At 69.3% G+C, this 55,561-nt stretch carries 56 protein-coding genes (1 of these 56 cut by a window edge); 31 read left to right on the top strand and 25 right to left on the bottom strand.

Going from position 1 to position 55,561, the window contains the following annotated elements; genetic code table 11:
- From ACFXHE_RS11535 to ACFXHE_RS11505, 7 genes are all read left to right on the top strand, one after another.
- A protein-coding gene (locus tag ACFXHE_RS11535) for an S-adenosylmethionine:tRNA ribosyltransferase-isomerase (RefSeq protein ID WP_379382213.1) crosses the window boundary here: on the top strand, nucleotides 1-1,001 show its 3' portion. It extends 127 nt beyond the left edge of the window; the window shows 1,001 of its 1,128 coding nt (coding positions 128-1,128); its start codon lies off the left edge, out of view; its stop codon occupies nucleotides 999-1,001.
- Between the two features lie 308 nt (nucleotides 1,002-1,309).
- Nucleotides 1,310-2,158, top strand: a complete 849-nt coding sequence (locus ACFXHE_RS11530) for a GNAT family N-acetyltransferase (RefSeq protein ID WP_379382211.1) — start codon at nucleotides 1,310-1,312, stop codon at nucleotides 2,156-2,158.
- A 6-nt stretch (nucleotides 2,159-2,164) separates the two neighbouring features.
- Nucleotides 2,165-3,118: a lysophospholipid acyltransferase family protein gene (locus ACFXHE_RS11525; protein ID WP_379382209.1), complete on the top strand. Its 954-nt coding sequence runs from the start codon at nucleotides 2,165-2,167 to the stop codon at nucleotides 3,116-3,118.
- A 75-nt stretch (nucleotides 3,119-3,193) separates the two neighbouring features.
- On the top strand, nucleotides 3,194-3,820 hold the full coding sequence (locus tag ACFXHE_RS11520; protein ID WP_379382207.1) for a VOC family protein: 627 nt from the start codon (nucleotides 3,194-3,196) through the stop codon (nucleotides 3,818-3,820).
- Between the two features lie 245 nt (nucleotides 3,821-4,065).
- On the top strand, nucleotides 4,066-5,124 hold the full coding sequence (locus tag ACFXHE_RS11515) for a hypothetical protein (protein ID WP_379382205.1): 1,059 nt from the start codon (nucleotides 4,066-4,068) through the stop codon (nucleotides 5,122-5,124).
- The gene (locus ACFXHE_RS11510) at nucleotides 5,121-5,765 is read left to right on the top strand and encodes a class F sortase (RefSeq protein WP_379382204.1); all 645 of its coding nucleotides are present in this window, start codon (nucleotides 5,121-5,123) and stop codon (nucleotides 5,763-5,765) included. The genes ACFXHE_RS11515 and ACFXHE_RS11510 overlap by 4 nt, the downstream gene beginning before the upstream one ends.
- Nucleotides 5,766-5,988: 223 nt before the next feature.
- A complete protein-coding gene (locus ACFXHE_RS11505; protein ID WP_354835208.1) occupies nucleotides 5,989-6,135 on the top strand; it encodes a hypothetical protein in 147 nt (48 codons plus the stop codon).
- Between the two features lie 64 nt (nucleotides 6,136-6,199).
- Here ACFXHE_RS11505 and ACFXHE_RS11500 read toward each other — a convergent pair whose 3' ends face one another.
- The 3 genes from ACFXHE_RS11500 to ACFXHE_RS11490 form a co-directional block, all read right to left on the bottom strand.
- On the bottom strand, nucleotides 6,200-6,664 hold the full coding sequence (locus tag ACFXHE_RS11500; RefSeq protein WP_379382202.1) for a phage tail protein: 465 nt from the start codon (nucleotides 6,662-6,664) through the stop codon (nucleotides 6,200-6,202).
- A gap of 104 nt (nucleotides 6,665-6,768) precedes the next feature.
- Nucleotides 6,769-7,404 carry a glyoxalase gene (locus ACFXHE_RS11495; RefSeq protein ID WP_379382200.1) on the bottom strand — a complete coding sequence of 212 codons (636 nt, stop codon included), beginning with the start codon at nucleotides 7,402-7,404 and terminating at the stop codon, nucleotides 6,769-6,771.
- Between the two features lie 65 nt (nucleotides 7,405-7,469).
- Entirely contained in the window at nucleotides 7,470-8,066 is a 597-nt protein-coding gene (locus ACFXHE_RS11490; RefSeq protein WP_379382199.1) for a TetR/AcrR family transcriptional regulator, read from the bottom strand.
- A 107-nt stretch (nucleotides 8,067-8,173) separates the two neighbouring features.
- Here ACFXHE_RS11490 and ACFXHE_RS11485 point away from each other — a divergent pair, with 107 nt between their 5' ends.
- Nucleotides 8,174-8,317 carry a hypothetical protein gene (locus tag ACFXHE_RS11485; protein WP_379382197.1) on the top strand — a complete coding sequence of 48 codons (144 nt, stop codon included), beginning with the start codon at nucleotides 8,174-8,176 and terminating at the stop codon, nucleotides 8,315-8,317.
- A gap of 150 nt (nucleotides 8,318-8,467) precedes the next feature.
- On the opposite strand, the gene ACFXHE_RS11480 is transcribed toward ACFXHE_RS11485, so the two are convergent.
- From ACFXHE_RS11480 to ACFXHE_RS11465, 4 genes are all read right to left on the bottom strand, one after another.
- Entirely contained in the window at nucleotides 8,468-8,665 is a 198-nt protein-coding gene (locus ACFXHE_RS11480) for a hypothetical protein (RefSeq protein ID WP_379382195.1), read from the bottom strand.
- A 262-nt stretch (nucleotides 8,666-8,927) separates the two neighbouring features.
- A complete protein-coding gene (locus tag ACFXHE_RS11475) occupies nucleotides 8,928-9,797 on the bottom strand; it encodes a helix-turn-helix domain-containing protein (protein ID WP_379382194.1) in 870 nt (289 codons plus the stop codon).
- Nucleotides 9,798-10,883: 1,086 nt separating this feature from the next.
- Nucleotides 10,884-11,177: a hypothetical protein gene (locus ACFXHE_RS11470; protein WP_379382192.1), complete on the bottom strand. Its 294-nt coding sequence runs from the start codon at nucleotides 11,175-11,177 to the stop codon at nucleotides 10,884-10,886.
- Between the two features lie 33 nt (nucleotides 11,178-11,210).
- Entirely contained in the window at nucleotides 11,211-11,729 is a 519-nt protein-coding gene (locus ACFXHE_RS11465) for a hypothetical protein (RefSeq protein ID WP_379382191.1), read from the bottom strand.
- 86 nt (nucleotides 11,730-11,815) lie between these two features.
- Between ACFXHE_RS11465 and ACFXHE_RS11460 the strand changes: the two genes are divergently transcribed.
- From ACFXHE_RS11460 to ACFXHE_RS11435, 6 genes are all read left to right on the top strand, one after another.
- Nucleotides 11,816-12,613, top strand: coding sequence for a murein transglycosylase (locus ACFXHE_RS11460; RefSeq protein ID WP_379382189.1), 798 nt, complete (start codon nucleotides 11,816-11,818; stop codon nucleotides 12,611-12,613).
- A 77-nt stretch (nucleotides 12,614-12,690) separates the two neighbouring features.
- Complete coding sequence (locus ACFXHE_RS11455) at nucleotides 12,691-14,343, top strand: alkaline phosphatase family protein (RefSeq protein ID WP_379382188.1); 1,653 nt, start codon at nucleotides 12,691-12,693, stop codon at nucleotides 14,341-14,343.
- 274 nt (nucleotides 14,344-14,617) lie between these two features.
- Complete coding sequence (locus tag ACFXHE_RS11450) at nucleotides 14,618-15,838, top strand: cysteine desulfurase family protein (RefSeq protein ID WP_379382186.1); 1,221 nt, start codon at nucleotides 14,618-14,620, stop codon at nucleotides 15,836-15,838.
- Nucleotides 15,839-16,960, top strand: coding sequence for a tRNA 2-thiouridine(34) synthase MnmA (mnmA, locus tag ACFXHE_RS11445; protein WP_364613386.1), 1,122 nt, complete (start codon nucleotides 15,839-15,841; stop codon nucleotides 16,958-16,960).
- An 83-nt stretch (nucleotides 16,961-17,043) separates the two neighbouring features.
- Nucleotides 17,044-17,409, top strand: a complete 366-nt coding sequence (locus ACFXHE_RS11440; RefSeq protein WP_379382184.1) for a hypothetical protein — start codon at nucleotides 17,044-17,046, stop codon at nucleotides 17,407-17,409.
- A gap of 200 nt (nucleotides 17,410-17,609) precedes the next feature.
- Nucleotides 17,610-18,653 carry a methionine synthase gene (locus tag ACFXHE_RS11435; RefSeq protein ID WP_379382182.1) on the top strand — a complete coding sequence of 348 codons (1,044 nt, stop codon included), beginning with the start codon at nucleotides 17,610-17,612 and terminating at the stop codon, nucleotides 18,651-18,653.
- 51 nt (nucleotides 18,654-18,704) lie between these two features.
- Here the strand turns inward: ACFXHE_RS11435 and ACFXHE_RS11430 are convergent, their stop codons facing one another.
- Nucleotides 18,705-19,259, bottom strand: a complete 555-nt coding sequence (locus tag ACFXHE_RS11430) for a TetR/AcrR family transcriptional regulator (RefSeq protein ID WP_379382180.1) — start codon at nucleotides 19,257-19,259, stop codon at nucleotides 18,705-18,707.
- A gap of 144 nt (nucleotides 19,260-19,403) precedes the next feature.
- Between ACFXHE_RS11430 and ACFXHE_RS11425 the strand changes: the two genes are divergently transcribed.
- The gene (locus ACFXHE_RS11425) at nucleotides 19,404-20,252 is read left to right on the top strand and encodes an SAM-dependent methyltransferase (RefSeq protein ID WP_379382178.1); all 849 of its coding nucleotides are present in this window, start codon (nucleotides 19,404-19,406) and stop codon (nucleotides 20,250-20,252) included.
- 26 nt (nucleotides 20,253-20,278) lie between these two features.
- Here the strand turns inward: ACFXHE_RS11425 and ACFXHE_RS11420 are convergent, their stop codons facing one another.
- The 3 genes from ACFXHE_RS11420 to ACFXHE_RS11410 form a co-directional block, all read right to left on the bottom strand.
- The gene (locus ACFXHE_RS11420; protein ID WP_379382176.1) at nucleotides 20,279-20,695 is read right to left on the bottom strand and encodes a hypothetical protein; all 417 of its coding nucleotides are present in this window, start codon (nucleotides 20,693-20,695) and stop codon (nucleotides 20,279-20,281) included.
- Nucleotides 20,696-20,757: 62 nt separating this feature from the next.
- Nucleotides 20,758-21,999, bottom strand: a complete 1,242-nt coding sequence (locus ACFXHE_RS11415) for an ATP/GTP-binding protein (RefSeq protein WP_379382174.1) — start codon at nucleotides 21,997-21,999, stop codon at nucleotides 20,758-20,760.
- A gap of 180 nt (nucleotides 22,000-22,179) precedes the next feature.
- The gene (locus ACFXHE_RS11410; RefSeq protein ID WP_379382172.1) at nucleotides 22,180-22,599 is read right to left on the bottom strand and encodes a PPOX class F420-dependent oxidoreductase; all 420 of its coding nucleotides are present in this window, start codon (nucleotides 22,597-22,599) and stop codon (nucleotides 22,180-22,182) included.
- A gap of 135 nt (nucleotides 22,600-22,734) precedes the next feature.
- On the opposite strand from ACFXHE_RS11410, the gene ligA reads away from it, so the two are divergent.
- The 3 genes from ligA to ACFXHE_RS11395 all read left to right on the top strand — a co-directional run bounded on the left by ligA (nucleotide 22,735) and on the right by ACFXHE_RS11395 (nucleotide 25,647).
- On the top strand, nucleotides 22,735-24,840 hold the full coding sequence (gene ligA, locus ACFXHE_RS11405; RefSeq protein ID WP_379382813.1) for an NAD-dependent DNA ligase LigA: 2,106 nt from the start codon (nucleotides 22,735-22,737) through the stop codon (nucleotides 24,838-24,840).
- Nucleotides 24,841-24,922: 82 nt separating this feature from the next.
- A complete protein-coding gene (locus tag ACFXHE_RS11400; RefSeq protein ID WP_379382170.1) occupies nucleotides 24,923-25,099 on the top strand; it encodes a hypothetical protein in 177 nt (58 codons plus the stop codon).
- 17 nt (nucleotides 25,100-25,116) lie between these two features.
- Complete coding sequence (locus tag ACFXHE_RS11395; protein WP_379382168.1) at nucleotides 25,117-25,647, top strand: GNAT family N-acetyltransferase; 531 nt, start codon at nucleotides 25,117-25,119, stop codon at nucleotides 25,645-25,647.
- Between the two features lie 237 nt (nucleotides 25,648-25,884).
- Here the strand turns inward: ACFXHE_RS11395 and ACFXHE_RS11390 are convergent, their stop codons facing one another.
- From ACFXHE_RS11390 to ACFXHE_RS11380, 3 genes are all read right to left on the bottom strand, one after another.
- Nucleotides 25,885-26,649, bottom strand: a complete 765-nt coding sequence (locus ACFXHE_RS11390) for a hypothetical protein (protein WP_379382166.1) — start codon at nucleotides 26,647-26,649, stop codon at nucleotides 25,885-25,887.
- 25 nt (nucleotides 26,650-26,674) lie between these two features.
- Nucleotides 26,675-27,034, bottom strand: a complete 360-nt coding sequence (locus tag ACFXHE_RS11385) for a hypothetical protein (RefSeq protein ID WP_379382164.1) — start codon at nucleotides 27,032-27,034, stop codon at nucleotides 26,675-26,677.
- Nucleotides 27,035-27,334: 300 nt separating this feature from the next.
- Entirely contained in the window at nucleotides 27,335-27,985 is a 651-nt protein-coding gene (locus ACFXHE_RS11380) for an amino acid-binding protein (protein WP_379382162.1), read from the bottom strand.
- A gap of 244 nt (nucleotides 27,986-28,229) precedes the next feature.
- Between ACFXHE_RS11380 and gatC the strand changes: the two genes are divergently transcribed.
- From gatC to ACFXHE_RS11365, 3 genes are all read left to right on the top strand, one after another.
- Nucleotides 28,230-28,529 (top strand): Asp-tRNA(Asn)/Glu-tRNA(Gln) amidotransferase subunit GatC, encoded by a 300-nt coding sequence (gene gatC / locus ACFXHE_RS11375; RefSeq protein ID WP_354835250.1) that lies wholly within the window; start codon nucleotides 28,230-28,232, stop codon nucleotides 28,527-28,529.
- Nucleotides 28,526-29,995: an Asp-tRNA(Asn)/Glu-tRNA(Gln) amidotransferase subunit GatA gene (gatA, locus tag ACFXHE_RS11370; RefSeq protein WP_379382160.1), complete on the top strand. Its 1,470-nt coding sequence runs from the start codon at nucleotides 28,526-28,528 to the stop codon at nucleotides 29,993-29,995. Before gatC ends, gatA begins: the two co-directional genes overlap by 4 nt.
- Before the next feature lie 302 nt (nucleotides 29,996-30,297).
- Nucleotides 30,298-32,289 carry an ADP-ribosylglycohydrolase family protein gene (locus ACFXHE_RS11365; RefSeq protein ID WP_379382158.1) on the top strand — a complete coding sequence of 664 codons (1,992 nt, stop codon included), beginning with the start codon at nucleotides 30,298-30,300 and terminating at the stop codon, nucleotides 32,287-32,289.
- On the opposite strand, the gene ACFXHE_RS11360 is transcribed toward ACFXHE_RS11365, so the two are convergent.
- Together ACFXHE_RS11360 and ACFXHE_RS11355 are read right to left on the bottom strand one after the other, a co-directional pair.
- Complete coding sequence (locus ACFXHE_RS11360) at nucleotides 32,250-33,560, bottom strand: alpha/beta-hydrolase family protein (RefSeq protein WP_379382156.1); 1,311 nt, start codon at nucleotides 33,558-33,560, stop codon at nucleotides 32,250-32,252. The genes ACFXHE_RS11365 and ACFXHE_RS11360 overlap by 40 nt on opposite strands.
- 302 nt (nucleotides 33,561-33,862) lie before the next feature.
- A complete protein-coding gene (locus tag ACFXHE_RS11355) occupies nucleotides 33,863-34,624 on the bottom strand; it encodes a hypothetical protein (RefSeq protein ID WP_379382154.1) in 762 nt (253 codons plus the stop codon).
- Between the two features lie 302 nt (nucleotides 34,625-34,926).
- On the opposite strand from ACFXHE_RS11355, the gene ACFXHE_RS11350 reads away from it, so the two are divergent.
- The 3 genes from ACFXHE_RS11350 (at nucleotide 34,927) to ACFXHE_RS11340 (ending at nucleotide 39,524) form a co-directional block, all read left to right on the top strand.
- Nucleotides 34,927-36,150, top strand: a complete 1,224-nt coding sequence (locus tag ACFXHE_RS11350; RefSeq protein ID WP_379382153.1) for a sensor histidine kinase — start codon at nucleotides 34,927-34,929, stop codon at nucleotides 36,148-36,150.
- 126 nt (nucleotides 36,151-36,276) lie between these two features.
- On the top strand, nucleotides 36,277-36,936 hold the full coding sequence (locus ACFXHE_RS11345) for a response regulator (protein ID WP_379382151.1): 660 nt from the start codon (nucleotides 36,277-36,279) through the stop codon (nucleotides 36,934-36,936).
- A gap of 68 nt (nucleotides 36,937-37,004) precedes the next feature.
- Entirely contained in the window at nucleotides 37,005-39,524 is a 2,520-nt protein-coding gene (locus ACFXHE_RS11340; RefSeq protein WP_379382149.1) for a protein kinase, read from the top strand.
- On the opposite strand, the gene ACFXHE_RS11335 is transcribed toward ACFXHE_RS11340, so the two are convergent.
- On the bottom strand, nucleotides 39,521-39,769 hold the full coding sequence (locus ACFXHE_RS11335) for a hypothetical protein (RefSeq protein WP_379382147.1): 249 nt from the start codon (nucleotides 39,767-39,769) through the stop codon (nucleotides 39,521-39,523). The two genes, ACFXHE_RS11340 and ACFXHE_RS11335, sit on opposite strands and share 4 nt — an antisense overlap.
- A 329-nt stretch (nucleotides 39,770-40,098) precedes the next feature.
- On the opposite strand from ACFXHE_RS11335, the gene ACFXHE_RS11330 reads away from it, so the two are divergent.
- Nucleotides 40,099-40,980 (top strand): helix-turn-helix domain-containing protein, encoded by an 882-nt coding sequence (locus ACFXHE_RS11330; RefSeq protein ID WP_379382145.1) that lies wholly within the window; start codon nucleotides 40,099-40,101, stop codon nucleotides 40,978-40,980.
- Nucleotides 40,977-41,174, top strand: coding sequence for a DUF397 domain-containing protein (locus ACFXHE_RS11325; protein WP_379382144.1), 198 nt, complete (start codon nucleotides 40,977-40,979; stop codon nucleotides 41,172-41,174). The genes ACFXHE_RS11330 and ACFXHE_RS11325 overlap by 4 nt, the downstream gene beginning before the upstream one ends.
- A gap of 37 nt (nucleotides 41,175-41,211) precedes the next feature.
- Here the strand turns inward: ACFXHE_RS11325 and ACFXHE_RS11320 are convergent, their stop codons facing one another.
- Both ACFXHE_RS11320 and ACFXHE_RS11315 read right to left on the bottom strand, forming a co-directional pair.
- Nucleotides 41,212-41,436, bottom strand: coding sequence for a hypothetical protein (locus tag ACFXHE_RS11320; protein WP_379382142.1), 225 nt, complete (start codon nucleotides 41,434-41,436; stop codon nucleotides 41,212-41,214).
- 66 nt (nucleotides 41,437-41,502) lie between these two features.
- Complete coding sequence (locus tag ACFXHE_RS11315) at nucleotides 41,503-41,997, bottom strand: carboxymuconolactone decarboxylase family protein (RefSeq protein WP_379382141.1); 495 nt, start codon at nucleotides 41,995-41,997, stop codon at nucleotides 41,503-41,505.
- An 87-nt stretch (nucleotides 41,998-42,084) separates the two neighbouring features.
- Here ACFXHE_RS11315 and ACFXHE_RS11310 point away from each other — a divergent pair, with 87 nt between their 5' ends.
- Nucleotides 42,085-42,663, top strand: coding sequence for a CGNR zinc finger domain-containing protein (locus tag ACFXHE_RS11310; protein ID WP_379382139.1), 579 nt, complete (start codon nucleotides 42,085-42,087; stop codon nucleotides 42,661-42,663).
- Between the two features lie 176 nt (nucleotides 42,664-42,839).
- Here the strand turns inward: ACFXHE_RS11310 and ACFXHE_RS11305 are convergent, their stop codons facing one another.
- The 6 genes from ACFXHE_RS11305 to ACFXHE_RS11280 form a co-directional block, all read right to left on the bottom strand.
- The gene (locus ACFXHE_RS11305; RefSeq protein ID WP_379382137.1) at nucleotides 42,840-43,871 is read right to left on the bottom strand and encodes an ATP-dependent 6-phosphofructokinase; all 1,032 of its coding nucleotides are present in this window, start codon (nucleotides 43,869-43,871) and stop codon (nucleotides 42,840-42,842) included.
- Between the two features lie 70 nt (nucleotides 43,872-43,941).
- Entirely contained in the window at nucleotides 43,942-44,895 is a 954-nt protein-coding gene (locus ACFXHE_RS11300) for a hypothetical protein (RefSeq protein WP_379382136.1), read from the bottom strand.
- A gap of 195 nt (nucleotides 44,896-45,090) precedes the next feature.
- Complete coding sequence (locus ACFXHE_RS11295) at nucleotides 45,091-45,870, bottom strand: hypothetical protein (protein ID WP_379382134.1); 780 nt, start codon at nucleotides 45,868-45,870, stop codon at nucleotides 45,091-45,093.
- 163 nt (nucleotides 45,871-46,033) lie between these two features.
- Entirely contained in the window at nucleotides 46,034-47,878 is a 1,845-nt protein-coding gene (locus ACFXHE_RS11290; protein WP_379382132.1) for a protein kinase, read from the bottom strand.
- Between the two features lie 57 nt (nucleotides 47,879-47,935).
- Nucleotides 47,936-48,589 (bottom strand): response regulator, encoded by a 654-nt coding sequence (locus ACFXHE_RS11285; protein ID WP_379382811.1) that lies wholly within the window; start codon nucleotides 48,587-48,589, stop codon nucleotides 47,936-47,938.
- Between the two features lie 29 nt (nucleotides 48,590-48,618).
- Nucleotides 48,619-49,953 carry a sensor histidine kinase gene (locus tag ACFXHE_RS11280; RefSeq protein ID WP_379382130.1) on the bottom strand — a complete coding sequence of 445 codons (1,335 nt, stop codon included), beginning with the start codon at nucleotides 49,951-49,953 and terminating at the stop codon, nucleotides 48,619-48,621.
- A 206-nt stretch (nucleotides 49,954-50,159) separates the two neighbouring features.
- Between ACFXHE_RS11280 and ACFXHE_RS11275 the strand changes: the two genes are divergently transcribed.
- Genes ACFXHE_RS11275 through gatB form a run of 4 tightly spaced genes read left to right on the top strand, consistent with a single transcriptional unit; the run spans nucleotide 50,160 to nucleotide 55,365 of the window.
- The gene (locus ACFXHE_RS11275; RefSeq protein ID WP_379382128.1) at nucleotides 50,160-50,507 is read left to right on the top strand and encodes a hypothetical protein; all 348 of its coding nucleotides are present in this window, start codon (nucleotides 50,160-50,162) and stop codon (nucleotides 50,505-50,507) included.
- 40 nt (nucleotides 50,508-50,547) lie between these two features.
- Nucleotides 50,548-51,333, top strand: a complete 786-nt coding sequence (locus ACFXHE_RS11270) for an ABC transporter ATP-binding protein (RefSeq protein ID WP_379382126.1) — start codon at nucleotides 50,548-50,550, stop codon at nucleotides 51,331-51,333.
- The gene (locus tag ACFXHE_RS11265) at nucleotides 51,330-53,825 is read left to right on the top strand and encodes an FtsX-like permease family protein (protein ID WP_379382124.1); all 2,496 of its coding nucleotides are present in this window, start codon (nucleotides 51,330-51,332) and stop codon (nucleotides 53,823-53,825) included. Before ACFXHE_RS11270 ends, ACFXHE_RS11265 begins: the two co-directional genes overlap by 4 nt.
- Before the next feature lie 25 nt (nucleotides 53,826-53,850).
- Nucleotides 53,851-55,365 carry an Asp-tRNA(Asn)/Glu-tRNA(Gln) amidotransferase subunit GatB gene (gatB, locus tag ACFXHE_RS11260; protein WP_379382122.1) on the top strand — a complete coding sequence of 505 codons (1,515 nt, stop codon included), beginning with the start codon at nucleotides 53,851-53,853 and terminating at the stop codon, nucleotides 55,363-55,365.
- Nucleotides 55,366-55,561 lie beyond the last annotated feature (196 nt).

The raw sequence follows: 55,561 nt of genomic DNA, 5'->3' as shown, positions 1-55,561 counted from the left end.
CCCACGCGCGGTTCCGGGAGCTGCCGAGATTCCTGCGCGCCGGAGACCTTGTGGTGGTGAACAATTCGGCCATGCTCAGCGCCGCGGTGGATGCGTGCTACGGCGATGCGCCGGCGGTGCTGCACTTCTCGACCTGGCTCGACGACGGGCGCTGGGTGGTCGAACTGCGCGACCCCGCGGGCGTGCCGTGGCGCGGGCGAGCACTGAAACCCGGTGCGCGCATTACCCTTCCGGCCGGTCACATCGCCACCGTGCGCACCCGTTGGCCGCGCGGCAGCGACCGCCTGTGGGCCGCGGACGTCGAAGCCGCGTCCGATCATGACGCCGTCGGGAATCCAGCTGCCGTTGGGAACCGGGGCGCCGCGGCGGGCCACGGCGACGGGGTCGAGAGAGCGGGGGCGGATGTGCGGGCGCTGCTCGCACGGTATGGCCGCCCGATCTCCTACTCCTACCTCACGGGGCGGTGGTCGGCCGCCTACTATCGGACGGTCTTCGGGCTCGAGCCGGGCAGTGCCGAAATGCCCAGTGCAGGGCGGCCTTTCACCGAGGCGCTGGTGACCGAGCTGGTGGCGGGCGGAGTGGGATTCGCGCCGATCACGCTGCATACCGGGGTTTCGTCGCCGGAGTCCGGGGAGCCGCCGAGTCCGGAGCGGTTCGCGGTGCCGGAGATGACGGCGCGGCTGGTCAATGCCACGCATGCGGCGGGCGGCCGGGTGGTGGCGGTGGGGACCACGGTCACCCGGGCGCTCGAAACCGCCACCGCCGCAGACGGTCTGGTGCGTCCGATGGCCGGTTGGACCGAGCTGGTGCTCGACGGGGATCGTCCCGCGCGGGCGGTGGACGGGCTGATCACCGGCTGGCACGCGCCGGGCGCCTCGCATCTGCATCTGCTCGAATCCGTGGCGGGCGGGGCGGTGGTGTGGGAGGCGTACCGGGTGGCGCTCGACTCCGGGTATCTCTGGCACGAATTCGGTGATTCCGCCATGCTCTTCCGGAACTGACCCGCTGTCGTTCCGGAAGTGGACCCCCGCGGTGCAAGGCTCACCCGGGGAGCGTAGGCTGATTTCTTCCGCGTTGCCGACCGCTCGCGGACGCGGGTCCGGGCTCGCCGCAACGTCTTCCGGGCTCGCCGCGCGGCCTTCCGGAGGCGCCGGTACCCCGCCGGGATACGAGCATTTGTCCTGGTAGAGAACGTTGCGAGGCGGTCGGATGAACTCCCGGTGCGGTCTGCGTCGCGTTCACCGGACTGGCATCGGCAGGTAATCCGGCGGTCGCTCCAGCGCAGTCTGGGACTGGCTTGATCAAGCCTATGACCACCATGGCAGCGTCGAATTCCAGCCTGCTGGCAGCCACGTCGAAGCCCGCCCCGGAAGCACCCCGCACCACCGGACGGTCCCAGTACTCCCTGGTCGTCTCCTCCGATGCCGAACACCGCGAGGCCGCGCAGCGGCTGCGCTACCAGGTGTTCGCCAATGAGCCGGGCTTCACCATTCCCGACAACGGAACCGGCCTGGACGCCGACCGTTTCGACGACCACTGCGATCACCTGCTGGTGCGTGACGAGCTCACCGAGCAGTTCGTCGGCTGCTACCGCATGCTGCCCCCGGACAAGGTGACCGCCGCCGGCGGGTACTACACCGCCACCGAATTCGACTTGGCCGCACTGGATCCCGTGGGTCACCGGATCGTCGAGATGGGCCGCGCCTGCGTGGTGCCCGATCACCGCAACGGTTCGGTGCTGACGCTGATGTGGGCGGGCATCCTGCACTACATCCAGCTCACCGGATACGACTGGGTGATGGGCTGCGTCTCGGTGCCGATGCGGATGACGCCCGAGGACGAGCCCGGCGTGAACGTGCGCGGCGTGCGCGACATGCTGCTGCGCAAGCACGCGCTGGAGACGGAACGCCATGTGCGCCCGTACAACCCGGTGGTGGTGGACGGCCGCACCCTCGATGAGCTGGCAGCCCCCGCCCGCCCCAAGCTACCCCCGCTGCTGAGCGGCTACCTACGCCTGGGCGCGCAGATCTGTGGCGAGCCCGCCCACGACCCGGACTTCGCGGTCGCCGACTTCGTCGCCCTGCTCGGCCTCGAGACCATCAACACCCGCTACCTGGAGCGCCTGCAGGGCGCGGCCAACAGCCTGGATGCCCGGTGATGCCCCATGATGCCCGCACTGCTCTCCCCGGAGACCGGATCGCTCTCGTGCCCGCCGGCCGAGGCCTCCGCCCACGCCTGGATGCCCCACAGTCCCTGCGGCCCTTCGTGTGTCGACGCTCCCGCTGAGGCGGGCACGCTGCGGGTGGCCGCCCGGATCGCCGGCATCGCCGGGGTCCTGCTGAGCTTCCCCATCGCGCACTACGCCACCCCGCGCCGCCGCCGCGCCGGGCTGCAGCGCCGCTATGCGCGAGCCCTGCTGGCCTGCTGCGGGATTCGCGTCCGCATCGTCGACAACCGCGCCCCCGACGACCGTCGCGAGGGCGGTGTGCTGATGGTGGCCCGCCACATCGGCTGGACCGACATCGTGGCCCTCACCGCCGTCGAGCCCGTGTCCTTCGTGGCCCGCGCCGACATGGTCGAGTGGCCGATGCTCGGCGATGTCGCCAAGCGGGTGCGCGTCATCCCGATCGAGCGCGAACGCCTGCGGCAGCTGCCGTCGGTCATCGCGACCATGGCCGACCGCCTGCGCGCCGGTGAGCGCGTCACCTTCTTCCCCGAGGGCACCACCTGGTGTGGCCGCGCCCACGGCCGCCTGCGTCCCGCCCTGTTCCAGGCCGCCATCGACTCCGATACGCCGGTCCAGCCCATCCGCCTGCGCTACCTCGACCGCGCCGGCGACCTGTCCACCATCCCCGGCTTCGTCGGTATCGACTCGCTGGCCGACTCGATCCGCCGCGTCCTGCGCTCCAAGGGCGTCGTCGCCGAGATCGCCCTGCAGCCGCAGCTGCTCCCCGACACCGACCGTCACGAGCTGGCCCGCCGCTGCGAACAGACCCTGGAGGGCGACACCGTGGCCCGCGCCTTCACCGACGTCATCCACGGCTCCGAGCACCTCGAGGCCGTCGGCACGGGTGCGGATCGACGTGCGGAGGCACCGCGGGCGACCGCCGGGAAGTGACTCGCCCGCGAGTGGCCCGGGACTGATCAGGAATCGAGAAGCGCTGGTCAGTGGCGCGACCGTAGCGTTGCCGACATGACTTCCATCGAGAACATCACCCTCGACGTCGCGGACATCGATGCCGCGGCCACCTTCTACTCCACCGCGTTCGGACTGGACTCGCAGCTGCTGGGCTTCCGGGCCACCCAGGAGCCCAGCACCGGATTCCGCGGGTACACGCTCTCGCTGACGGTGGCCCAGCCGGCCGACGCCGACGCCTATCTGGATGCGGCGCTGGCGGCGGGTGCGACCTCGCTCAAGCCCGCGGCCAAGTCGATGTGGGGTTACGGCGGCGTGGTCCAGGCTCCGGACGGCGCGATCTGGAAGGTCGCGACCTCCTCGAAGAAGAACAGCGGTCCGGCGGCCAAGCGCTTCGACTCCATGGTGTTGCTGCTGGGTGTGGAGAACATCGGCGCGAGCAAGCGCTTCTATGTCGACCACGGGCTGCCGGTGGCCAAGAGCTTCGGGCCGATGTACGTGGAGTTCGACACCGGCTCGAGTCCGGTGAAGCTGGCCCTGTACAAGCGTCGCGGCCTGGCCAAGGACGCCGGGGTCTCCTCCGATGGCAGCGGGTCTCACCGCCTTGTGGTGGGCGGCGCTGCGACCTTCACCGATCCGGACGGATTCGCCTGGGAGACCACGTCCCAGCATGCCGCCCGCTGATTCGTCACCGTTCCACGGGCGGTTGCCCGCCTTACCGGAATGCCGTCGGTACCTTCGGCGAAGCGGAGCAAATTAGGGGCTTCGGGTGGGGACTCGGTGCATTAGGGACTTGTGCAGGCGTCCAGTTTCAAACGTGCCTGAAACGGCATAGTTCTCGCGGTCATGGGCGACTTGTCGGTAACACACCAACCCGTCTGTTCGACGGGAAGGCAACCGAACAACAACGTCTGGAAGCGAATTCGAAAATGTCGGCTAGGACATTCCCGGTCATGGTGATCGCCGCGGCCGCAGTCGCACTATGGGCGCCGCTGGCCGGCGCGGACCCGACCGCGACGACACAGCCCGCCCCGGGCGCCGGCCTCGGTGTGGACGTCGGCATCGGACCCGGCGGGGTGAACGTGGGCGTCGACGTCCAAGGCGGAGGCGGCGGCAATGCCGGTGCGTCCGTCCAGCCGAGCGCCGGCGCGAATGCCGGTGGTGGTGTGCAGGTCGGCGGTGGCGCGCAGACCGGCGGCAATGCCGGTGGTGGTGTGCAGGTCGGCGGCGGCGCGCAGACCGGCGGCAATGCCAACGGTGGCGTGCAGGTCGGTGGCGGTACTCAGGTCGGCGGGGATGCCAATGGCGGTGTGCAGGTCGGCGGCGGTACGCAGACCGGTGGCAATGCCAACGGTGGTGTGCAGGTCGGTGGCGGTACGCAGACCGGCGGCGATGCCAACGGTGGTGTGCAGATCGGCGGCGGCACCCAGGTTGGCGGTGACGCGAATGGCGGTGTGCAGGTCGGCGGTGGAGTCCAGACCGGCGGCAATGCCAACGGTGGTGTGCAGGTCGGTGGCGGTACGCAGGTCGGCGGGGATGCCAACGGTGGTGTGCAGGTCGGCGGTGGAGTCCAGACCGGCGGCAATGCCAACGGTGGTGTGCAGGTCGGTGGCGGTACGCAGATCGGTGGCAATGCCGGTGGTGGCGTGCAGGTCGGTGGCGGTACACAGGTTGGCGGGGATGCCAACGGTGGTGTGCAGATCGGTGGCGGTACGCAGATCGGTGGCAATGCCGGTGGCGGAGTACAGGCCGGCGGGAACACCGACATCGGCGGTAGCGCTCTGGGTGGCATCGATCTGGTGACGGCCGGAGCCGCGGCGGCCGGTGCGGACACGGTGTACGGCATGGCGATTCCGGTCGGTGCGACCACCGGCATCCCGGGCGGCACGGCCGTCACCGATCAGGTTCCGCCGGGCGGCTACGTGATTCCCAAGGGCGCGCCCGAAACCGGCGCTGGCGGCATGGCCGCCCAGGTGAGCGCGCAGTGAGCACCGCGAAGGGAAACGCCTTGGGCGCGTTGAGAATCCGTAGACCACTACGCGGTGCGCTCGTCGCCGTGGTGGCGATCATCCTGGCCCTGGTGACCGGTTGTTCGTCCTCCGGCGCGACCCATTCGGCCGCGAGCACGACCACCGCGGCCGCGTCCGCCTCCGGGGTGAAGACGGCGGCCGCGATCAGCCGGTCCACTCCGGTGTCGTTCGACATCGCCTCGATCAAGGCCTCTGGGTCGCTGATCGCGGTGGGGCTCAATGCCGATGGCTCGGTCCAGGTGCCTTCCGACTACCTGCAGGCCGGCTGGTACCAGCAGGGTCCCGCGCCGGGCGAGCAGGGCTCGGCGGTCATCCTCGGCCACGTCGACTCCTACAAGGGCACCGGCGTCTTCTTCTACCTGAAGAAGGTGAAGCCGGGCGACATGATCGACGTGAAGCGCGCAGACGGCAAGACCGCGCACTTCAAGGTCACCGACGTCCGCATGTACCTGAAATCCCAGTTCCCCGACCAGCTCGTCTTCGGTCCCCGCGGCGGCGCGACGCTGCAGGTGGTCACGTGTGGCGGCCAGTTCGACCAGGCTGCCAAGAGTTACGAGTCCAACGTGGTGGTCTTCTCGTCCCTCGATTCGGTGACCTAGCCGTGCCCGGGGCGCGCGGCGGTCCTGTGAGTCTGCTGTGGCCCTGATTGTCCGAATGTCGGCGTGTCGCGCTGTCGTGTCCGCTGAGACTCGGCGATGTTGTTGGCAGAGAACAGATTTCGGTGCATCCGGGTGCGGCGGATCGCGCCACACCGGATTTGCCGGTGGTGATACGGATTGGCTACGTTCCCGTGCGCACCATTCGGATCGATCGACAGCGGAGGTGGACATGCAGACCTTTGCGCAGAACCTCGGAACGATCGGCAACGACGCGTTGTCGATCGGGCAGGGAATGCTCGTGATGCTCACCGACATCATCGGTATGGGTGGCACCGGCTACGCCGGCGCCGGTCAGTACCCGTTCGGCTGATCGAGCAGTGGCCGAACCGTCCCGCAGGTCTTCGTCGGCTGCGGGGCGGTAAGGCCCACCGGGGTCAGTACTCGCCCTTGATGACGAAGTACGAGCCGCGAATGGTGCCGGCCAGCTTCGACTTCTGCCGCGCGAACTTGAATTGCGAGGCGAGCTCCGCGGGGACTTCCATCCCGTCGGCGAGCTTGAACCCGACCGCTCGTTTCTTGGCGTCGTCGACGGTGTACATCACGTTGATCGACAAGCCGTTCTGGTAGAACACGTAGGCGATTCGAATGTCCTCGACCTGGAAGGCCGTCGCCTCGAGGGGCTTCGAGGAGATGACGAGGGACCGCTCCTTCGCGAGGATCCGGTGCACCCACTCGATGGTCTGCTGGGCGTCCTCTGCGGGCTCCACCGTGAAGATATGGTCGTACTTGTTCTTGAAGTACCGGGCCTCGTTCGCCCGCAATCCGGCGAGCGCGGGTGCGACCGGCGACGACTCCAGTCCCTCGGTCGAGACGTTCACGAAGTCAACAACATACGGCATGGCGAATTCCTTCACACGAATGTCCGATCGGGTCGGACGGTGCTCTCGGACAGGCCGCGGTAATCCTAGCCGCGCCCGCCCGGCCGATCGGTAACCCGAAGGCGTCACGGGCGTTTCGCGGATGCTTCCCATTCGAAGCCGTCCGGGTCGACGAACGAGGAGATGGCGCCGCTGACCACGATTCCGTGCGGGCCCGAGCCGGTCGGCGGCACGCCGGCGTCCTTGGCGGCGGCCGCGAGGGGGTACATGGCGAGCTTGACGGGGGAGTCGGGGAGGGCGAATTCGATGTACTTGCTGCCGAAGCTCTTCGAGACGGTGAGGCCGCGGTCGAGGTAGAACTGCTTGCTGGCCTTCACGTTCTCGACCCCGAGCAGCAGGACGACGCTGTCGATGTCGCGGGTCGCGGGGCCGGTGTTCTTCTTCTGGGAGGTGGTGACCTTCCAGACGGTGCCGTCCGGGCCCTGGATGACGGCGCCGTAGCCCCAGAGGCTCTTCTTGGCCGGCTTCAGGATGGTGAATCCGTTCTGCAGCGCGCCGGCGATGAGATTGTCGGCGGTGCCGGGCTGGGTGACGACCAGGGACAGCATGAATCCGCGGAATCCTTCCGCCGGGGCGGTGGCGGGACGGAAGGTCAGCCGGGCGCCGAGGCCGAAGGCGGCTTCGTAGGCGGCCGCGGTGGCGGCGGGGTCGGCAGCCTCGAGGCTGACGTTGATTTCGGTGGTGGTGGCGGTGTTCGTCATGCCGATAACGCTAAATTTCGGCCGGGCCCGCGACATCCGTGCCGACCACGGATCCCGCCACGGATTCAGGGTCGGTGGATTCCGAGGTTGGTGAAACGCTCCAGCAGCACCGCCAGGTGCACGCCGATGGACTCGGTCCGCAGGCGGTGACTGCGCGCCAGCGTCACCAGGCCGTGCAGGGCGGCCCAGAACACCTCGGTGTCGGTGTCGGCGTCCGGATCGATGTCGCCGGGGGATGCGCTGATCGCCGACCGCATTTCGTCGAAGGCGCGGCGTAACTGCTCGGGCGTCTCGGCGCTGCCGAAGGCGAGATCGGTGGCCTGGACGAACATGGCGTCGTAGAGCGCCGGCTGGGACAACCCGAATTCGACATACGCGGTGGCCAGCGCGCCCAGGCGCTGCTCGAGGGTCTCGCGCCCCGCGCACGCGGCGTGCAGATTGTCGGCCAGCTCGGCGAAACCCTGCACGGCCACCGCCGCCACGATGGCCTCCATGCTCGTGAAATGGCTGTAGAGCACGGGCTGGCTGTACTCGATGCAATCGGCCAGCCGGCGCGTGGTCACCGCGGCCCAGCCATCGTCCTCGGCGAGTCTGCGTGTGGTGTCGATGATCAGCTGACGCCTGGCGGCCCGTTCCCGCTCCCGCCGTTGCTGGATCGTCATGGCGTCTTCTGAATCGTCATCGACTTATCGTATCGGCCGTAAAGTTATCTAGCTACTGACTCTGAATATGTTGGCGATATGAATTCTACCATCGCTAGAATCGCCCAGTGAGGAGAAGAAGCCGTTGTGGCTTCCCGATGTTGCCGAAAGCGCGTGCCCTGCAACGGACTTGGGATTCGGTCATCAATCCGCGCGCCGCACTGCAGGGCCTCGCGGTGCTGTCGTTGTTCGTCCGTGCCGTCGCGGGCTGAGACGAGCCATCCGTCCGGCGGAGAAACACGCATGCGGACAAGAGAACTCGGCACCCGGAGCTCGACGGTCTCCGCGCAGAGGCTCGGCGGTATGGGCGTGAGCGTCGCCTCCGGCGCGGCAGGCGACCGATCGAGGTCACCGCCCGGCCATCACCGGGCCTTGCTCGTGCTCGTGGACGGGCTGGTGGTCGGCACATCGATCACATCCGGTATCTGGCCGCCGCCGAAAACCGGTACCGAGGTCGTTGAAGTCGGCGGGGTGAGCGGACTGCTGTGGTGGCTGCCGCAGCCCGCGAGGGCCACCACCGCCAGCGCAATCGACGCCACTGTGATCAGGTGCTTGGGCACGTATCGACCTTTCGTGTGGGATCGGTCGCGGCCGCGCCGCACACCACCCCATTGCCCATGTACCGGTGCGTGTGCGGTCGACCGCGTTGAAAACGGGGCCGGTCCGCGAGTCGGTGTCGGCCGCACCGAATTCTGGTGCACCCGGCCCGGCGCTGCACCACCGGTGTCCGAGATCGGCACGTGTGGTCCGCAGTCTGGCACGATCGGAACCCCCGGGATGCGGGCGGCGGGAACGTGTTCGGTGTGGTTGATCCGGTGCGGGCTATGAGTCCGGATCGCGCGGCGCGGTGCTCCGGATCAGGTGTACGACGTCGTACGGGCACATCGGCTGCGTCGGGCGCAAGGATCGGTAGGTATACCGATCGACCGTGCCCTGCTCCAGGTTTCGCACCAATAGTGCGTCGCCGTCCTGTTCGTCCCCGACCGGGTCGGTGGCGAAGAATCGCTTGAAGTCCTTCGGCGATCGCGAATAGCAGGCGTTGAAGATCTCGTCGAGGCGCTGCTGCGGAACGATACCGGGACCCATGACCCGCAGGGAATGGATCACGCGAACGGCGACGTCGCGCCAGTCGACCAGCAGTTCTCGTGCGGCGTCGGTCATGATCCATTCGGCCAGATTGACCGGGCGGGCCGGACCGAGGTCGGCCGGCGTCAAGCTCGGAATCAGTTGGCGCGCGGGTCCGTTGGCAGCGACGACATCCAAATCGGGGAATCTGATGAAAAAGGCGGGCCCGGAGAACGATTCGAGATGAGCGAGATCCTCGCGGCCGATGGTCCGGGGCCAGGGTTCCGTGCGCAGCGTATCCAGGTCACCGAGCGCCAGCGACATGATCTTGCGCAACATCCAGTCCGGTGGATTCAGCGCGCGGCACCAGGCCGCCAGACCTTCGGTGCTCGGCTTGCGCAGACCGGCCTCCCACTTCCGCAGGGACGACAGCGTGGTCGACGCGGCCAGGGCCACCTCCTCCTGGGTCAATCCCAGCGCCTCACGTTGCCGGCGGAGATAGCCCCCGATCTCGGGTCGCTCGCAGACCCACGAGAGCCGGCCGGCGCCGCGGCGGACCTGGGTGGGTGGGATCGGGGGAAATGCCGACTGGCCAGGGCGGGGGAGCGAAGGTGCGGCGATCTGCACGGCCAGCCTCTCTATCGAACGTCCTGCGAAGCCTTGCGCGGCCGAGCGGTGTGAATCGGATTCGCTGAAGAACTTTTACCCGACGCCCCGAAACGGCGCACTGTCGGAAAGATCACAGCGTTTGCAACATGAATATTCGCTGATGCCAACGGTTTTCCGACACCTTTCATGCACCGTTTGTTCATTGAAATTTGGGTAATGGGGCGAAATCGTGAACAGAGCTCCAAGGCTCATATCTCGTGCTGCCTGGTTGTGCAGGCGGTGGGTGTGGGCGTTCGGACGGAAGGTGTGACAATTTGTGTCGCTCGGTCAATCGTTCAGCTCGCGTTCTGGTGTCTAGATCTGTGTGAAATCGATTTTCGTACAACGGATTTGGTGATATCCGACAGAAGGGTAGGGGTGACGACTCGGCGTGGCTGATCGGTGATAGCTGCCTTTTTCCTGGTTGGTGGGTGCTGCTGCGTCCTTCGGTGTGCCGAGTGGCTGATCCATCCCGCCGGTAGTGCTCGATTCCGCTGTTGTGCAGAGATTTATGCCTGATTTCGGGCATGTTGTCGCTGCTGTGTTGCGGGGCACCGGTGAGTTGTGGTGCGCGGTGCGGGGCTGAGTTGCGCGCTGTCCGAGTGCATTGCACAGTCTTGGTCGCCAGAAAGCCGTTTCATAACGGGTTTTGAATTTCCGGCCCCGGTGGCCATCCAGTTCGTCCTCCGCATGGGCGCTGGTGCGGCGACTTATCGCGGAGAAGGAATCCACAGTGGGGACAGCCTTGGACAGCAACGAACCCGATCGGGACAAATCGGACACGTCCGAACCGGCCATCGAGCCGAACGCCGATGCCGTCGATGCGGTGCCGACCGAATTCATCGAGGCCCCGGGGGAACTCGCCGAGGCCCCGGGGAAATGGCAGCTGATGGCTCGCCTGATCGCGTCGCGTCCTGTCCGCCGCCATCTGCCGAAGGTGGCTGCCGGCGCCGCGCTGGCGAGCCTCGTCGTCGGTGTGGTCGCCGCGGCCGAAACGCACGGGACCGATCCGGCGGCGACCAGTGCCGCGTCGACCGAAGCGGCGAAGGTACCGGATTCGCAGAGCTACGCCGATCTGACGGCCGCGCAGTCCGGGTCGACCACGCCCGAGATCGGTCTCGCCGACAGCTCACTGACCCCGAGCGACGTTCCGGTCCCCACCGACGGCTCCACGCCCGACGCCGCGGGCGACCCGATCGCCGCGACCGATCCGGGCACCGATCCCGCGTCCGCGACAACGGATCCCGCCCAGGAGACCACCACCCCGGATACGACCACCAGCGCCCCCGTCACGACCACGGATACGCCGGTCACGACCACGGATACGCCGGTCACGACCGCCGCGCCCAGCCTCTCCATCGACGCGAGCGCGACCCTCTCGTTCCAGGCGGATCAGTCTTCCGATCCGGGCCAAACCGTTTCGCAGTCGGTGACTCCCACATCGGACCCTGCCACCACCACAACGACGGTCACGGTGACCACCGACCCCTCGACGACGACCACTACCGTCCCGTCCACCACCACAATTCCGGTCACCACCACAGCTCCGGTCACCACGCCCCCGACGACGACGGTTCCGGTGGCCACCACGACCACGGCACCCACGACGACATCGCCGGTGACGACCACGGTTCCCGTGACGACCACGCCCGCGGTGACGCCCGCCCCGGTGACGACGACCGCCCCGCCGCCGACCTCACCCCACTGCATCGCAACGCCGCCGCGGAATCCGATGCAGCCGCTGGCATCCGCGACCCTCGCGCATCCGCCGACCGTGAAGCCGCAGCCCGCGCCGCCGGCCGCCCCGGCGCCGAAGCCGCCCGTGCCCGCGACATCGAAGCCCCCGGTGCCCGCGACATCGAAGCCACCGGTGCCCGCGACATCGAAGCCGGCCACGCCCCCGACATCCAAGGCGCCGGCACCCCCGCCCGCCCCTCGTCCGTGCGGCTAGGCGTACGGAACGAAACCTTGTTCGCACCAGTGAATTTCGCGGAACCATGACGAATTCGTACGTGCCCGGCACGGGCGGCCGGGCGCTGGGCGGGGCTCGGTTGCCCCTGTTCATCGCCGCGGTCGCGCTCACCGTGGCCGGGTGTGCCGCAGGGCCGGGCCGGGCGCCGGAACCCGCTCCTCCGGGCTCCGGCGGTCCGATCCCGAAAATCCGGCTCGACACGATGGACAACAAGCTCGACCAGCTCCGCGAGTGGGCTCGCCCACGGGCCGACAAGGACGGCATCCCGCTCCGCGCGCTGGAGGCGTACGGATATGCCACGGTCGTGCTGGCGAAGGCCCAGCCCGGCTGCCACCTCGGCTGGACCACGCTGGCGGGGATCGCCCGCGTGGAAAGCGATCACGCCCGTTTCGGCGGCGCCACCATCGCGGCCGACGGCCTGGTGCAGCCGCCGATTCGCGGCGTGGCCCTCAACGGCACGGGCGGCAACGCCGTCATCCTCGATCCCGCCTCGACCGCGCGGGCCGGACGTACCGTCTACGCCCGCGCAATGGGCCCGTTCCAATTCATCCCCGACTCCTGGAAGCACTGGGGCGTTCGCGCCGGTGCCGACTATCGCGCCCTCGCCGATGCGCTCGAGACCGCCAAACCCGTTGCCACCGGCGACCTGTCGGGCAACCCGGACAATATCGACGACGCCGCGCTGGCCGCAGGCCGCTACCTGTGCGCCGCCGGCGGCGATCTGGCCACCGCTCCGGGCTGGCGGCAGGCCATCCTCGCCTACAACCACTCCTCGGTCTATGTCAGCCAGGTGCGCACTGCCGCAACCGGTTACGACGCCTGATCGCCGTCTTTCGAATCCCTTCATTCGCAATAACGCCGTGACACAAGAATTCTGTGTCGCGTAATTAGGAGGAATCCATGTCCCGCAAGAGTATTCGGGTCGCCGCTGCCGCCGGTGCAGTGGCGCTGGTCTGTACCGGTGCCGGTATCGCCCATGCCGCCCCCGGCGGCAAGACCGGTCAGGGCAAGGACGCCGACCACGTGCTGCTGATCTCGATCGACGGAATGCACCAGGCGGACCTGGCGTGGTACGTCAAGCAGCACCCGAACTCCGCGCTGGCCTCGCTGGCGAACAATGGCGCCGAGTACACCAACGCGCAGACCACCAACCCGTCGGACTCCTTCCCGGGCATGGTCGCGCAGTTCACCGGCGCCACCGCGGGACAGTCGGGCGTCTACTACGACGACACCTTCAATCACGACCTGCTGCCCGCCGGCACCACCGACTGCGCGCACACCCCGAAGGGCGCCGAGGTCGCGATGACCGAGGCGATGGACAAGAACCAGAACTCGATCGACGCCGGCCAGGGCCTGGCGGGCCTGCCGGGCAGCATCCTGGGCATGACGGGCAATCCGGCTTCCCTGCTGAACCCGGCGGCCATGCCGGTCGACCCGGCCACCTGCAAGCCGGTCTACCCGAGCCAGTACCTCCAGGTGAACTCGGTCTTCGACGTCCTGCACGCCGCGGGCAAGCTGACCGCCTGGTCGGACAAGCACCCCGCCTACTCGATCCTCGAGGGCAAGGCCGGCAACGCCATCGACGACCTCTTCACGCCGGAGATCAACTCCAATTCCCCGATCGCGGGCCAGGACTGGACCAAGGACGACAAGTCCACCCAGCAGTACGACGGCTACAAGGTGCAGGCCGTCCTCAACGAGATCGACGGCTACGACCACGGCCACACCAAGCAGGTCGGTGAGCCGGCCGTCTTCGGCATGAACTTCCAGACCGTCTCCGTCGCGCAGAAGCTGCCGACCTCCGACGGCATGACCGGTGGCTACCAGGCCGACGGCGTGACCCCCGGCGCGCTGCTGTCTGGTGCGCTCGACTACGTCGACGGTCAGCTGGGCAAGCTGCTCGGCGAGCTGAAGACCAAGGGCGAGGACAAGAACACCACCGTCATCGTCTCCGCCAAGCACGGCCAGTCGCCCACGAAGCCGAGCGACCTGACCCGCATCGACGACGGCCCGATCATGACCGCCCTCAACGCCGCCTGGAAGGCCAAGCACCCCGAGGCCACCAAGGACCTGGTCGCCTTCAGCGTGAACGACGACGCCATGCTGCTGTGGCTGAACGACCGTTCGCAGGCCGCCGCCGATTTCGCCAAGCAGTGGCTGCTGGCCAATAACGGCACCGGCAATGACATCAGCGGAAACCCGAAGGCGTACACCAAGTCCGGCCTGACCGAGGTGCACGCCGGCGCCGACGCCGCCTCGTACCTGGGCGCCCCGGAGAACGACCCGCGCCACCCCGACCTGGTCGGCGTCGCACAGGTCGGCACCGTCTACACCGGTGGCAAGGGCAAGATCGCCGAGCACGGCGGCGCGAACCCGGCCGACCGCAATGTCCCGCTGATCGTCTCCGGCCCGGGCGCCAAGAAGACGGTCGTGACCGACGCTGTGCAGACCACCCAGATCGCCCCGACCATCCTGAAGCTGCTGGACGAGAACCCGCAGAAGCTGGACGCCGCCAAGGCCCACGGCGTGCGCGAACTGCCGAACCTGGGCTGATCCGATTCGGATCACGCGACTACGACGGCCCGCCGGTCCGACCCGGCGGGCCGTTCCGCGCCCGGCCGCAGGGGCGAACCATCGGACCGGGCGGGACGCGGGCGAACCCGGCCCGCTGCCGATTCGTGGCCTTCATGGCGGACTCGGACGAGGTGGCCGGCGTCGGGAGCGGAGGCTGAGCGTGCGGGCGCGGTGGTCGCGACGATGGGGGCGGGAGCTGCTGCGGGCATGGCGGGAATATCGTCTCGACGGTGGCGGCTATCCTTGGACGGTCATGAAGTCGGCTTTCCCGGGTCCGGTCGGTGCCCAGACGGTCTACCTCGATCACGCGGCCACGACACCCATGTTCCCGGTCGCCGTCGAGGCAATGTGCGCTGCGCTGGGGATGACGGGGAACGCGTCGTCGTTGCACGGGTCCGGGCGGGCCGCCCGGCGGGTGCTGGAGGAGGCGCGGGAGTCGATCGCGGCGGGGCTGGGGGCGCGGCCGTCGGAAGTGATCTTCACCTCGGGCGGGACCGAGAGCGACAATCTCGCCGTCAAGGGCATCTACTGGGCGCGGCGTGACGCCGATCCGCGGCGGAATCGGATCCTGGTGAGCGCGGTGGAGCATCACGCGGTGCTGGACACCGTGGAATGGCTCGAGCAGCACGAAGGCGCGCGCATCACGTGGCTGGAGTGCGATGCCCAGGGCATCGTCTCGCCGCGCACGCTGCGCGACGCGCTGGCCGAGTACGCCGCCGAGACGGCGCTGGTGAGCGTCATGTGGGCCAACAACGAGGTCGGCACAATCCAGCCGATTCAGGAATTGGCCGCGGTGGCACAGGAATTCGACGTGCCCATGCACAGCGACGCGGTGCAGGCCGCGGCGCAGCTGCCCATCGACTTCGCCGCCAGCGGGCTGGCCGCGGCCAGTTTCGCCGGGCACAAGGTCGGCGGGCCGCACGGCGCGGGCGTGCTGCTGCTGGGGCGGCAGGTGCCGGCGGTGCCGCTGCTGCACGGCGGCGGGCACGAGCGGGATCTGCGCTCGGGCACCTCGGACGTACCCGCGGCGGCCGGCCTGGCCGCCGCGATTCGCGAGACCGTGGCCGGCCTGGCCGTGCGCGCGGTCGACCTGGAGCGGCTGCGGGACCGGCTCATCGAGGGCGTGCGCGCCGTCGTGCCGGACGCGGTGCTCAACGGGGCGACCGGCGCGCAACGCATGCCGGGCAACGCCCACTTCACGTTCCCCGGCTGCGAGGGCGACTCGCTGCTCATGCTGCTGGACGCCGCCGGGATCGAATGCTCGACCGGATCCGCGTGCAATGCCGGTGTGGCCGGACCCTCCCATGTGCTGCTGGCCATGGGCGTGGAACCGGCGCTGGCGCGCGGATCCCTGCGATTCTCATTGGGACACAATTCGACCGACGCCGATATCGATGCCCTGCTGGCCGTGCTGCCGCAGGTGGTGGAACGGGCGAAGGCGGCCGGACTGGCCGGAGCGAAGGGAGGCTTCTAGATGCGAGTACTTGCCGCGATGAGTGGTGGCGTGGATTCCGCCGTGGCGGCCGCCCGCGCGGTGGACGCCGGACACGAGGTGGTCGGCGTGCACCTGGCGCTGTCGGCGAACCCGGGCACGCTGCGCACCGGATCGCGCGGTTGCTGCTCCAAGGAGGACGCCGGTGACGCCCGGCGGGCGGCCGACGTGCTCGGAATCCCGTTCTACGTCTGGGATTTCGCCGACCGGTTCAAGGAGGACGTGATCGACGACTTCGTCGCCGCGTACGCCGCCGGTGAGACCCCCAACCCGTGCCTGCGCTGCAACGAGAAGATCAAGTTCTCGGCGCTGGCCGACCGCGCGGTGGCACTGGGCTTCGACGCCGTCGTCACCGGGCACTACGCGCGGCTCGCGGACGGCGTGCTACGCCGGGCCGTGGACGAGGACAAGGACCAGTCCTACGTGCTGGCCGTCCTTACCGCCGAACAGCTTTCGCGCGCCATGTTCCCGGTCGGCGACACCCCGAAGCCGCAGATCCGCGCCGAGGCCGCCGAGCGCGGGCTGGCGGTGGCCGGCAAGCCCGACAGCCACGACATCTGCTTCATCCCCTCCGGCGACACCCAGGCCTTCCTGGGCGCGAAGATCGGCATCCGCCCCGGCGCGGTGCTCGACGCCGACGGCACCAAGCTCGCCGACCACGAGGGCGTGCACGGCTTCACCATCGGCCAGCGCAAGGGCCTGGGCCTGCCCGGCCCGGCCGCCGACGGCAAGCCGCGCTACGTGACCGGCATCGACCCGGACACCGGCACCGTGCACGTGGGCTCAGCCAAGGACCTCGAGGTGTGGACGGTGCGCGCCGACCGCGCCATCTGGACCTCGGGTGAAAGTCCTTCCGGCCCGGTGGAATGCGTGGCCCAGGTGCGTGCCCACGGCGGCATCGCCCCGGCCGTCGCCGAGGCCGTGGACGGCGGGCTGGTGGTGCGCCTGCGCGCACCGCTCACCGGTGTGGCCCGCGGCCAGGCCGTGGTCCTCTATCGCCCCGACCCGGCGGGGGACGAGGTGCTGGGCAGCGGCACCATCTCCGGCACCGAACGCGAACCTCATTCGTACGCAAGCGAACTGGTCTCGGATAGCGCCCGGTGAGCGACCGCCACACGCGCGGACGCGCGAAATCCTATGTAGCGGAGCAGATTCGATCGACCTCCCGGGTCGTTTGGCGCACCGGAATGCCGCAGCCGCTGCGCCTGCGCCCGCGCCGCGCGCCGGGGCGGGCCAGGCTCGGCCGGAACGCCGGGGGCAGCGCTGCGCCGGAGCAGATCGCCCGCACCGACACCGGCGAATTCCGGCCCGGCGAGCCGCAACCCGGCCCGGACGGGAAAACGGACGCGGCGAACGGCACCGGCCGCAATCGGGCACGGACCGGCGTGGTCGTCCGGGTCACCCCGTATGCCGAGCGCGGCCGCCCCACGACCGGGCCCGCCGACGCGGCCGAGCGGGCCGGCAAGACCTGGGACTGGTTCGTCAACGCGACCTGCTGGGACTGGTACACGAATTCGAGCAGCCGCACCGAACGCGGCAATGCCGACGAGTGACCTCGTGCGGCTCGGCAGCCCGCTTCGCCGCGCAGTGCACGACGGCTCGCACGCGATCCGGTTCGGTCCAGACGGGAGTTCGTCGACGCCTCTGAAACGGGGCGAGCGGATGCCGGGTGCCCTACCGACGTCGAGGTCACAAGTTCGGTTGGTACGCGGGGTTTTCGAAACGGACGGCCGAGTGATACGGGATGGCTGGGATGACTGACGACACGAACGCGGCGGTACTGCGCGGCGGCATCGCGACCGGCGTGGGCTCGTGGCCCGGGACCGATCCGCGGGAGGCGGCGGCGACCGTGGTGGGGGAGCTGGGACAGCTGCCGCATCTCGTCGAACTGCCCGCCCGCGGCGTGGGCGCGGACATGGTCGGACGGGTGTCGGGCCTGCTGGTGGACATGCAGTTCGACAGCACCACACGCGGATATCGGCTGGCGGCCCGGCCGGGCGCGGTCGCGCGCCGGGCCCACGATCTGCTGCGCACCGATCTGGATGCGCTCGAAGAAGCCTGGGAGACAGGCGGTTTCACGGGCTCCGGCCATCCGGTGAAAGTGCAGGTGGCCGGGCCGCTGTCGGTGGCCGCGGAGGTGGAGCTGCCGGGTGGGCATCGCGTGCTGACCGATTCCGGCGCGCTGCGCGATCTTTCGGAGTCGCTGGCCGAGGGCATTGCGAATCATGTGGCGGAGGTGGGCAAGCGGCTGGGCGCGCAGGTCGTGCTCCAGATCGACGAGCCGGACCTGACGGCCGTGCTGAACGGCACGCTGAAGGGCGTGAGCGTCCTGAACACCGTGCGCGCCATGCCCGAACCCGAGGCGCTGCACATCCTGGACATCGTCGTGGGCAGCCAGTCCGTGCCGGTGCTGGTGCACACCTGCGCCGACCGGCCCGCGCTGGGGTTCCTGCGCAAGACCGGGGCGGCCGCGGTCGGCTTCGACATGGCCGCCGTCGGCACCCCCGACCTCGACCGGATCGGCGAATTACTGGACAACGGAAAGCACCTGGTGCTCGGGCTGGTGCCCACCGCCGCGCCGGCCGCGCCCGTCACCTGGCGCGATATCGCGGAACCCGGTGTGCGCCTGATGGATCGGCTCGGTTTCCCGCGGCGCCTGCTGGCCGAGCAGATTCTCGTCTCCCCGGCCTGCGGCCTCGCCGGAGCCCCGCTGTCCTGGGCGCGCCGCGCGCTGAGCCTGGCCGCCGAGACCGCGCGCGCCTACGCCGAGGAGCCGGAGTCGCTCACCTTCGAGTGAGGCCGTGCGGCAGCGTGACGCTGTGCCGCAGGGTATTTCGGCGGGCGCGGCTCACATCCGGGTCAGGATGTCCAGCGCGATCGCCACCGACGCCTGGTTGCTCTCCTCGTCGGAGAGCTCCAGATCGCCCATCATGGACAGGCTCCAGCTGATGGCCAGCAGTGCCTGCCGGGCGTGAAAGGTGGCCAGCGGCTCCGTGCTCGGTGCGGTCATGAGGTCGGCCAGCACCCGGAACTGGTAGCGCAGGCTGGTGCCGAACCCGAGATCCCGGAACGCGGGCTGGTTCTCGTGCCAGAACCGGATCATGTCCTTGCCGAGGCTGTGCAGCAGCGCGCCGTAGCGAATCACGATCTCGCGGGCCCGATCCGGCCCCGGCGGCGTGGCCTCGGCCCACCGCACGATCTCGTCGACACCGCCGCGCAGATCCTCCGACAGGCTGGCGACAATGTCTTCCTTGGTCCGGAAGTGGTAGTAGAGCGCGGCTTTCGTGACACCCAGGCGCTCGGCGATCTCGCGCAGCGAGGTCTTCTCATAGCCGCGCTCGGAGAACAGCTCCATGGCGACCGATCGAATCCGCTCCCGCGTATCACTGCGACGCCCGTCCATCGAGTCCTTCCCTCGGTACCCCGCCCTTGTTTCCTTGACGACGGCCCCTTTTGCTTGACGACCGGCAAGGTGAAGCCTAGCGTCTCCATCACCGGCAGATACCTAGCCGGTCGGCAAGTTACTTTGCGCAGTGGGGAGCAGGACATGACCGAGACAGCAGCGACAGTGCCGGTCGACGGCGTCGCCGTGACCGCCATCGGGGTCGCCATCATCCGGGCGCGGGAATCCGAACGTGGCGATCGCCTCTACGACGACCCGCAGGCGAAGAACTTCGTGGCCGCGGCCCGCAAAGGTTTCACCCCCGAACGCTGGGCCCGCATGGAAGCCCTGGCCGACCAGTTCTACGACGGCCGCACCATCGGCGTACGCCTCGTCGACGAGCGCTTCCGCGAGGCGATCGAGGCCGGCTGCAGCCAGATCGTCCTCCTGGGCGCCGGTCTGGACACCCGCGCCTACCGCCTCGACCTCCCACCCGCCCTGCACATCTACGAGATCGACCTACCCGAACTCTTCGCCTTCAAGGAACCGGTCCTATCGGCCACCGCCGCCACCCCCACCTGCCACCGCCACGTGGTCATCGCCGACCTCCGCGAAAACTGGCGAAAACCCCTGCTCGACACCGGCTTCGACCCAACCGTCCCGACCTGCTGGGTCGACGAGGGCTCCCTCGGCTACCTCAACCAGGACTGGAACCGCCAGGTAGTCCAGACCCTCACCGAACTGTCCGCCCCCGCAAGCCGTTTCGGCGCAGCCCGCATCCCCATCGACCCCGAAGCCCCTCAGTACCGAGACCTCCGCCGCCTCGTCTCCGGCGACAACACCCCACAACCAACCCCACCCACCCCCGCCCCGGACTACGGCATCGAACAGTGGCTCGACAACATCGGCTGGACCACCGAATTCCGCACCTGGAACGACATGATCGCCCACCTACCCCGCCCCACCACCCCCGTCGACCCCCGCATCGGCACCATCGACGCCATCCGCCGCTGAGCCCCGCCCAGAAGCATCGGGAAGGCTCAGTAGCCCTGGTTCTTGGGGCGTTTGGAGCCGAAGTAGGGGCGGGCGCCGGGGTGGTCGAGTTGCCATTTGTCGGGCTTGCCGGAGGGGTAGGTGACGGGGATCTGGTCGCCGATGGAGGGCCAGTTGTCGACGTCCCAGGCGAAGCGGCCGTAGACCTCATGGGCGAACACGGTGGGGCCGGAGATGCTGCCGGAGATGGTGACGTACTGCTCGCCGAGGTCGTCGGGGCGGGGGCTGACGCCGGTGACGTGGAGGGTGCCGGATTCGAGGCCGGCGGGGGAGGCGTTCCAGGCGGCGGCGAGTGGGTCGCCGGGGAAGGCTCGTAGGCCGCCGCCGTTGCCGCGGCGGTAGTACACCAGGGCCGCGGCCAGTGCGCCGCCGATCAGCAGGACGAACATGAGCTGCAGGAGCATGAACTCCATGCTAGGCGGCGTGGAGTTCATGCCCGGCCGGGGCCGTGTGACGACCGGTGCGGCTAGTGGGCGGTGAGTTCGGAGATGCCGTTGTGGCGGCGCAGCTGCCAGACCGTGGTGCGCTTGGACTGGGAGCGGCCGTTGCCGCGGTCGATGAGGGTGCGGTTGGCGGTGGTGAAGACCAATTGCGCGCCCTGGGTATTGGTTTCGGGATTCTGGAACAGCTGGATGAGGCTGTCGGCCGTCTCGGGGGTGAGGGCGGCGTCGATATCGTCCACCGCCAGCACGCCGCCGGTGTCGAGGGCGTCGAGCATGGGCGGCAGCAGGCGCAGCATGGCCAGGGTGGCGCTGGACTCGTCGGTGATGTCGAAGGCGGTTTCGATGCCCTCGTGGGTGAGGCCCAGGCCGACGCCGCGGCGGGCCACCATGCGGGAGTACAGCGCGTCCCGGGCGGCATAGAGGTTGGCCAGTTCGCGCTGCAACAGGGTGACGGTGATGCCGTGCTCGAGGAACATCTCCTCGGCGTAGTTCGCCGAGACCGTGCAGGACTCGATTTCCTTTGTGGTGGAGGCGATATCGGCGTCCAGGTCACGCAGGTAGTCGGCGTACATGGGGTCGTCGGACGGCAGCAGCAGATCGGTGATGCCGAGGTCGGCGGCGCGCAGCAGGGTCAGCAGCCGCACCGCATGGTCGGTCGAGCGCGAGATGTGCGAGCCCACCCGATGCGCGACCTCCTGCGGATCCGGCTGCCCGCACTGCACTTCCAGCAGCGACTGGAACCAGCGGTAGGCCGGGACCAGCGGCTCGGCGTACAGCTGCCCGGACAGGCTGAGCAGCAAGGCATTCGGGCGCACCAGCGGCACCACGGCACCCAGCCCGTAGCGCGCGGCCTCGAACATTGGCCCGATGCGGATGTCGTCACCGGCGCGCTCGAACACCACGCGTTTGCGATTGTGCGGATGCGAGTGCAGCCATTCCGCGGCCACGTCGGCATTGTCGAGCCGGAACCCGTAGGTGTACGGGCACCCCTCGGCGACGAAGTTCGCCACGAATTCCGAAGGGCGATCGGAGAATCCGAGGTGCGGCGTCCGAACCGGACCGGAGTAGGGATCCCACCCGGTGACCGAATTCAGTACGGCGTCGCGCATGCGATCGAGCGCGTCGATGAGGCCCGTCTTGCCGGTGGCGGCCGTCCCGTAGACGGCGGTGACCGGTGTGGCGACCGGCCCGCTACCCCGGGTCAGCCGCAGTTCCTGCGGTTCGGCGAGGGACCGATGATTCGACACCTGAAAACTACGCAACACCCTGGACATCCTGCCGGTCGCGGGTCGGAAATGCGACTCACCTTATTCGGGCATTCCGCGAGGGCGGCACCCGGAGGGCAACTTTCGCGATATCCGGGTTCGAAACCGGGGCGACCGGCACGGACCGCGCCGCGGCCGAATGACGGTGTGCACGAACCGCAGCGGAGCAGTGCGCGAACCTCAGCGGAGCAGACCGTAGGCGCGGGCGGGAGCGAGACGGACAACGGCGCGGCGATCGGCGACCATGGCGCGGCGGTAGTCGTCCCAGTCGGGGTGCTCGCCGCTGAGGGCGCGGTAGTAGGCGATCAATTCGTCGACCGTGGCGTCGCCGGGATCGGCAGCGACCGGGGAGACCTCGGCCTCGCCTTCGATGACCGCGTACGACCAGAAGTCGTCGCTGCTCATGTGCAGCGCGGCCCACGGCTCCCGGACCAGATTGTGGTACTTGGCACGGTCGGCGGTGATGGAGATCCGGATGATGCCGTCCTCGCCGGCCCAGTGCAGCACGTTGGACAGCTGCGGACGGGTGTCACGGCGAATCGTGGTGAGCACCGACTTGCGGTGGGAGCGCGCGAAATCGACTGCCTTGGCGAGGTCCATACCGAGTGGAACCCGGCCGGTTGCGGGCGTGTTCCCGAGGCCGGAAAAACCTCGCATCAGGCGTGCGACGTGCGGGAATGTTGATCGAACCTGTCGGTGGGGCGGGATAGAGTGCCTGGTGTGAGCGAATCGGGCATGGAGATCACCGCGGCGAGCGGGGACGAGCGCGTCGAGTGGCAGCGGCTGGCGGAGGAGGTTCGCGACCACCAGTTCCGCTACTACGTGCGGGACGCGCCGATCATTTCCGACGGCGAGTTCGACGAGCTGTTCAACCGGCTGGTGGCGCTCGAGGAGGCCCATCCGGATCTCCGCACCCCGGATTCGCCCACCCAGCTGGTCGGCGGCGGCTTCACCACCGAGTTCCAGCCCGTGGATCACCTGGAGCGGATGTACTCGCTGGACAACGTCTTCAACGAGGACGAGATGCGGCAGTGGATCGCCAAGGTGGAGGCCGATGCCGGCACCGATCTGCACTACGTGTGCGAGGTGAAGATCGACGGCGTCGCCCTCAACCTCGTCTACGAGGACGGCAAGCTGGTGCGCGGCGCGACCCGCGGCGACGGCCGCACCGGTGAGGACGTCACCCTCAATGCCCGCACCATCGAGGACATTCCGCACGAGCTCATCCACAGCGACGAGTTCCCGGTGCCGAAGCTCCTGGAAGTGCGCGGCGAGGCGTTCATGACGCTGGCCGACTTCGAGTCGCTCAATGCCGCCATCGTCGCGGAAGGCAAAGCGCCGTACGCGAATCCGCGCAATACCGCCGCCGGGTCGCTGCGGCAGAAGGATCCCGCGGTGACGGCGCGGCGGCGGCTGCGCATGATCTGCCACGGCTTCGGCCGGCTGGAGGGCTTCGCGCCGGAATCGCAGTTCGAGGCCTACCGCGCGCTGGCCTCCTGGGGTCTGCCGGTGTCGGCGCACACGATCCGGGTGCAGGGCGCGGACGCGGTGGTCGACCGCATCAACTACTGGGGCGAGCACCGCCACGATATCGAGCACGAGATCGACGGCCAGGTCATCAAGGTCGACGAGTTCAGCCTGCAGCGCCGCCTGGGCTCCACCTCGCGCGCGCCGCGCTGGGCCATCGCCTACAAGTACCCGCCCGAGGAGGCCACCACCAAGCTGCTCGACATTCAGGTGAATGTCGGTCGCACCGGCCGGGTTACGCCGTTCGCGGTCATGCAGCCGGTCACCGTGGCGGGCTCCACGGTCGCCATGGCCACCCTGCACAATGCCTCCGAGGTACAGCGCAAGGGCGTGCTCATCGGCGACACCGTCACCATCCGCAAGGCCGGGGACGTGATTCCCGAGGTGCTGGGCCCGGTAGTGGACGCCCGCGACGGCAGCGAGCGGGAATTCGTGATGCCCACACACTGCCCCGAGTGCGGCACCGAGCTGGCCCCGGCCAAGGAGGGCGACGCCGATATCCGCTGCCCCAACCAGCAGTACTGTCCGGCGCAGCTGCGGGAGCGGGTATTCCATGTGGCCGGGCGCGGCGCGTTCGATATCGAGGCGCTGGGCTACGAGGCCGCCATCGACCTGTTGAAGTCGGGCGCCATCGCCGACGAGGGCGACCTGTTCTCCCTCGACGAGGACAGGCTGCTCACCACCACGCTGTTCACCAACAAGAGCGGCACCCTGTCGGCCAATGGCAAACGCCTGCTGGAGAACCTGGAGTCCGCCAAGGACCGCCCGCTGTGGCGCGTGCTGGTCGCTCTCTCCATCCGCCATGCCGGTCCCACCGCGGCCCGCGCCCTGGCCACCGCGTTCGGCAGCATGGACCGCATCCGGGAGGCCTCGGCGGAGGAACTGGGCGCCACCGACGGCGTCGGTCCCACCATTGCCGCCGCGGTCACCGAATGGTTCACCGTGCCCTGGCATCTCGAGATCGTCGACAAGTGGACCGCCGCCGGCGTCCGGATGGAGGACGAGCGCGACGAGTCCATCGAGCGCAACCTGGAGGGCCTGTCCATCGTGGTGACCGGCTCGCTGGAGGGCTTCACCCGCGACGGCGCGAAGGAGGCCATCCTCGTCCGCGGCGGCAAGGCGGCCGGATCCGTGTCCAAGAAGACCGCTTTCGTGGTGATCGGCGACGCACCCGGCTCGAAGGCCGCCAAGGCCGAGGAACTGGGTGTTCCCATCCTCGACGAGGCAGGTTTCGTGAAACTGCTCGAGGGCGGCCCGGAGGCGGTGTCGGAAGTTCCGGAACCGGAGTCCGAGAGCCCGGAGGCGGTGTCCTAGAGATCGATTCGCACCGCCGCGGCGCCTCGTGCAACCGCGTACGCGCCCGGTGCGGGCGATCGGCAATGCGGTCGGGAGGAGCATGGAGATTCGGGCGGCCGAGTCCGGGGATCACCCGGCCATCGGCGACTTGATCGTCGAGGTGTATGCCGGTGAGGGGTGCGCGAATCCGCCGGGCCGCTACGCCGGGGAGCTTGCCGACACCGCCACCCGGGCGGGGCGATCGGTAAGGCAATCGCGTGCGGCGGGGCGGTATTGAGGATGGAGTTTGTGGTGATGAATGTGCGCACTGAGCGGTCCCGGGACGGCCGCGTGGAGATTCGGGTGGCCGAGCCCGGGGATTACCCGGCCATCGGTGAGCTGACCGTCGAGGTGTATGTCGGTGAGGGGCACGTGAATCCGCGCAGCCCCTATGTCGAGGAGCTCGCGGATACGGCCACCCGGGCGGCGGCGGCCGAGATTGTGGTGGCGGTCCGCGACGGCGAGCTCCTGGGCTCGCTGACCATGGCCCGGCCCGGTACGCCGTTCGCGGATATCGCCCGGCCGGGGGAGTTGGAGTTCCGGATGCTCGCGGTGTCCAAGGGTGCCCGCGGGCTGGGAATCGGGACCGCCCTCATGGGGCGGGTGATCGACACCGCCCGCGCCGAAGGGTTCGACGCAGTGGTGCTCACCACCATGCCGACCATGCAGGACGCCCGGCGCATGTACGACCGGCTCGGCTTCGCCCATGCCCCGGAACGAGATTGGCGCACCGACTCGGGCCTGCAGCTCACGGTGATGCGCCTGGAGATCGCTGCGGCACGCTGACCTGGCCCGGCATCGTCGATTGGGCAAAGGGCGGCGGCGGACTCATCGACCGGCCGCGGCGGACCGGCTCGACCGTCACGCGGTCGAACCGGCCAACCTCGCGGGCCCGCGACGGGTTCGCGGGCGATGCCCCGGGGATGCGGCGACGGAAGTGTCTGTCATCCCGGCATGTTCGGGCCGCGATCTCGGGCGGTGGATTTCGTCCGAGAACGCGCCGGGATTGCGGGCTGCACCCGCTCAGGTCAGGACGCCGTCGATGCAGAGCGACGCGGTGCGCCAGGTCGGGGCGGGGCGGGCGCTGTCGAAGTCCCACTGCGAGATCGGGTGTGCGGCCTTCCAGAGCATGACGTCGCCGGGAAGACGGACCACCTGATACACGTCGTCGGTGCCGGGGATGAGCTGATTGCCGACGCAGTAGTCGGTGTAGCTGGTGCCGGGTTGTCTTGCACCTGCGCTGAATTTGCCGACCGGGCTGGCGGTCGCGCCCGGGGTCGGAACCGTGCTCGGCCGATCGGTGGCAGCCCCGGCGAACCAGTACGGCGCGCCCGACTGGGCTCCGCAGCGGAAGCTGGTGCCGCCCGCGACCACGGTGCTGTCCTGCGGGTGAGTCGTTCCCGCCCAGAGACATCCGGCGCCGGCGCGCGACTTGCGCTCGCTCGGTTCGGCCTCGGCGGCCGCGGCGAGTGGAAGACCGGCGACCGCCAGTGCCGCGGCTGCGAGGGGCGCGGCGGCCACACGCCCGAGGCGGCGGGTGCCGCCCTGCGGGCCGGGCCTGCTCGCACAGGTGGGCGCGGCGCTCGCGCAGGTGGGAACGTTGCTCGCGCGGGCGGGAACGTTGCTCGCGTGGGTGGGAACGTTGCTCGGGCGGGTGGACGCGTTGCTCGGGCGGGTGGGCGCGTTGCTCGGGCGAGTGGGCGTGGACTTCACAGTGCTAGGTGTCGTGTTCGCGGTGGTGGGCATGGTGCTGGTGGTTGTCGGTGTGGGTGTTGCGGGGTTGGGCATGGGGGCTCCCGTGGCTCGGTGCGGGTCAGCAGTAGCTGGCTAGCGGGGGGCAGACGGTGTAGCCGGAGCCGTCGGCGTTCCACGACGGCGTCCAGACGGACGAGTTGACCGCCCCGGTGTCGAACGGCTGCGGCGAAGGGGCGGGGACTTTGCCCGGGGAGCGCGGATGCTGGTTCTGCAGAACGGGATTCATGTCCGAGTGGCGGTAGCCGAAGGGGTCGCTGGCGTGGACGCCGGTGGGGTCGTCGCCGTGGGTGATGATGCCCCGGCTGCCGCCGGATCGGGGTCCGGCCGAGTCGGAGGCGCCGGGCGAAATGGTGCCGCGGGACTGGGATTCGGCGCTGGCGGGCCCGGCTGCGAGCAGGGCTGCGGCCAGTCCGGCCACGGGGGTCAGAACGAGGGTTGCTCGTCGGAGGGTCGGGCGTGATCGATGGGCTTGCGGCATGGCGTCCTGCCTCTCTGCATGGCGTCATTGCTGATCTGCTTGCCGGTTCTGGTCACGTCGGTGACTTATCTACTAAGTAAGACCGTAGATTGTCTACGTAGATGAATAGTAGGTAAATGCTGTGAATCTACTAAGTTCGTACGTAGATGCGGCACGGTGAACAGCGGCCGGGCAGACGAGAACGCCCCCACCGGATCTCCGGCGGGGGCGTGAAACGCGGTGCGAGAAAGGTGGTGCGGCTCAGCCGAGCACGGTGGCGACGATGCCGGCCAGGTAGCCGAGCCGCGCGATCTCCGACGGCCGGAAATCCGGACCACCCGGGCGGCCCAGCAGCAGCACCTTGCCGCTGTTGCCGAGCGGCGCGGCAGCCAGCTTGGTGTCCATGTCCTTCCACAGCTGCGGCAGCCAGTCGGCCTCACCGTCGAGGACCGTCGGCTTCTCCAGCGGCATCCACGGCGCCGACGCCGCCTGGGTCGACGGGGCGCTCTGCGAGCCGACCACGCGGTACGCGCCCTGCGGGCCCATGTCGATCACGGTCGACCAGCCCACCCGCAGCACCCGTGGCACGCCGTCGACCAGCACCTGCAAACGATCGTCGCGCGCATTGGCGACCTGATCGATGAGCTCGAGTTCGCGGTGGGTGTCCAACATCCCGGAGTACGGGCGCAGCGAATCGACCTGCACATCGTGCAGGGATTCGGCCGCGGTGATGAGGGTGTCGGGCAATGCGCCCGAGGGCACCTCCACCACGATGTCGTCGATCGCGAAGCCGTCGCCGCGTTCGACGACATCCAGCGAGAGGATGTCCGCGCCGACGGAACCCAGCGCCAATGCCAGCGATCCGAGACTCCCTGGGCGATCCGGAAGTTGCACGCGAAGCAGATAAGACACGTGCCTTCCTTTCTTTACTGTGCGACCGAAACTTTCGGACGGGTACCCGAGTCCCGCAATACTTACACCCTCGAGAGCTGGTTATCGAATCGAACCATTCCCTGTGACGCGGGCCACTTACCCATCGGTTACACATTGATGGTGCCAGTTCTGGCGCACACCTGCGACCGCTGGCTCGAGGCGACCCACTAGGCTGTCGAATGGCCAATCACCAAGCTCGAACCATGCCGAAAGGGGTCCCGCGGTGCCCGCCATCTCCAGGGACGAGGTTGCTCACCTCGCCCGGCTGTCCCGGCTCGCTTTGACGGACGACGAACTCGATCTGTACGCCGGTCAGCTGGATTCCATCCTGACCCACGTCGCACAGATCTCGCAGGTCGCCGCCGCGGACGTGCCCGCCACCGCATCCCCGAATCCGGAGACCAATGTGACGCGCCCGGACGCGGAGCAGCCCTGCCTGACTCCGGAGCAGGCGCTCGCCATGGCGCCGGCCGTTGACGAGCAGCGGTTCATGGTTCCGCAGATTCTGGGAGAGGGCGAATGACAGACCTGACCAAGCTGTCCGCGGCCGAACTCGCGGGCAAGATCCACGCGCGCGAGGTCTCCTCGGTCGAGGTCACCGAGGCCCACATCCAGCGCATCGCCGAGGTCGACGGGGAAATCAACGCCTTCCTGCACGTGGCCGGTGAGCAGGCGCTGCTGACCGCCGCCGAGGTGGACCGTCAGGTCGCCGGCGGCAAGGTGGTCTCGGCGCTGGCCGGTGTTCCCTTGGCGCTCAAGGACGTTTTCACCACCACGGACATGCCGACCACCTGCGGGTCGAAGATCCTGGAGGGCTGGGTGTCGCCGTACGACGCGACGCTCACCACCAAGCTGCGCGAGGCGGGCATCCCGATCCTCGGCAAGACGAACATGGACGAGTTCGCCATGGGTTCGTCCACCGAGAACTCGGCGTACGGCCCGACCCGCAATCCCTGGGACACCGACCGGATTCCGGGCGGTTCGGGTGGTGGCTCCGCCGCGGCGCTCGCCTCGTATCAGGCGCCGCTGGCCATCGGCACCGACACCGGCGGTTCCATCCGCCAGCCCGCCGCGGTCACCGCGACCGTCGGCACCAAGCCGACCTACGGCACCGTGTCCCGCTTCGGCCTGGTCGCCTGCGCGTCCTCGCTGGACCAGGGTGGCCCGTGTGGCCGCACCGTGCTGGACACCGCGCTGCTGCACGAGGTGATCGCGGGCTACGACCCGAAGGACTCCACCTCCCGCAATGTGCCGGTGCCGCCGGTGGTCGCCGCCGCCCGCGCGGGCGCCAAGGGTGACCTGCAGGGCGTGAAAGTCGGTGTGGTGAAGGAACTTCACTCCGACAGCTATCAGCCGGGCGTCATCGCCTCCTTCGACGCCGCGGTCGCGCAGCTGAAGGAACTGGGCGCCGAGGTGATCGAGGTGTCCTGCCCGCACTTCGAATTCGCGCTGCCCGCCTACTACCTGATCCTGCCGTCGGAGGTGTCGTCGAACCTGGCGCGCTTCGACGCCATGCGGTACGGCCTGCGCGTCGGCGACGACGGCTCGCACTCGGCCGAGCAGGTCATGTCCATGACCCGTGAGGCGGGGCTGGGCCCGGAGGTCAAGCGCCGCATCATGATCGGCACCTACGCGCTGTCGGCCGGGTACTACGACGCCTACTACGGTCAGGCCAACAAGGTCCGCAACCTGATCGCGCAGGACTTCGACAAGGCCTACCGGACCGTCGATGTGCTGGTGTCGCCGACCAGCCCGTTCACCCCGTGGAAGCTGGGCGAGAAGGTCAACGACCCGCTGGCCATGTACCTCTCGGACCTGTGCACGCTGCCCACCAACCTGGCCGGGCACTGCGCCATGTCGGTGCCGTCCGGGCTGAGCGCGGACGACGGCATGCCGGTCGGTCTGCAGATCATGGCCCCGGCGCTGGCCGACGACCGGCTCTACCGGGTCGGCGCGGCCTACGAGGCGGCCCGCGGGCCCATCGCCTGAGCGCGAAGGCCATGAAGGCAGCCTGATCCAGGCCATGACGACAGCCTGATCCAGGCCATGGCGACAGCCTGATCGAGGCGGTCCCGCAAGCGAATTCGGCCCCCGCCGGTATCCACCGGCGGGGGCCGTCCCTGTCCACCGGCACGGACCCTGCGCTGTCCGTCCGGGTTGCCCGATTCCCACTGCCCGACTTGTCGGGTTCCGCCCGATCGGCGTCCGGCCGATCGGGCAATGCCTGCGGCCTGTCGGCCCAGACCGGTAGGCTGGCAGCGGTTCGGCGTGTGTGAAGGGTTTTCTTGGGGATGTTGCGACGCGGCGAAGTCTTCGCGGGCTACGTGATCGAGCGCGAAGTGGGCCGTGGCGGAATGGGTTCGGTCTACGCTGCCCGCCACCCTCGGCTCCCGCGGCTCATCGCGCTCAAACTGCTGCACCGGGAGATGTTCGGCGAGAACGAGACTCGCCTTCGGTTCGAACGCGAGGCCGACGTCATCGCCCAGCTCGACCATCCCAACATCATCACCGTCTACGACCGCGGCGATGACGACGAGCAGCTGTGGATCGCCATGCAGTACGTGGACGGGGTCGATTGCGCCTCCATCGATCCCTACGACCTCAGCCCCGACCGGGCGGTCGAGATCGTCGTGCAGACCGCGGCCGCACTGGATTACGCGCACGGGCGCGGGGTGCTGCACCGGGATGTGAAGCCCGCCAATATCCTGCTGTCCCGCTCCGGCGGCATCGGCGCCGGATTCGCCGAGCGGGCGCTGCTCAGCGACTTCGGCATCGCCCGGGTCCTCGACGACACCGCGCATCTGACCCGCACCGGCATGCTCAATGCCACCCTGGCCTACGCCTCGCCGGAACAGCTCACCTCGGCGCCCATGGGGCCGCGCTCGGACCAGTACTCCCTGGCGTGCACGCTGTTTCGGCTGCTCACCGGGCGCGGGCCGTTCGACGCCCCGAATATCGCGACCGTCATGCTCGGGCATCTGCAATCGCCGCCGCCCGATGTGAGCCTGCTGCGGCCCGAGCTGCCCGCCGAACTGGACGCGGTGCTGCGGAAGGCGCTGTCCAAGGATCCGCGCGACCGTTACGACACCTGTTTCGAATTCGCGCAGACCGCCTGGGAGACGGTGGCCGAACCGGTGACGCTGGTGCGGCGGCCGCGCGGGCCGGTCGCGGACCGGCTGCCGCGTCCGGACACCGTGCTCGGCTGCCTGTTCGGCGGCGCCGTCGGGGACGCGCTGGGCGCGCCGATCGAGACCATGCTGCTGCCGAACATCCAGCAGCGCTACGGGATCCAGGGCGTCACCGGGGCGGGCAGCGGCTATCGGGGCCGTATCTCCGACGAGACGCAGCTGGCGCTGTTCACCATGGAGGCGCTCGTCCGCAGCGCGCGGGCGCGCGAGCGCGGCACCGCCGCCGCGGTGGGCATGATCCAGGAGAACCTGCTGGTGTGGCTGCGCGGGCAGGGGCAGGCGGCGGTGCCGGAACAGCCGGTGCCGTTGCAGAGCGGGCTGACCGGATACCCGGAACTGATGACCTATCGGGGGCCGACACAGACGACCATCTCGGCCATGCTGCGGGTGGCGGCGCGGCAGCAGCCCGGAATTCCGCTGGGCACCCGCGATCATCCGATCAACGACTCCAAGGGCTGTGCGGCCACCGTGCGATCCGCGTCGTGCGGGTTCATGCCCTCGCTGGAGTACGCCTTCGAATTGGCCTGTGACGCGGCGGCACTCACCCACGGCAATCCGAGCGGCTGGCTGCCGGCGGGCGCGTTCGCGGCCATCGTGTACGGGCTCTGCCGGGGACTGGACGTGCGGGCGGCGGTCGAACAGGCCCGGGCCCAGCTGGTTCGCAACCGCGATCACGAGGAGACCACCCAGGCACTCGACGGGGCTGTGCGGCTGGCCGACACCGTGGCCTTCCGGGGCCGGCCCATGCCGCCGCCCGGACTGCTGGAACCGCTGGGCACCGGCGTCATCGGGTCCGAGGCGCTGGCGCTGGGGGTGTGCGCGGCGGTATGTGCCGAAAACGTGGGCGGCACACCGGAACAGATCTTCCGCAACGGCGTGCTGCTGTCGGTGAATCATTCCGGGGACAGCGACTCCACCGGGGCCGTCTGCGGCGCGCTGCTCGGGGCCCGGCTCGGGGTGCACGCCATCCCCGCGCCCTGGCGCGCCGGCCTCGACGCGGCGGCCGCCATCGAACGGCTGGCCGCCGACTTCACCCGTGAATTCCGCGGCGCCGCTCAGCAGTCCGGCATGACCGTGCCCTGGTCGGCGCCGTAGCGGTGACCGTGACCGGGCGGGGCGTCGAGCGCGCCCAGCAGGTCGGCGGTGGTCTGCAGGAAGCTGATCACCGGAAGCCAGTGCGGGACCGGCGCGTCCGGGCGGGTGGCGGTGAGATCCGGTGCGCGCCACAGCAGCGCCGGCGACCAGTGCACCACCGGATCGGAAGCATTGGCCAGCACCGTCGCGCGGCCGTGCTGCACCCGCCCGGCGGGCGGGCCCGCCCAGAGCGCGCCGCAGACGCGGCGGTCCTGGTCGGCGGCATCGGTGAAGACGGCGCTGCCGCCCAGCGCGCCCAGGCTCTGGCCGTAGATGTAGAGCTTCGGCGGATTCGGTAGCGCCGCGATCCGTTGCTCCACGGCCCGGAACAGGGCGCGGGCGGATTGCTCGGCGGCGCTGCGGCCGAAGACGAAGGTGACCCAGCTCGGGGCATCGGAGTACTGCAGACCGACCAGGGCGACATCGCCGCCGAAGCGGGCGTCGAGACCCTTGGCCGCATCGCTGTCGATCCAGCCCGAACCGGTCGGCACCGTCACCACCAGATTGCGGCGCTGCAGTCCGCCGGTGCGCTCCAGCTCCCGGATCGCCAGCGCCACTCGGGAATCCAGATCGGGCGCGGAGTTCAACCCGACATAGACCCGCACGGTCCGCGCCGGAGCCCCCGCCACGAACCGGCGGCCCTCCGCCCCCAGCGACGGCCAGCTCGCCATCGACACCGGACTACCCGACCGCGTCGGCGAATCCGGTTGCACCAACTCCGGATCCACATACGAATTGGCCGCCGCATAGGCCGCCCGCCGCCACTCCACGACCGTCGGCACGACCACCAGCTGCCCCGCCACCAGCAGCGCCACCCCCGCCGCGATACTGCGCACCCGCCCCAATCTCCGCACCGCCCAGCCCACTCCGCGTGCCAGGGCGACCACGGCGACGACGAGCGGCACGGTCCAGGCCAGCCACCGCACCCAGTACCCGGGTCCGATACCCGCGACTCCCATGGCGGCGCGCAAGGTGTTCTGCCAATGTTCGGCGTAGCCCATCGCGGCCCCGACCAGCACCATGCCCGCGATCACGGCCGGAACTCGGCCGCGCGTCAGATGCTCGATCCCGAACCGCGTCCACCGCAGTGCCATTCGGATGATCGCCGCCAGCCCCAATCCGATCAGCACCACGAGTGCGGTCAGGATGGCCTGCGCCGACGGTGTCCGCGGTAGCAGCCCCGGTGCCAGCGAGATCATGGTCCCGCCCGCCACCGCGGCACTGGTCCCCACTCGTGGGACATGGAATTTCAGCCGCCCGAGCCACATTCGAGTCCCATCCCGGACCACGGCAGCGGCGCCTCCCGCCCGAGGTCCGGTCGGCTCCCCGTCCGCCGTGGGGGCCACTATCGCACGTACGCCGCCGCTCGGGCCCTCCTGACCGCGGGTTGGGAGGTCGGCAGCAGGAATTGCCGCATCCACCGCATGAGTCGGGAGGAATCCGAGTTGATCTGCCGCAGTGGGTGGTTCGGCCCGGTGTCCCGTCGGGAGGGAGAGCTCGGCCTCGCGCGCGCCGGTGGTCTCTGGTGGGCGGGTCACAGTGCCACCGCCATGCCATCGAGTCCGTCGGGACCGCGCAATTGCGCGAGGGGAGTCCGGCGGCTGCTCGTGCGGCGCACGAGAATGGTTGTCGCCGTGGCCAGTCCGGCGGCGAGTCCGAGGCCCGCGAGGGCGAGGGTGGCGGGCGAGGGGGCGTCGCCGGAGTGCTCGAAGAAGGGCTCGTAGATGGGGTTGCCGTAGTCCTGGCGGATGGAGTTCAGGTCCACGGCGGTGGTGGCCACGCTGGCCATGACCTGACATTGGGCGCGCGAGACCGGGTTCTCGCGGGCGTCGCAGGCCGCGTGCATGCGTCGTTCCAGGGCGGCGTCCACGGTTTGCCGGGCCCACGGGCCCAGCGACTGGCCGTGTGCGGCCGCGTAGCGCAGCAGGTCATAGCCGAGATCATGGGATTTGCAGGCCAGATCGAATTCGGCGGGCAGCGGGACGGGGGAGGAGCAGTCACCGTTCGGGTTGATGAGCATGCCCGCCTCGACCACCGGGCGGTATCCGGCCGTGGTGACGAAATCCTCGGGGATGAGCGCGGGATCCGGCTGCTCGGCAACCGATTCCAGGATTCCGCTGCGGGCGGCGGCGTTCTCGGGCGTGTCCGGCCCGCTGATCACTGCCCCTGCGCCGGGGGCGAAAGCCACACCGGCCGAGCACATCACCGCCGCGGCTGCCGCGAGCGCACCATATCGGCGCTGCCGGGCCCGGCCGTCGTGGCCTGACACGCCAGGGCCGGGGGACATGGTGCTCATCGAGTCGTCAGGCGGCAGTACGTCAGCGGTCGTGGCGCGCGAGGCCTCTCGCATGCTGTCCGCTGCGCGGCCGGCAGCCGCTACGGGTGCGGTGGAACGGGGCGAGATCCGGCGGGAAGTCGGGAACGCTCTCATGGGTCTCGACGCTAGGAATCGGGCTCCGACCGGGGCCTCAGCCTGCGGGACGGTTCCGTGGTGGGCGAGGCGGGGGAGGCGTGCCGACGTCTCGTACCGGGGTAGGGGGTGGGAGATCACTCAGGGGTATGAGGTGGGGGCGGCGCGGAGTCTCTACCGTCGAGGGCATGGTCGGAAATATGTCTGGGCAGGCCCGTGTCGCACGGGCGCGGCAGGTGTTCGACGGGTTCACGGTCCTGCTCGCGATCGTCTTCATCGCGGTGGCCTGGCCGACGCTGCATCTGACGCACAAGGTTCCGGCGGCGGCCGCGCCGTTCATCGCGGGCTTCGCCGCGTTCCCGATTCTGCTGCTGCGGGTGAATCCGCCCCTGGGATGGGCGGTTTCGGCCGGTTCGGCGCTGATGATCGCGCTCGCGGTGCCGCATCAGCCGGGCAATTCGATCCCGTTCCAGGTGGTGCACATTCTGGTGCTGTTCGCCCTGGTGTTCGCCGTGGCCGTGCGCGCCCCCATCCGGATCGTGGCCGTGGTGTGGGTGGCGACCTCGCTGCTGTTCGCCACCGCCATGGCCCAGACCGGGGACAGCTTCGCCGAATCCGGGTTCGGCTGGCCGCTGGCCATCACCGGCCTGGTGGTGTTCGGCCTGCTCATCCGGTGGGTGGTGCTGTCGCGGCAGGCGCTGCTCAAGTCGGAGGAGGAGACCGAGCTGGAGCGGGCCCGCCGCGCCATCCTGGAGGAGAAGGCGCGCATCGCCCGCGACCTGCACGATGTGGTGGCGCACCACATGTCGATGGTGGTGGTGCAGGCGCAGACCGCGCCGTATCGGATCAGCGGGCTGTCGGCCGATGCCCGAGCCGAATTCGAGTCCATCGGCGCCGGCGCGCGGGCGGCGCTCAACGAGATCCGCGGCATGCTGGGCGTCCTGCGCAGTGACGGGCAGCTGCCCGAGCACGCACCGCAGCCCTCGGCCGCCGACGTCCCGGCTCTGCTCGAGGGCGCGCAGCGCGCCGGGGTGCCGCTCACCTGGACCGTCGACGGCAGCCTCGACGCCGTGCCCGATACCACGGGCCTGGCGCTCTACCGGATCGTGCAGGAGTCGCTGGCCAATGCGTCCCGGCACGCGCCCGGGGCGGCGGTGCGCGTGGACCTCGCCTGTGCGGGCGAGCTGACCCTGACCGTCGCCAATGATCGCCCGATCGCGGTGCGGCCGGGTGATCATTCGGGCACGTCCGGCAGCGGTATCGCCGGTATGCAGACTCGTGCGGCCGCGGTCGGCGGCGTGCTCACCGCCGGGCCCCGGCCGGACGGCGGGTTCGAGGTGCAGGCCCGGCTGCCGCTGGCGCCCGCGCTGAGTGCCGCGGGCAGCGCGGAGGCGCTCGGCTCCGGCCACTGAGTCCGGGTTCCGGTCACCGGGCCGGGTCCGGCCGGGCGCGCGCGATGGCGGGGGTGCGAAGTCGTCGTCGCGCGGGCCGTTCCGGTCGGGGCATGGCAAACTCGGTGTCGTGCGTGAGGTGGGACTGTGGCGATAACCGTGTTGATCGCCGACGATCAGGCGATGGTGCGGCAGGGGTTCGGGGCGTTGCTCGCGGCGCAGCCCGACATCAGCGTGGTCGGGGACGCGGCGGACGGGAAAATCGCTGTGGCCGAGGCGAAACGGCTGCGCCCCGATGTGGTGCTGATGGATGTGCGCATGCCGGAGATGAACGGGCTCGACGCCGCCCGCTCGATTCTCTCCGCCGGGTTCGAACCGCCGGTGCGGGTGCTCATGCTCACCACCTTCGATATCGACGACTACGTGTACGAGGCCCTGGGCATCGGGGCCAGCGGGTTCCTGCTCAAGGACGCGCCCGCCGAGGAACTGGTGCGCGCGGTGCGGGTGGTGGCCGCCGGTGACGCGCTGCTCGCGCCGACCGTGACGCGCCGGCTCATCGCCGATGTCACGCGTCGCCGGGCCCGGCGCGCGCCCGCGCCGCAGCTGTCGGTGCTCACCCCGCGGGAGCGCGAGGTGCTGGAGCTGGTGGCGCGCGGCATGTCCAATGCCGAGATCGCCGAAAGCCTTTTTGTCGCAGAACAAACGGTGAAGACGCACGTGTCGAAGATCTTCACCAAACTGAACCTGCGCGATCGGGCGCAGGCGGTGGTGCTGGCCTACGAATCCGGACTGGTGACCCCGGGCTGACCTGCCCGGACAGGGTTTCGACGGGTAGGCTCACGGACTTGTACGTCACCGGAAGGGGGTCGTAGCCAGTGCTGAATAGCGGTGACGTGTTCGCCGGGTTCACCATCGAACGACTGCTCGGACAGGGCGGGATGGGCTCGGTCTATCTCGCCCGGCATCCCCGCCTGGGCAAGTTGACGGCACTGAAGCTGCTGAACCGGGAACTGTACGCGGACAGGGAGATTCGCGCCCGGTTCGAACGCGAGGCGGATCTGGTCGCGCGGCTGGACCACCCCAATATCGTCGAGGTGTACGACCGCGGCACCGAGGACGAGATGCTGTGGATCTCCATGCAGTACGTGGACGGGGTGGACGCCGCCGGCATCAATGTCGCCACGCTGCCGCCCGAGCGGGCCGTACAGGTGATCGAAGGGGTGGCCAGCGCCCTCGACTACGCGCACGGCATGGGGGTGCTGCACCGGGATGTGAAGCCCGCCAACATCATTCTGGCCCGCGCCGTCGCCGGCCACGGCGAGCGCGTCTTCCTCACCGACTTCGGCATCGCCCGCCTGCGCGAGGACTCCACCCACCTCACCCAGGCCGGCATGTTCACCGCCACCCTCGCCTATGCCTCGCCCGAGCAGATGACCGGCGCCCACCTGGACCCCACCACCGACCAGTACTCCCTGGCCTGCGCCCTCTACTGGCTCCTGATCGGCGCCGGCCCCTACGACTCGCCCCACCCCGCCGAACTCATCCGCGGCCACCTCCAGCTCCTCCCGCCTCCCGTCTCCCTGCGCCGCCCCGGCCTCTCGCCCGCCATGGACGCCGTCCTCACCAAGGCCATGGCCAAACGCCCCGCCGACCGCTTCCCCACCTGCACCGATTTCGCCAAGGCCGCCCGCCGCGCCCTCTCCGGCCCGCCGGCCCAGCACCCCGTCCACCAGCAGCCCCTCCACCCCGCCTACCCCAATCTCCCCGCCCCCCAACCGAACTACGCCCCCCAGCCCTACCCGGGCCAGCCCTACCCGGCCCCACCCCAGCCCTACCCCGCCACGGCTCTGCCACCCCAGCCCGCGGCCTATCCCTCACCCCCGCAGCAACCGCCGGCGCCCAATTATCCCGCGCCGCAATCACAGTCCGCGCCCCCCGCCTCCCAGCAGCCCGTCAGCGCCCCCGGCTACCCGCCTCCGGCACAGTCGGCGGGTCCGCAGCCACAAGCCCCCGCGCCCGCTGCCGCCCCGACCTATGCCGCTCCGGCCTACCCCCCGCCTCCGTACCAGTCCTCCTACCCCGCGCCGGCACCGCAGCCCCCCGCGCCCGAGATTTCCCAGCAGCCGCCCGCGGACAACGACCGGGCAGGTTCGGGGCCGACCGTGCGCCCCTACCCCCCGACGCAGGGCCCTGCCACCGCCGGTTACTCCGCACCGCCGCAACCCCAGTCCGCGGGCGTGCCCGGCTATCCGGCGCCGCAAGGGCAGCCGATGCCTCCGGCCGTCGGCGCGCACGAGCCTGCGGCTCCGGCGGAGCCGACGGCTTCGGCCGGATCGACGGCGGGCACTGGCAGGGTCGCGGGTAGTGGACTGCCTGGTGCGCCGATCGAGGGATCACCTGCGCCGCAGGCGGTACCGGATGTCGAGCCAACAGATGCCGGGTGGGCGAATCGGTTGGCGGATGTGGATGCGCAGGATGCGTCGCAGCGGCCGACGGATGTGGTGCCGCAGCCGGTGGTTTCGGCGGGGCAGCCCGAGGAGTTCTCGACCGGGGGTGCCGCCGGGCTGGCGGTGTCGGATACCGACCGGCCGGAGCGAGCGGGATCCGCAGCGGCGGACGAGGATTCGTCGGGTTCGGCGGGAGGCGGCGTATCGGAGCCGTCGGTTGCCGGTGGAACGGGCGAATCGGATTCAGGGGAGCCGGGTTTCGGAGGGACCGCCGGGTCGCCCGGCTTCGAGGAGATCAGTGCCGAGCCGGTGACGGTGATGGCACAGCCGGTTGTCGCGGCGCTGGTGCCCGAGGCGGCGGCCACGGCTGAGACGACCGCCGTTGCGGGGGCCGGGGAGCCGGACGAGGCGGGTGCGGCGGCCGGGGTTGCGGAGATGCCGGCGAGTGAGCCGGTCCGCGGTGGGGAGGCTGCGGAGTCCGGCGGGCAGGGGTCCGGCGTCGCTGCCGGTACGGCGGATTCCGGTGGCGCCGAGGAGGAATCGGGTGGTGTGGTGCGGCATCCGGATTCGGGGGCGTTCGTGCCCGGTTCGACGGATGGCGTCAGCTGGGCGGACGGTGCACGCGAGGCGGGGAGCGTCGGCGGGGTAACGGCCGAGGGAGAGGCGTCGGATTTCGCTGTGTCCGAGCCAGTTTCGGGCGGAATGGCCGGAATGACGGGTTCTGGTCCGGCTACTGGGATGCCGGGGTATGGGGGTTATGGGAGTGGAGTGCCGGGTGGGCCCGGGTACGGTGGGCCGCCGTTCGGGGGTAATCCGGTGCAGCCCGGGCTGATTCCGACATCGCAACGAGCCGAGGCGTCGCAGCTCACTACGGTGGTGGTGCTGGGGCTGGCGGTAGTGGCGCTCGTGCTGCTGGTGGTTGTCGTGCTGCTGGTGGTGTCGGGCTAGGCGCCGGGGTACGGGTTGGCTCGGGGGCCGAGGACCATTTGGCCCTGGTCGACCAGGATTTGGCGGGCGCGGCGGCGGACCAGGCAGTTGTCCACGGTGCAGAACTTGTGGATCTGCATGGCTTGATGGGCCTGGGTCAGGGCCAGGTCGCCGGGGTCCATCGTGCAGTCGAACAGAATCATCATGGTGTCCACCGGGCAGCGCAGGGGCTGAACATTTCGCGGTCCGGCGCTGGTGCTCGGCATGCGGCGCATCCGCGCCGGGCCTCGCCAAGCCTATCGAGATTCATCAGGCCCCACACCGCATTCGGATCCCTTGTCACGCCTGGTCATATCGAGCGACCGCGGAGCGGTCGGGGAGGGATTGGGTGCGCCCGGCTCGGGGACGAGTGGGTCCAGAGACATCAGGGCTCCGGTTCTCACCGGGCGCGACTCCAGTCCAGCACCGTTTCGGCGAACCGACAATCGAAGCCCCGGCGCAGTGGGAAACTTTCCGAAAGCGCCAGGTCAGCATTCATATCGCGTGGGAGCATCATTCGCAGTGACCGAAAACCGCCTTCGTGGGGGAGGATTCGATGTCGGAGCATGGTTCGACTCTGCCGCGTCGTCAACTGGGGCGATACCTGCGGGAAGGCCGGATGCAGTGCAATATGACGATCGCCGAGGCGGCGGCGCTGATGGAGTGGAGCGAATCGAAGCTGCAGCGGCTGGAAACCGGTAATGCCGAGAAGATCCGAGTCCTCGATGTCCGGGAATTGTGCCGAATCTACGACTTCGACGACGAGTTCAGCTCCGCGCTCACCGGCCTCGCGCAACAGGCCAGCGTCAAGTCCTGGTGGCACGAATACGACGATCTGATTCCCGAGGGTTTCAATATGTATGTGGGCCTGGAGGCTTCGGCCCGCGCCCTCATCTCCTATCAGCCGGAGATCATCCCGGGACTGTTCCAGACCGCCGAGTACGCACAGGTTCTGATCAATGATTACTGGCCGGATGCTGTGCACGACGAACTGGACCGCCGTGTGCAGTTGAAGACGCGTCGTCAAAGCCTCTTGACGCGCAAGCGAAGTCCGGCCTCCTTCGATGTCGTGGTGCACGAAACCGCATTACGTCGCGTTGTCGGCGGCCCGCATGTGATGGCCGCGCAGCTGCGACGCGTCGCGGACATGTCGACACTGCCGACGATAGCTGTTCGTGTACTACCCTTCTCGGCGGGCGTACCGATCGGCCACACCGTCGGCCCGTTCGTGATCCTGGATTTCGGCCGGGACGCGGGCAACCGGCCTGTGGAACCCACGGTCGTCTACCTGGAGAACTTCCTCGGCGACCTCTACCTGGAGAAGCAGGCCGCGGTCGACCGATACCGCGAGGCCTACCAAGCGATCCAGCGCGCCGCGCTGGACGAGACGACCAGCAGAGACCTCCTGCGGAGGGCAGCGAAGGAGTATGCGACGTGAGCGTCGAACCCGGCGTCCGGTGGTTCAAGAGCGCCCGCAGTACCGGTGCGAAGGAATGCGTGGAAGTCGCCTTCCTCTCCGGTGGCGTCGGAGTCCGGGACAGTAAGAACCCCAGCGGTCCGGCGTTGATCTTCCCGCCGGCGGACTGGGATCGGTTCACCGCCGCCCTGGCCGCCGGGCGGTTCGACGACTGAACCTCGGCCCGGCGGAATCCGGTGGCGGCACCGGGAATCAGGCCGCGCGGGCGGTGGCGGCGCGGGCGGAGTTGAGGGTGATCGCGGCCGCGTTCCAGATGGCGTAGGCGCTCACCGAGTAGGGCACCCAGGTCGGGTGGTGGATGACGAGCAGCACGATGGTGGCGACCGCCAGCGCCACCGCGCGGATGACGATGCCGTTGCGGATCAGGCTGCGCAGCACCTGCGCGTCGACGGGGCTGGTGTTCTTGACGGCGTTCATGATTTCCGACCTTAAGGATTCGCGCGGGGTCCCAGAGGGGTCCGATCGCGCCAGGAATGGGACAGATTAGGCAGTGGGCCAGTCGTTTTCGGTCTCGCCGACCTTGTTGACGTAGTTGGTCAGGGTCTGCAGGGCGACCAGGGCGACGATTTCGAGCACCTGCTCCTGCGTCCACCCCGCGGCCAGTGCGGCGGCCGGATCGGCCTTGCCCCGGCTCTCGGTCAGTTCGCGGGCGAAGGCAACGGCCGCAGCCTCTTTCGGGTCCGCGGAGGTGCCGCCCTTGGCCGCCTCCACCTCGGCGTCGCTCAGCTTGGCGACCCGCTTGCCGGTAAAAGTGTGCGCGGCGACGCAGTAGCCGCAGTCATTGGCCGCGCCGACGGTGAGTGCGATGCGCTCGGAAGTCGGGGCCGGCAGCGTGCCCTTCTTCAGCGCGCCGGACAGCCCGAGGTAACCCTCCAGTACCACGGGCGCGTTGGCCATCACCTTGGTCATGTTCGGCACCCGGCCCATCCGCTTCTTGACCTCGTCCAGCAGGGGTGCGTTGTCGATCGGGGTGATCATTGCGTCCTCATCTTTCTAACGGAAGATTATGCTTTCACACGTTAGAACATAATGGAACGAAAGCGCAATACCCGTTAGAATGTGGACATGGTCGATCCCTTGGCACTCCGTTTGGCGAACACCATCCGCGCCACCAGCCGTGGCCTCACGGACGCCTTCGGCACCCCCGAATCCACCCGTGAATGGTTGGTCGCCAATGCCGCGAATGTCGGTGTGTATCTGGACCTCGAGGCGTATCTGCCCACCGAGGACGAGCGCGCCGCCCTGGTGGACCTGCGGCAGAATGTGCGCGCGCTGTTCGCGGAATACGTTGCGCCCCAGCCGCCCAGCTCCGCCGACGCGGCCGTGCTGCCGGCCTTCCCGGACGCACTGGCCGCCGTCAATCGCGCGGCCGCCCCCTCGCTCCGGCTGCTGGCGTGGGACGACACCGGTCCGCACACCGAGCACCGGCTGCTGACCTCGGACGACCTGGCCACCGTCATGGCCGGACTGGCCGACGCCACCATCGAGTTCTTCTCCGGCACCCAGGCCACCCAGATCCGCGTCTGCCCGGCCCCGCGCTGCGTGCGCTATTTCCTGAAATCGCATCCGCGCCAGGAGTGGTGCTCGGTCGCATGCGGCAACCGCGCCCGCGCCGCCCGGCACTACGCCCAGCACCGCGACTGAGTTCAGCGGCGCGACTGAGCCCTGCGCCGCGACCGAGCCCAGTGCCGCTACTGGGTCGAGTACCGCGGCTTAGTCCGGGGCCGTGGTCGACCAGCCTCCCACAACGCGAAACGGCCCTCGCACCACAGGTGCGAGGGCCGTATGCCGCAGTGTGTTTCGACTCGGAGCGAGTCGGCTCAGCCGAAGAAGGCGGCCGCCTCCCGGTACCGATCCTGCGGCACCAGCTTGAGCTGCTTGGTGGCCTCCGACAGCGGCACCAGCTCGACCTCGGTGCCGCGCAGCGCCACCATCTGCCCGAATTGCCCGGCGTGCACGGCTTCCGCGGCGTGCACGCCGAAACGCGTTGCCAGCACACGGTCGTACGCGGTCGGGGTGCCGCCGCGCTGCACATGCCCGAGCACCGTCACCCGGACCTCCTTGCCGATGCGCCGCTCGATCTCCGGCGCCAGCTGCTGGGCCACGCCGGTGAACCGCACATGCCCGAACTCGTCGATGCCGCCGTCGCGCAGGGTCATGGACGTGGGGTCGGGGTGCGCGCCCTCGGCCACCACGCAGATGAAGTGCGAATCCCCGCGCTGGAAGCGGCGTTTCACCATGGCGCAGACCTCGTCCACGTCGAACGGCACCTCGGGCACCAGCGTCAGGTGCGCGCCGGAGGCGATGCCGGAGTTGATGGCGATCCAGCCCGCGTGCCGCCCCATCACCTCGACCAGCATGACGCGCTGGTGGGATTCGGCGGTGGTGTGGATCCGATCGATGGCCTCGGTGGCGATCGAGACGGCGGTGTCGTGGCCGAAGGTGGTGTCGGTGCAGTCGATGTCGTTGTCGATGGTCTTGGGGACGCCCACCACCGGCACGCCCTCGTCGGCCAGCCAGGAGGCGGCGGTCAGCGTGCCCTCGCCGCCGATCGGGATGAGCGCGTCGATCCCGTTGTCGTCGAGGGTCTGCTTGATGCGGGGGAGTCCGGCGCGCAGCACGTCCGGATTGGTGCGCGCGGTGCCCAGAATGGTGCCGCCCTTGGTGAGCAGGCGATCGGTGCGGTCATTGTTGAGGATCTGGATCTTGCGGTCCTCGAGTAGGCCACGCCAGCCGTCCTGGAAGCCGACGATCGCATCCCCCCAGCGGCCGTTCGCGGTACGAACGACAGCACGGATCACGGCATTCAGGCCTGGGCAGTCTCCGCCTCCGGTCAAGACTCCGATGCGCATGATCCCCATCTTGCCCTGAGATCGGCGGCCTGTGATCCCCGCCCCCGTGAACCGCGGGTTACGGTTTCCGCTAGCCGGCGGTGCAGGTACCGCCCTTGAGTTCGTCGAGGTGCTTGCCGATCAGGGTGGCGATCTTGGTGAGGATCGCGGTGCCCTCGTCGAAGGAGCCGGAATTGGGCTGGGTGGCAACCGCGATGGCGATCTGGCCGCCGTCCACGGGGATCAGTCCGAATTGCCGGACCAGGTAGTTGCCGCTGGGATCGGGTCCCCAGCCGCCCTTGAAGATGGCGCCGTCCAGATTGCCCAGCCCCCAGCGCTGAGTGGAGCTGATCTTGCCCATCAGCGAGGTGACGTCGTCGGATTGCGCCAGGCAGGGGAGTTTGGCGGCGAATTTCAGCTGATTCGCCAGCGACCATTCGGCCTGGCCGAAGGCGGAGTAGTCGGCCCGGGCGCGGGTGGCGGGCACCGTGGTCTCGGTGTCGCCACCCTCGCGTAGCACGTCCTGGACGGTCTGGGCCGCGACCTCGGGGGTCCCCAGCGACTGCCAGAGGGTGTCGGCGGCGGAGTTGTCGGAGTATTCGATGGCATTGACCGCCGCCACCTGATTGCCCGCACTCCTGCGCAGCGCCGCCAGGGTCAGCGGGACCTTCATGGTCGACCAGCCGGGCCCGGAGCTCCAATCGCCGAGGGCCAGCACCCGATCGGTGCCCACCGGCATCACGGCCAGCCCGACCTTACCGGCCAGTGACGGCTTCAGGTCATTGGTGAAATCCCAGGCCAGCGAGCCCGGCAGCGCCATGACGGTGGTGGGGCTGGCGACGCTGGGCGCGGCCGCGGCCACGGTGGTCTTGTCCGGGACCAGCACCGGCTTGCTGCTGCACGCGGTCAGCGCCCCGACCAGCACGGCCAGCGCTCCGCATCCCCGCGCGAGCCGCCGTCCGCGCCAACGGGATCCGTACCCCGCATCGCGTGTGCTGTCCAGTGCGTCGCGCTGGTCAGCGTTCCGCGAATACGGTGCGTGCACCCCGTAACCTCCATCTGCCCCGGTGTCCGGTGCGTTCCCTGTTCCTAGCGGACGCACCTGGACCCGTCAATCGCAAGGATTGTTGTGGGTCGGGACACTGGTGGTCAAACCCGGTGGGTATGGACGTTTTTCACCGGCTCACGCCCGATTGGGGGTGCACGCTGGGCATTTTGAAACGAATACGCGCCGAATGTGTTAGTGCGAGCAGAGTCCGCCGTGCAGGTCGGGCAGATGGTCGCCGACCAGCAGCGCGAGCTTGTCCATCATGTCCGTGGCGTCGTCGAAACTGCCCGAGGTGGGCTCGGCCGCCAGCGCCACCGCCACCGGTCCGTTCAGCGTCGGGACCAGCCCGAACTGGCGGACGGTGTACTTGCCGGTGTCGTCGTCGGGACCCCAGCCGCCCTTGAATTCCGCGCCGATGAGCCGGCCCAGGCCCCAGCTCTGGCTCGGGGTGATCTCACTCATGAGCGAGACCACGGAATTGGCGCGCGGCAGGCAGGGCAGCCGGGAGGCGAAGTGCACCTGATCGGCCAGCGACCAGTCGGTGGCGCCGAAGGCGAGCAGATCGTCGGACTCCAGCGCGGCCAGCTTGGTGTGGCGCGCGGCGACGTCGGTGGTGGCGTCGCCGGCCTCGCGCAGCACCGCCTCGACCGCGTCGGCGGCCTCGCTGCCGGTGCCCAGCGAGTTCCAGAGCGTCTGTGCCGCATCGTTGTCGGAGAAGGTGATGGCGGCCTCGGCGGTGGAGCGCATGCCCACCGGATCGTGGCGCAGCGCGGCGAGCGCCAGCGGCACCTTGATGGTGGACCAGGCGATGCCGGTGCTCCACTCACCCAGCTGGACCATGTCGCCGCCGCCGACAGGCATCACCGCCACACCGACCCGGCCGTCCAGGGTGGCCTTCAGATCGTTGAAATCCGCTGCGAAGGCAACGGATTTCGGCAGCCCGAACAGCTCCGGCAAATCCGGTCCGATCATGCTCGGGACCGGTAGTGCGGAACTGTCGCCGACCGGCTTGATTTCATCGGACTGCGCCGAATGACGCTGTACAGCACCGAGATTCGTGCTACAAGCGGAAACGGCCAGGACAGCCGCCAGTGCCAGCCCGCGCACAAACCCCTTGCGACAGGCCGGAATTGGATCAGTAGACATACACCACCGCGTTCTCACCACCGACGCAGGTCACCAATTTGCCTGCGGCCGTGCAGTTCATCGTGTAAGACCGGCCGGTCACCGGGCTCACTGCCACCACACTAACTGCCGAAGCCTGCCGACCAGAAGCCGCGTCGGCATAGGCTCGGCGAACCTCCTCCGCGAAAGGGCAGGTCGTGACCGTATTTCCGATCGCGGAACTGGCGTAGCCGCCGAGCGCCGCATACACCGGTGGACACGACGTCGCTCCCGCCGGCAGTTGCACAGTGGTGGGAGCCGGGGTCGTCGCCGCCGGGCCCGCCTGCTGCGAGCGCGGGGCGGAGGTGCCCGGAACACCCTGTGCTGCCGTCGTTATGGGTGCTTCGTTGCCGGAGCGGTCCAGGACTTGCCAGCCCACCGCACCGGCAACGGCGGCCACCGCGACCACCAGCACGCCGATCGACAGCGGCACCGCGATCGACTTGCCCTTGCGCCGTTTTCCGGGCTCGCGGGGCGGCGGCTGGACGATGGGGTGATCCGCGGTCGGGTACAGCGAGGGATCGGGCGCCGGCGCGTACGGGAAATCCCGCTGCTGCGCTTGGGCATGGCCCCAGACCGCCTGCTGGTGGGCGTCGGCCGGCAGCGGCGTGTAGTGGAAATCGCTGACCCGCACCCGGGTCGGATCCGACGGCAGAATGACCGGCAGATCCCCTGTGGGCGAAGGTTCCTCGGCGGCCGGGAAGGATCCGGTGATGTAGGCCGGGATCGCCCCGGTGTTCAGGCCGAGCCCGGAACCGGGTTGCCGCACAGTGGGATCAGGTTGCCGCACAGCGGGATCGGAGTGCCGCACAGCGGGATCGGCATTGCGGCCCGCGGCGGGCGTCCCGCCCGGCATGACCGTGGTCGGCGGCCCGGCCGGCGCGCCGGTCGGCAGCACGGTCGTCGGTGGCGGGCCGACCGGCGGACCCGGCGGCACGGTCCGGCCCGGCCGGGGCTGCCCGGCGGGCGCGGGCACCGGCTGACCACCGGCCAGCGCCGCCCGCGCGGCCCGGGCGAATTCGCCTGCGGTGAAGAACCGGTCGTTCGGATCCTTGGCCAGCGCCTTGGCCACCACGGCATCCAGCGCGGGCGGAATCCCGCTGCGCAGCATGCTCGTCAGCGGTGGCGGTTCCGACAGATGCGCACGGATCAGCACGCTCATGTTGTGCGCCGGGAAGGGCTTGTCGCCGGTGAGGCACTCGTGCAGCACACAGCCCAGCGAGTAGATGTCGGCGCGCCCGGAGACCGGCCCGGCGTCGAAGCGCTCAGGGGCCATGTAGGCGTTGGAGCCCACGGCCGTGCCGGTCATGGTGATGGTGGAATCACCCTCGGTGCGCGCGATGCCGAAATCCGCGAGATATGCGAAATCTGCATCAGTCACAAGGATGTTCGCGGGTTTGACGTCCCGGTGCACCAGCCCCGAGTAGTGCGCGGCGTCCAGCGCCGCGGCGATCTGCTCGATGATCCCGATGACCCGCAGCGGCGGCAGCGCCCCGTACTGGTTCAGCAGCGAGCGCAGATCCCGCCCGCGCACCAGCCGCATATCGATGTAGAGCACACCGTCGATCTCGCCCCAGTCGTGGATGGGGATGATGTGCGGCTCCGCCAGCCGTGCGGCCGCCTGCGACTCCCGGCGGAAACGTTCCTGGTAGGAGGGGTCTTTCGCGAGTTCTTCCGGTAGCAGCTTGAGGGCGACGACCCGATCCTTGGAGGTGTCGTAGGCCTCGTAGACCTCTCCCATACCGCCCCTGCCCAGCAGCGAGCGCAACTCGTACGGCCCGAACCTGCTTCCGGCCCGCGATGGCGGTGCATCCACCCCGTCCAACCTCCAACTCTCGGGAGGGAAGCAGACGAGAACCCGCGACCCACCCCTCTAGGAGGTGGATTCTCCCGGTGCCACTACGCCGTGGTCAAACGCAAAGACGATGGCCGCTGCCCGATCGCGTAACCCGAGCTTCCCGAAGATATGTCCCACGTGGCTCTTCACCGTTACCTCCGAGATACCGAGTGTGCGCGCGATCTCAGCATTGAGGCGGCCGCGGCCGATGAGCTCGAGCACCTCGAGCTCGCGAACGGTCAGCTCGGACAGGCGATCGCCGCCGGGTGCCGGCGTGGGACGGGCCGAGCGATAGGTGGTCAGCACCCGCGGCGTGACCGTCGGGTCCAGCCAGGAGCCGCCGGTGGCGATTGTCCGTACCGCGCGGATCAGATCCTCGGCGGGGGAGTCCTTGAGGATGAACCCGGCCGCGCCCGCTCGCAGCGCGCCCGACAGCAACTGGTCGTCGTCGAAGGTGGTGAGCACCAGCACCGGCGGCGCGTCCACGACCGTTCGCAGCGTCCGGGTGGCCTCGATGCCGCCGATCCGCTTCATCCGCAGATCCATCAGCACCACGTCCGGGCGGTGCGCGGTGACGGCCGCGGGCACCTCGTCGCCGTCGGCGCACTCGCTCACCGTGAAACCGTCGCGGCGGCGCAGGATTCGGCGCAGCCCGCCGCGCACCAGCTCCTGATCGTCGACGACGAGCACGCCGATCGGCTCGTCGTCGGATCGGTCGATCACGTACCCTCCTGCGGGGTCTTCTGGGTCATGGACAGCAGTACGGAGCGCAGGTTCTGCTCCGCGGCGGCGATACAGGGCATCTGCCCGGTGGTCGGGATCCGGGCGGACACCTGCCAGCCGTCGTCGTGGGGTCCCGCGGTCAGGGTGCCGCCGAGGACGGCCAGGCGCTGGCGCATGCCCGAGATACCCATGCCGCGACCGGGCCGCAGCAGTGCCCCGGGGGGCAGGGTATTCGTGATGGTGACATCAATATGTCTGGCGCAGACCATCATTCGAACCTGAGCCTGTGCGCCGGGGGCGTGCTTGGCGATATTGGCGAGCGATTCCTGGCAGATCCGGTACAGCGCCAGCCCCAGGGCGGCCGAAACCTGCCCGCGATCGCCTTCCGAGCGGAAGTCGATCGCCATGCCCGCGCGGAGGAAGTCCGACACCAGATCCTCGATGTCATCGAGGCCGGGTTCGGGCGTCTGGGGCGCATGGTGCCCGTCCAACAGCCCGACCGTCCGGCGGATGTCGGCCATGGCCTGCCTGCCCAGTCGCTCGGCGTCGGCGAGCGCATCGATCGCCTCGTCCACGTCGCGGTCGGTCTGCAGCGCGTGCCGGGCGGCGGTCACGTGCAGCAGGGTGACGCTCAGTGAGTGCGCGATGACATCGTGCACCTCACGGGCGATGCGCCGGCGCTCCTCGCCGGCGGCCTGCAGGGCGCGGACCTCCTGGTAGTCGCGTTCCTGATACAGGTAGCGGCGCTGGTAGTTCAGCAGCTGCCCGGTGAACCAGCCGAAGAGGATGCCGAGCGTGAACCACGTCAGTCCGTCGATGTGCCCGACGTATCCGAAGAACATGATCTCCGCGATCATGCCCAGGCCGATGACCGTGCTCACGAACGTCCGGGTGATGGCCGCGACCTCGCCGGTCACGACGATGAGGATGAGCGGTGCGACATCCAGCGGCACCGGCTGCATCAGGAACAGGGCCACCCCGGCCATGGTCAGCGAGGCGAGCAGGACCGGGCGCGGCGGGAGGTTGAGCACCACGCACGGCGGCCCGGTCAGATAGATGATGAGCAGCGCGGCCAGGGCGAGGAAGCCCGGGAAATAGCCCGCCGCGACCCGCTGGGCGAAGGCGATCGTGCTGAACGTATAGAGCATCACGTCCACCAGCACGACCATCGAGACCGGATAGTCGAAACCCGTCTCCTCCACCCAGCGCCGGTATTCGCGGACCGGGTTGCGCACGAACCGCCGGGACCGGACACCGGCTTCGTGCAGCCACTCCCGTAACTCCTGCAACGCCTGCCCGACCGCCTCGGGGGTGGCGCTGGTCACGTTCATTCTGCAAGGCTATCCGTCGAAGCAGACCGCGTACATCGTCCGGCGGCAGGGGCGCGTCTCCTACCGGAGTAGGAGGTCAAGTCGCGTCCGCGGCACGAAGACAGGGGTATCGGAGCGATCGTAGTTTGGGGCAACGGCATACGCGCCCGCCCGCAAAGCCCGGGTGCACACAACGCTGGAACCCAATTCAACGGAAGGTTGGCGCCATGTCCTGGGCAGACTTACACGCTCGTACCGACATCCTGCACATTGTTCTCGATCGGGCAGCGCGCAGTGACTTCGAACTGAATCCCGCTGATCCCAAGCTGTTCGACAATATCCCGGAGCTGCAGCGCCTGTTCGGCGGTCCTGACGGGGTACTGCTCGCATTGCGCAATCGCTGGGAGAACCATTTGACCGTGAAGATGGAAAACGCGATGGAGAAGGGCGTTTTGGCGATCGAGGTGTACGCGGAGCTGTGCGCCGAACAGCCGGCCCTGCGCGCGATCCTCGACACCTACGACACCGATCGGCTGTATTTCGGCCGTCCGCGTGCGCGAGCGCTGGCCAGCTGATAGACACCGGCTGGTATTGATCTGCAGAGGGGAACGACCAATGCTGGAATTGACCGACGTCACCAAGGAATACCGGGTGGGCGAGCAGACCGTGCGCGCTCTGGACGGGATCAGCCTGCGGATCGATGCGGGGGAGTTCACCGCCATCGTCGGTCCCTCCGGTTCGGGCAAGAGCACCCTGCTGCACCTGCTCGGCGCGCTGGATTCCCCGGACACCGGGTCGATTCGATTCCAGGACAAGGAGATCGGCGATCTCGACGACGACCGACAGTCCGAATTCCGAAGGCACCGCGTCGGTTTCATCTTCCAGTTCTTCAATCTGCTGCCCACGCTGACCGCCTGGGAGAACGTCGCCATCCCGAAGCTGCTGGACGGCACCGGATTACGCAAGGCCAAGCCGCGCGCACTGGAGCTGCTCGACCTGGTCGGGCTCAGCGAGCGCGCCGAGCACCGGCCGGCCGAACTGTCCGGCGGCCAGATGCAGCGGGTCGCGGTGGCGCGGGCGCTCATCATGGATCCGCCGCTGATCCTGGCCGACGAACCGACCGGCAACCTGGACTCCAAGACCGGCGCCTCGATCCTGCAGCTGCTCGCCGACATCACCGAGGAGGGCAACTCGGTGGTCATGGTGACCCACGACATGGGTGCGGTGCGCTACTGCGACCGGGTGATCAACCTGCGCGACGGGCAGATCGGGTCCATCGACCGGGTCGAGCGCGGCGATGACGGCGAGGTGCGGACCGTCCCCGAGCCGGGCCGCAACGGTTCGGCGCCCGCCGCCGGCGGTGACGTCACCGCCGACGACGCCGGGGCGGTGCACGCATGATCCGCGCCGCGCTGGATCGGCTCCGCTTGTTCAATATCGGTGAGCTCTTCGCCCACCGCGGCCGCACCACCATGGCCATGGTGGTGATGGGAGTGTCCGCGGGACTGCTGGTTTCGGTGTTCAGCATCTCCGGCTCCATCACCGGCTCGGTGGACAAGCTCACCCACAGCCTGGGCGGCAAGGCGGTGCTGGAGGTCAGCGGCATCACCGATGCGGGCTTCGATCAGCAACTGCTGCAACAGATCCGGTCCGTGCCCGGGGTCGGCACGGCGGTGCCGATGGTGCGGCAGTCCATCGGGGCCGGCGACAAACGGGCCCTGCTGGTCGGTGCGGACCCCTCCGCCGCCCAGCTGGGCAGTGACCTCGGCGGGACGGTGACCGATCAGGCGAGCAAACTGCTCACGGTCGGCAACGGTGTCCTGGTCGGCTCGGCCATGGGCTATCAGGAGGGCGACAAGTTCCAGTTCGGCACCGTGACGGCCACCGTCGCGGGCGTCATCGACGACTCCACCGCCGCCAAGATCAACGGCGGCCACATCGCGATCGCGCTGCTGCCGGTGGCGCAGAAGATCACCGGCCGGGAAGGCCGGCTGGACTCGGTGCAGATCATCGCCGCCCCGAATACCGATGTGGGCCAATTGCGTTCCGACCTCACCAAGGCGATCGCCGGTCGGGCCGTGGTCGCCGATCCGGATCTGCGGACCGCGCAGGCCGGCGGCGCGGTGATGCTGGTGCGCTACTCGACGCTGGCCTCCTCGGCCTCGGCGCTCATCGTGTCCTCGTTCCTCATCTACAACGCCATGAGCATGGCCGTGGCGCAACGCCGCCCGACGCTGTCGCTGCTGCGGGCCATGGGCGGCAAGCGCGGTCCCGTGGTGCGCGATCTGCTCGCCGAGGCCGCGATCCTCGGCCTGTTCGGCGCCATCAGCGGATCCATCATCGGCATCTTCATGGGTCGCACCGCGATCCGGCAGCTGCCCGCCGCCATCGTGAACTCCGTCGAGTCGCGCACCGAGTACGAGGTGCCCGGTTACGCGGTGCCGGTGGCGATTCTGGCCTGCGTGCTGGCCAGCGTCGCCGCGGCGGCGATCGCCGCGCGGCAAGTGTACAAGGTCGCGCCGATCGAGGCGCTGGCACCCGTCGGCGTCGGCGCGGCCGACAACGTGAAACCGGTGATCCGCTGGGCCGCAGCGATTCTCGGTCTGATCATGGTATCGGGCGCGGTGGTCGTGGCCGAAGCGGATCTGGGCCGGCTCTCGATCGGGGCGATCTCGCTGTCCATTGCCGGTGCGGTCGTGCTGTGCTTCGCCGCCACCGAGCCCATCGTGCGCGCGGTCGCCGCGGTGGCCCGGCTCTTCGGCGCGCCCGGCGCGCTCGGCGCGACCACCATCGAACGCGCGCCGCGCCGGGTCTGGGCCACCGTCATGACCGTCATGATCGGCGTGACCGCCATCGTCGCCATCGGCAATGCCAGCCGCAATATGGTCAGCGCCGCGACCGACAGTTTCGAGGGCCTGGCCCGCACCGACGTGTTCGTCAGCCCGACCGCCATGGAGCAGTTCCCCACCGGCCCGCTGCTGCCGCCGGACCTGAAACAGAAACTGAGCGCCATCCCCGGCGTCGGCGGAGTCGGTTCGGCCCAAATGGCTTTCGCGACCCTGGGCCGAGGCCGCGTCATGCTGCAGGCCTTCGAGGGTGGCGTGGCCCGGACCTCGGTGCTGGACAGTGTGAGCCAGGCCGACCAGGCGCGCATGGCCGCCGGTGCGGGCGTCGTCATCTCCCGGGATGTGGCCCGCTCGCTCGGCGTGCACGAGGGGTCCGACCTGACCCTGCCCACCCCGACCGGTGAGCACCGGGTGCAGGTGCTGAAGGTGGTGCCCTACTTCTCCGCCATCGCGGGCGTGGTGGCGCTCGACCTGAACATCATGCGCGAGTGGTACCAGCGGCCGGGCGAGACCATCATCGGCATCGACTTCGCGCCCGGCGCGGACCATGCCGCGGTGATGGCGGCCGTGCGCGCCGCCGTTCCTGCCGATATCCACGTCAGCACCGGACGCGATGCGGTGACCGCGATTTCGTCCAGTGTCCGGCAGGGCACCTCGATCAGCGCGGCCATCCTCTGGATCGTGGTCGTGGTCTCGGCGGTCGCGCTGCTCAATACGCTGATGCTGTCGGTGCTGGACCGCCGCCGTGAACTCGGGGTGCTCCGGGCCATGGGCACCAGCCGCCGCTTCCTGCTGCGCACCGTGCTCACCGAGGCCGCCGGTATCGGAGTGACCGGCGCGGCACTCGGATTGGCGATCGGCTCGGCTGTGCACTACTTGGCCACCATCGCGCTCGGGCACGCCATCGCCATGGACATCCGATATCAGCCCAGCCCACTGCTGGTGGCCTACGCCGTCATCGCGCTCGGACTGTCCCTGCTCGGGGCCATCCCGCCCGCCCTGCGCGCGGCGCGGCTGCCCATCGTGGAGGCCATCGCCGTGGACTGATCGGCGAGTAAATAGGATGGAGCGCATGAGCGCAGCGACCGTGGACTTGATGGACTACTCCGATGTCATCGACCGGTACGAACCGGTGCTCGGCATGGAGGTACACGTCGAGCTGGGCACCGCGACCAAGATGTTCTGCGGCTGCCCGACCGAATTCGGCGCCGAGCCCAACACCCAGGTGTGCCCCGTGTGCCTGGGCCTGCCGGGCTCGCTGCCGGTGGTGAACGAGAAGGCCGTCGAGTCCGCGATCCGCATCGGGCTGGCGCTGAACTGCTCCATCACCCCGTGGGGCCGGTTCGCGCGGAAGAACTACTTCTACCCGGACCAGCCCAAGAACTACCAGATCAGCCAGTACGACGAGCCGATCGCCACCAACGGGCACCTGGATGTGGTGCTCGATGACGGGTCGACCTTCCGGGTCGAGATCGAGCGGGCCCACATGGAGGAGGACACCGGCAAGTCGCTGCACGTCGGTGGCGCGACCGGCCGCATCCACGGCGCCTCGCACTCGCTGCTGGACTACAACCGCGCCGGCGTGCCGCTCATCGAGATCGTCACCAAGCCCGTCGAGGGCGCGGGCGAACGCGCCCCCGAGGTGGCCCGCGCGTACGTGACCGCGCTGCGCGAGGTGCTCAAGTCCCTGGCCGTCTCCGACGTGAAGATGGAGCAGGGCTCGCTGCGCTGCGACGCCAACGTCTCCCTGATGCCCAAGGGCGCCAAGGAATTCGGCACCCGCACCGAGACCAAGAACGTGAACTCGCTCAAGAGCGTCGAGGTCGCGGTGCGCTTCGAGATGCGCCGCCAGGGCGCGGTGCTGGCCGCCGGCGGCTCGGTGCTGATGGAGACCCGCCACTTCCACGAGACCGACGGCACCACCTCGCCCGGCCGCATCAAGGAGACCGCCGAGGACTACCGCTACTTCCCGGAGCCGGACCTCGAGCCCATCGCGCCCGACGCCGCCTGGGTCGAGGAGCTGCGCGGCACCATCCCGGAGTACCCGTGGCTGCGCCGCGCCCGCATCCAGTCCGACTGGGGCCTGTCCGCCGAGGTGTTCCGCGATCTGGTCAATGCCGGTGCGCTGGACCTGATCATCGCGACCGTCGACGCGGGCTCTTCCGTGGACGCCGCCCGTTCCTGGTGGGTCGCCTACCTGACCGAGAAGGCCAAGGAGCGCGAGGTCGCGCTCGAGGACCTGCCCATCACCCCGAAGCAGGTCGCCGAGGTGGCCGGGCTGGTCGAGGCCAAGACCATCAACAACAAGGTCGCCAAGCAGGTCGTCGACTTCGTCCTCGCCGGTGAGGGCGAGCCGGGCCAGATCGTCGAGGCCAAGGGCCTGGGCATGGTCTCCGACGACTCCGCGCTGCAGGCCGAGGTCGAGAAGGCCCTCGCCGCCAGCCCGGACATCGCCGAGAAGATCCGCTCCGGCAAGGTGCAGGCGGCCGGCAAGGTCGTCGGTGACGTCATGAAGGCCACCCGCGGCCAGGCCGACGCCGCCCGCGTCCGCGAACTGGTCCTCGCGGCCTGCGGAGTCGAGGGCTGACACCTCCGAAACAGCCTGTGGCGCACGACCGATGCGGTGCGCCACAGTCCTGACTCCACCCATTCTCGAATCGGGGCGGGGGGGGCGAAGACCGCGCCCCGCACCCACCTGTGGTTGAAATGGTTTAACCACCACACCATGATCTAGTAAAACAAGGGGGGGGAGAGTGATTTTTTGAGGAATTGGCGCGGGATGT

Origin of the sequence: Nocardia sp. NPDC059229 (assembly GCF_042754165.1) — a bacterium.
Taxonomy (GTDB): Bacteria; Actinomycetota; Actinomycetes; order Mycobacteriales; family Mycobacteriaceae; genus Nocardia.
This window is presented reverse-complemented; position numbering and strand designations above follow the sequence as displayed.

Excerpts from the sequence above, each read along its gene's own strand:
- ACFXHE_RS11530 (WP_379382211.1), top strand. The coding sequence starts at position 1,310 with ATGACCACCATGGCAGCGTCGAATTCCAGCCTGCTGGCAGCCACGTCG.
- ACFXHE_RS11525 (WP_379382209.1), top strand. The coding sequence starts at position 2,165 with ATGATGCCCGCACTGCTCTCCCCGGAGACCGGATCGCTCTCGTGCCCG.
- ACFXHE_RS11520 (WP_379382207.1), top strand. The coding sequence starts at position 3,194 with ATGACTTCCATCGAGAACATCACCCTCGACGTCGCGGACATCGATGCC.
- ACFXHE_RS11515 (WP_379382205.1), top strand. The coding sequence starts at position 4,066 with ATGTCGGCTAGGACATTCCCGGTCATGGTGATCGCCGCGGCCGCAGTC.
- ACFXHE_RS11500 (WP_379382202.1), bottom strand. The coding sequence starts at position 6,664 with ATGCCGTATGTTGTTGACTTCGTGAACGTCTCGACCGAGGGACTGGAG.
- ACFXHE_RS11495 (WP_379382200.1), bottom strand. The coding sequence starts at position 7,404 with ATGACGAACACCGCCACCACCACCGAAATCAACGTCAGCCTCGAGGCT.
- ACFXHE_RS11490 (WP_379382199.1), bottom strand. The coding sequence starts at position 8,066 with ATGACGATCCAGCAACGGCGGGAGCGGGAACGGGCCGCCAGGCGTCAG.
- ACFXHE_RS11470 (WP_379382192.1), bottom strand. The coding sequence starts at position 11,177 with ATGGAGAGGCTGGGCGCGGCGGTCGTGACCGGCGTATCCGTGGTCGTG.
- ACFXHE_RS11460 (WP_379382189.1), top strand. The coding sequence starts at position 11,816 with ATGACGAATTCGTACGTGCCCGGCACGGGCGGCCGGGCGCTGGGCGGG.
- ACFXHE_RS11455 (WP_379382188.1), top strand. The coding sequence starts at position 12,691 with ATGTCCCGCAAGAGTATTCGGGTCGCCGCTGCCGCCGGTGCAGTGGCG.
- ACFXHE_RS11450 (WP_379382186.1), top strand. The coding sequence starts at position 14,618 with ATGAAGTCGGCTTTCCCGGGTCCGGTCGGTGCCCAGACGGTCTACCTC.
- mnmA (WP_364613386.1), top strand. The coding sequence starts at position 15,839 with ATGCGAGTACTTGCCGCGATGAGTGGTGGCGTGGATTCCGCCGTGGCG.
- ACFXHE_RS11440 (WP_379382184.1), top strand. The coding sequence starts at position 17,044 with ATGCCGCAGCCGCTGCGCCTGCGCCCGCGCCGCGCGCCGGGGCGGGCC.
- ACFXHE_RS11435 (WP_379382182.1), top strand. The coding sequence starts at position 17,610 with ATGACTGACGACACGAACGCGGCGGTACTGCGCGGCGGCATCGCGACC.
- ACFXHE_RS11430 (WP_379382180.1), bottom strand. The coding sequence starts at position 19,259 with ATGGACGGGCGTCGCAGTGATACGCGGGAGCGGATTCGATCGGTCGCC.
- ACFXHE_RS11425 (WP_379382178.1), top strand. The coding sequence starts at position 19,404 with ATGACCGAGACAGCAGCGACAGTGCCGGTCGACGGCGTCGCCGTGACC.
- ACFXHE_RS11420 (WP_379382176.1), bottom strand. The coding sequence starts at position 20,695 with ATGCTCCTGCAGCTCATGTTCGTCCTGCTGATCGGCGGCGCACTGGCC.
- ACFXHE_RS11410 (WP_379382172.1), bottom strand. The coding sequence starts at position 22,599 with ATGGACCTCGCCAAGGCAGTCGATTTCGCGCGCTCCCACCGCAAGTCG.
- ligA (WP_379382813.1), top strand. The coding sequence starts at position 22,735 with ATGGAGATCACCGCGGCGAGCGGGGACGAGCGCGTCGAGTGGCAGCGG.
- ACFXHE_RS11400 (WP_379382170.1), top strand. The coding sequence starts at position 24,923 with ATGGAGATTCGGGCGGCCGAGTCCGGGGATCACCCGGCCATCGGCGAC.
- ACFXHE_RS11395 (WP_379382168.1), top strand. The coding sequence starts at position 25,117 with ATGAATGTGCGCACTGAGCGGTCCCGGGACGGCCGCGTGGAGATTCGG.
- ACFXHE_RS11390 (WP_379382166.1), bottom strand. The coding sequence starts at position 26,649 with ATGCCCAACCCCGCAACACCCACACCGACAACCACCAGCACCATGCCC.
- gatA (WP_379382160.1), top strand. The coding sequence starts at position 28,526 with ATGACAGACCTGACCAAGCTGTCCGCGGCCGAACTCGCGGGCAAGATC.
- ACFXHE_RS11365 (WP_379382158.1), top strand. The coding sequence starts at position 30,298 with ATGTTGCGACGCGGCGAAGTCTTCGCGGGCTACGTGATCGAGCGCGAA.
- ACFXHE_RS11355 (WP_379382154.1), bottom strand. The coding sequence starts at position 34,624 with ATGAGCACCATGTCCCCCGGCCCTGGCGTGTCAGGCCACGACGGCCGG.
- ACFXHE_RS11350 (WP_379382153.1), top strand. The coding sequence starts at position 34,927 with ATGGTCGGAAATATGTCTGGGCAGGCCCGTGTCGCACGGGCGCGGCAG.
- ACFXHE_RS11335 (WP_379382147.1), bottom strand. The coding sequence starts at position 39,769 with ATGCCGAGCACCAGCGCCGGACCGCGAAATGTTCAGCCCCTGCGCTGC.
- ACFXHE_RS11330 (WP_379382145.1), top strand. The coding sequence starts at position 40,099 with ATGTCGGAGCATGGTTCGACTCTGCCGCGTCGTCAACTGGGGCGATAC.
- ACFXHE_RS11320 (WP_379382142.1), bottom strand. The coding sequence starts at position 41,436 with ATGAACGCCGTCAAGAACACCAGCCCCGTCGACGCGCAGGTGCTGCGC.
- ACFXHE_RS11315 (WP_379382141.1), bottom strand. The coding sequence starts at position 41,997 with ATGATCACCCCGATCGACAACGCACCCCTGCTGGACGAGGTCAAGAAG.
- ACFXHE_RS11310 (WP_379382139.1), top strand. The coding sequence starts at position 42,085 with ATGGTCGATCCCTTGGCACTCCGTTTGGCGAACACCATCCGCGCCACC.
- ACFXHE_RS11305 (WP_379382137.1), bottom strand. The coding sequence starts at position 43,871 with ATGCGCATCGGAGTCTTGACCGGAGGCGGAGACTGCCCAGGCCTGAAT.
- ACFXHE_RS11295 (WP_379382134.1), bottom strand. The coding sequence starts at position 45,870 with ATGATCGGACCGGATTTGCCGGAGCTGTTCGGGCTGCCGAAATCCGTT.
- ACFXHE_RS11280 (WP_379382130.1), bottom strand. The coding sequence starts at position 49,953 with ATGAACGTGACCAGCGCCACCCCCGAGGCGGTCGGGCAGGCGTTGCAG.
- ACFXHE_RS11275 (WP_379382128.1), top strand. The coding sequence starts at position 50,160 with ATGTCCTGGGCAGACTTACACGCTCGTACCGACATCCTGCACATTGTT.
- ACFXHE_RS11270 (WP_379382126.1), top strand. The coding sequence starts at position 50,548 with ATGCTGGAATTGACCGACGTCACCAAGGAATACCGGGTGGGCGAGCAG.
- ACFXHE_RS11265 (WP_379382124.1), top strand. The coding sequence starts at position 51,330 with ATGATCCGCGCCGCGCTGGATCGGCTCCGCTTGTTCAATATCGGTGAG.
- gatB (WP_379382122.1), top strand. The coding sequence starts at position 53,851 with ATGAGCGCAGCGACCGTGGACTTGATGGACTACTCCGATGTCATCGAC.